Genomic DNA, 57,671 nt, shown 5'->3' with positions numbered 1-57,671 from the left:
ATAAAAATGGTATCCCTGGCCTAAAAGCACAGCTTAAAGTGGAAGACTTCCAAACACTGGATAAAACTGTCAGTGATGAAGACCGTCCATATGCGCGCTTGCCGCAATTCCTACTGAACTACAAGACTGGTAATCCGCTCGGCTTACAGTACGAATTTAACAATGATACGGCTTACTTCAAAAAGAACTTACGTAGTAATAATATTCCAAGCAATACTGGCGATTCGCCAATGTATGAGCCAAGCGGCGCACGTATTTATAACGACTTTAGTGTGCGTTATAACTATCGTAACCCATGGTCTTTTGTAATACCAGAAGTGTCTATTCGCAACGTCAACACGATTTACGATCAAGACACCGTTAATGCACAAAACATTAGCTCATCAAATGAAAGTAAATCGGTCGTTGTACCGCAATTCACTTTAGATGCGGGTCTTGTGATGGAGCGCGAAGGTCGTTATCTTCAAACCTTAACGCCACGCTTCTTCTATGCATATTCTCCATACAAAAACCAAGACACTAATCCGAACTTTGACTCAACTACAGCGTCAATTAATTATGACCAGTTATTTAGTCCGCGTCGGTTCTATGGTAATGACCGTTTAGAAGACAACAACTTCGCATCTCTAGGCTTGAGCTATAGTTTATTTGATGATGTTGGTCTTGAGCGTTTAAAAGCCAGCGTTGGTCAAAGTTTCTATTTTGAAGACCGTCGTGTCACACTGAACAACGTCTCTGATAAATTTGATACCGAACGCCATACCGGCCCTGTCGTGAGCATTTCTAGCCAACTATCTGACAGCATCAGTGTGAATGCCAATTCAGCATGGATGGCGAATGGTGATAATGCTCAGCGCGATATTCAAATGTATTACACAGGAAATAAAGGCAATTTATACAATGTCGGTTATTTCTATCGTAAAGACATTCCTAACCGCCAAGACAGTTATGACCAAGCAGTAGCATCGTTTATTCAACCTATACACAATAACTGGCGTATTATTGGTCATGCACAATATGACCTCGACAACAGTATTGCGCGTGAATATTTACTGGGTGTGAACTACGAGTCATGCTGCTGGGGTGTTTCAGTTTATGGTCGTTCGTACTATAACGATTTAGATGATGTAACATCTTCGGATGTTAAACCAAAACGTGCCATTATGGCGGAGTTCACCCTAAAAGGTTTAGGTGGCTTCAACAATAAATTAACCTCTTTGCTTGAAAACAGAGTGTTGGGTTTTAACAATATTAATCAATCTTGGACAGAACGTTAATGAAGACAAAACAGTTAAAACAAATTTTTAAAGCGTCAGCCTTGGCACTTTGCCTATCAACTTCTGTATCTGTATTTGCTGCTGCGCAACCTAAAGATGAAATTGTAGCTGTCGTTGACAATAGCGTGATTCTACGTAGTGATCTTGATCAAAGCATTGCCGAGATCACTCACCAATTTCAAGCAAAAAAACAAACCGTCCCACCGACTGAATACTTGCAGCAACAAGCTTTAGAACAGCTGATTTCGCGCCAAGCACAGCTTGAACAAGTTAAACGATATAATGTCAAAGCGGATGAAAAATCGCTCAATGAAGCTGTACTTAAAGTTGCAAAAGACGCAGGCTCCCCAAGCTTAGAAGCGTTTCAGCAAAAATTAGATGCTGTTGCGCCAAATACCTATGCAGGTTTACGTGCACGCATCGCTGAAGACATCGCTTTACAACGTCTACGCCAACAGTTGGTCACTTCTCGCATTCAAATCAGTGACCAAGATGTGAAAAACTTCTTAAGCTCACCACAAGGTCAAGCTGCGTTAGGTAATCAAGTTCATGTCTTACATGTACGTGTAGCTAGCAGTGATAATGCCGTTAAAATCGCGGAAGACATTCGTAAAGAACTTGCAGCAAGCAACGATGTAAAAGCGATTACTAGCAAATATAGTACCAAAGACATTAAAGTTGACGGTGCCGATATGGGCTTCCGCAACTTATCTGATATTCCAGATGAACTTGCTGCACGTGTAGCACCTTTGCAAGTTGGTCAAACCACTGAACTAATTTCAGTACGTGATGGCGTTCATGTTTTAAAATTGGTCGACCGTAAAAGTGGCGAACAAAAAGCCATTGTTCCTCAATACCAAACTCGCCATATCCTGATTCAACCATCTGAGGTCGTGAGTCCTGAAAATGCCAAGCAAATGATCGACAACTTGTATAATCGCCTGCAAAAAGGTGAAGATTTTGCGGTCTTGGCTTCAACGTTCTCGAATGATACTGGTTCTGCTGCCAACGGTGGTAGTTTAGGTTGGGTTAGCCCAGGTGTTATGGTTCCAGAATTTGAAGCAATGATGAAATCAACAGCGAAAGGTGAAATCAGCAAGCCTTTTCAGTCACAGTTTGGTTGGCACATCCTTCAAGTGACCGATACACGTCAACAAGATATGACACATGAAGTACAAGAACGTATGGCCCGTCAGATTTTAGGTGAGCGTCAATTTGACACTGAACTGGACAGCTGGCTACGTGAAATTCGTAACAATGCCTATGTTGAAATTAAAGATCCTACTCTAGATCGTAAAAAGAAATAAGTGAATAAACAAAAAACCAGCTTCGGCTGGTTTTTTTATGTCGATTCTTATCATCATTCAGCACTTTAGTAATTATTACATACCCTTTGTGAAAACAATCTACTCTTTTATAGGCAAAAAAAAACCTCCCATTTGGGAGGTTTTTTTAATTCAATTAACGATTGTTGTTTTCGTCGTCTTGAGCATCTTCAAATTTAGTTTCGCCATCAAAACCAGCATTTTGACCGCCGAAACCACTTTGACCACCGAAGCCACCTTGACCACCGAAGCCACCTTGAGAGCCAAAACCACCTTGACCACCGAAGCCACCTTGGCCACCGAAGCCACCTTGACCACCGAAGCCGCCTTGGCCACCGAAGCCACCTTGTTGACCGCCGAAGCCGCCTTGTTGACCACCGAAGCCGCCTTGTTGACCACCGAAGCCAGCAGCGCCTTGAGCACCAGCAGGAGCACCAGCAGGACGTGGGTTACGTGCTGGAACAACAGTTGAAATAGCGTGTTTGTAAACCATTTGGCTTACAGTATTTTTTAATAAAACAACGTATTGGTCGAAAGATTCAATATGACCTTGTAATTTAATACCGTTGACAAGGAAGATCGACACAGGAATACGTTCTTTACGGAGAGAATTTAAGAACGGATCTTGTAAAGTTTGACCTTTAGACATGTTATAACTCCAAAAAATAATAAAAATCAGCGCAAAAGCTACCTTTACTTTTCAATTAAAAATTATCAAAAAGGTAGTCTGTAAATTTTGCTTTATCCGTAGCACTTTCGCAAGTCTTCTTGAGCCTGCTGCGCAGTTAAATATGTAGTAAATTTATGCGTTTCTTGCAAAGATCTTAACCAAGTATATTGACGTTTTGCAAGTTGTCGTGTTGCAAAAAGTGCCTTATCCTCCATTTCACGCTGTTTATCGCTACTTTGATCACTATTTTTCAAAAAATCTAAAGCTTGACGATATCCAACTGAGCGCATAGAGGGTAAATTTTCATCTAAATCGTATTTTTCAATGAGAGCTTTCACTTCATTTAAAAATCCAATTTCCCACATTGTTTTTAGACGTTGAGCTATACGCTCATGTAATTCTAATCGGTCTGGCAATAATGCGTAATTATGAAAATTGTAACGGTATGGTACGTTTTTAGGTTGCTCAGCTTGTAACTGCGTAATGGGTTTACCTGTTAATTTAAAAACTTCGAGCGCACGGATAATTCGTTGCTTATCACTCGGTTTAAATTTTTCACCTGCCAATGGGTCTACATTGCACAGTTCTGCATATACAGCATCCCAACCTTGCGACTCAGCTTTGGCTTCAATTTCAGCACGTACAACATAGTCTGCACTTGGTAAGTTTGAAGACAACCCTTCCAATAAAGCCTTGTAATACAACATTGTACCACCGACTAAAATCGGTGTTTTACCTCGTACATGCATATCATCAATCAGTACACACGCATCTTCCACAAAGTTCGCTGCCGAATACACTTCTAGCGGACTGATAATATCAATCAAATGATGTGGATATTTCTCCAACTCAGCTTTACTCGGCTTGGCCGTACCAATATCCATATCCTGAAAAACCAAAGCAGAATCGACTGAAATTAATTCGAATCCACCTTGCTCGTATAACTCACATGCCAAGGCGGTTTTACCGCTTGCAGTTGGTCCCATTAAGTTGATGACCGGCAATTGATTTGACATGTAAAACTACTCTCCCCGAGCAAAAAGTTTATCTAGCTGTGCCAATGGAAACGCACGCCACGTCGGACGTCCATGGTTACATTGGCTGGCAAATTCAGTTTGTTCCATCTGACGCAGTAATGCATTCATTTCAGATAGACTTAAAATACGGTGTGCGCGTACAGCGCCATGACAGGCCATGCCTGCCAATATTTGATCACGCTTTTGTAGTAACCCTGCAACCTGATCACTTGGGTCTAAATCATTTAATAAATCTGGAATCAGCGCATCAAAGTCTGCTTTATGCAAAATGGCAGGAACACCTCGGACAATGACTTGCTCATCGCCATATTGGTCTATTTCTAAACCTAGGCGTGCCAATTGTTCTTTGAGCTCATCGACGCGCATCGCTTGCATCCGACTGATACTGACGACTTTAGGAATCAGCAACTGCTGTGATGTCCAAAACTCAGGTTTATCCCAAGCTGTTTTCATCTGTTGCAAAACAATGCGTTCATGTGCCGCATGCATATCAACAATGATTAAACCTTCGGTGTTTTGGGCCAAAATATAAATACCATGCAATTGCGCAATGGCAATCCCCAAAGGATGCTCATCGACTTTCTGCTGAATATGTTCAGCCAAAGAAGTATCAGGATCATTTGTAGATTCAGTTTGACGTAAAGGCGCTAAATAACTTTGCAATGCATTATTGAGCTGTCTGGAACCCGCTATATTTGACTGATATCCGGCGCTATTGATCGATACATTTGAATTTTGCTGTGTATACCCTTCTTGCCCTGTTGACGCATGATTTGACGCATATTGCACAGCAGTTGGCGAACTAAAATCAGTAAGCCCGCCTGCGATCTCTGGACTGACAAAATTTGTGCCTTGCTCTGCAACTGGCTGAGGTTGATGTAATGAAAATTGTTCCTGATGACGCGGCTGCGGAATAATATTTTCGTGTGCCTGCCCATCAAGTTTCATTGCAGATGACAATTCGGCGGTCGCGGTTTGAAATTGCGCTAATGTCGATTTGGCAAAATGACGAACAAACTCATGTACTTCACGTTGATTTAGAAACCGAATTTCATGCTTGGTCGGATGCACATTCACATCGATATTTTCAGGATCAACTTCCATAAATAACAAATAAGCGGCATGTTGATGTCCATGCAAAATACCATCATAAGCCATCCGAAGTGCATGTGAAACTGTCTTGTCTTTTACGATACGTCCATTCACATAAACGTATTGCATATCGGCCTGCGCACGTGCGTCTGAAGGATGGCCTAACCAACCACTGAGACGCATATTGACGCTATCAGCATCTATCCAGTACGCATTTTCAGTAAATTGACGGCCTAGTAACTGCTGCACCCGCTGAAAACGCAGCTTACCACTGTCTGCAATAGGCAAGTTCAGCTTAATACTATTGTTATGCTCAAGGACAAAACGTACATCAAAATGGGTCAGTGCCAAACGACGGACAATTTCTTCGATATGTCCAAATTCAGTCCCCGGTTTTTTGAGAAACTTACGCCGTGCAGGCACATTAAAAAATAAATCTTGCACACGGATGGTGGTGCCTTGCGTCGCTGCCACAGGCTGAATTTCTTGCGAATCAAATGCGGTGCCATTTACTTCGACCTGATAGCCTACACCGTCATCATTTTGGCTACTGGTCAATGTCAAACGAGACACCGCAGCGATCGAAGCCAAGGCTTCCCCACGAAAACCTAGACTTACAATGGCATGCAAATCTTCAGCAGTTTGGATTTTACTTGTGGCATGGCGCATGACCGCCAAAGGTAGATCTTCAGGGTGAATACCCCGACCATTGTCTATTATTTCAATCAGTGTACTGCCGCCTTGTTCAATACGAACAATCAGCTCAGTCGCCCCTGCATCAATGGCATTTTCCAGTAATTCTTTGACCACAGAAGCAGGACGTTCAATCACTTCCCCTGCGGCAATTTGGTTGGCTAAAGCAGGATCAAGCGTTCGAATGCGGCGGGCACTGATTTCATTCAGCATGGTTAAATTTTTGCTCCAAAGCGTTTTGCAAAGTTTCTGAAGAATAGCTTAAAGTCGCTGTACGAGTGGTTTCATCCGCAGACTTTTCAATATTAATAATTAAATCAGCCGCAGGGATTTCGTCGCCCCCTTTAGATGGCCATTCAAATAAAAATAGGGCGTTCGTCGTTTCTAAATAATCACGGATACCCATAAGTTCAAGCTCATAGGGGTCATTCAGACGATATAAATCAAAATGAAAAATATCTTGTCCTTGAATATTGTAAGGTTCAACCAATGTATAGGTTGGACTTTTTACCGCACCTTGATGACCCAAGTGTTGTAAAAAATAACGTGTTAACGTGGTCTTTCCTGCACCCAAGTCACCAATTAAATACGCTACACCCGTCGTAAAATGCGTCGCCAGTACGGTAGCTAAGTTTTGGGTATCGACTTCACTATTAAGTTCCAGACTGAATGAATACTGCATATTACTCACAACATGTACATAAGAATTAAATATGATAGCATCGCACTGGCTAAAATGGATATGTTCACACTATAGATTGAGCATTTTTCATGATGTGTTCTCTGCTTTATTTGCTCAGTTTTTAGATCTTTCTTCATGCACAGTTTTGAATTTACTCCCCCGATGATCAATGGTGTTAGTGCCAGTAAAGTCTTCCTTGACGGTCAACACACACAAGCCACAACGGTCTATGCATATTTGTGTGAGCAATTTCCTCATATCCAAGCAGTGGAGTGGCAACAACGATTTAAGGATGGTCTAGTCTATGCTGCAGATGGTGACGCTTTAACGATAGACAGTCCTTTTGAAGCAAATCGTCATGTTTATTATTATCGATTCTTAGCGCATGAAATTCATGTTCCCTTTGAGCATCAGATTTTATTTGAAAATGATCATTTCATCGTGGTCGATAAACCGCATTTTCTCACCATAAGTCCGACCGGTCAGTATGTACAAGAAACCTTGTTGGTTCGACTCAAAAAACAAACGCAGCTTGAACACCTGACACCGATTCATCGTTTAGATCGTGAAACTGCCGGTGTGGTTCTCTTCTCCAAATGTGTCGAAAGCCGTGGGCTATATCAACAGATGTTTGCCAAGCGGCAAGTTCAAAAAACCTATCATGCCATTGCAGCTTATCGAGATGACTTAAATTTCCCAATCACAACTCGCTATCGTATGGAAAAAGGTCAGCCATTTTATACAATGCAACTGGTAGATGGTGAGCCTAATAGTGAAACATACATTAAGCTCCTCCAGCAGCATGGAAACCATGCAAAGTATGAATTAAATCCCCATACCGGCAAGCAACACCAACTTCGTGTACATTTAAATGCTTTGGGCATTCCAATTCAAAATGACCCCTTTTATCCAGTAGTACAACATAAGGCAGATGACGATTTCAGCCAACCTTTACAACTACTTGCGAAACAGCTTAAGTTTATCGATCCTGTGACAGAGCAGGCTTTTCAATTCAGTTCTGCCTATGAATTGACACTGTAAATCTATTGTCATTACATTAAATTGATAAAATACTGCCAAACTTTCTTGAATTTATAACAGTTTTGATTAGAATAAATGCGAAAAGTTAAGTATTTAAAAGCTTTCTAAGAATATGAGAAAAACTGAAGTCTACCAAATCCGTCTCGATTCACAGGAAAAGAAACAGGCCTTTGCCGTTTTTAAACAATTAGGCATTACACCTGCACAGGCTGTACGTCTATTCTTTAAACAAGTTGTTTTAACCAAATCGATCCCCTTCTCTATTGAAAACCAAAATATCAATATTGAACAATTGATTAAGTTACGCAAATTAAAACAACAAGAAGCCCAAGCTATTTCAACCATTGAAATTAGCCCTGCTGAATTAGAAATTTTAAATAATGATCCATTATTAGATGATGATCATCTCGACTTGTTTGAAGAACTCAATGCAATTTTGGGTGAAGGTGACAAAACTTAACACTGTCGCATTTATAAACAATTTATAAATCAACCAATTTCGAAATTTCGATATGCTTCATGCAAGACTGATAAAAATAGCATGGAGTATAGAAAAAAATGATCGTTCGACGCGCAACAGAAGCAGACCTTCATCCACTTGCTGTTTTATTTGATGAATATCGCCAATTTTATGGCACCTCTTCTCATCTTGATATCTCATATAAATTTCTAAGACAACGTTTTGAAAATAATGAAAGCGTAATTTTTATTTGCTTAAAAGATGATGTGATTACTGGGTTTATCTTACTGTATTTGGGCTTTTCATCTGTGGCTTGTTCAACTTACTATATTTTAGATGATGTCTATGTCAGCCCTGTATATCGTCGTCAAGGTTCAGCTAAACAATTGATCGATACCGCTGTTCTCTTTGCACAACATGAAGGTGCGCTTCGAATCAGCCTCGAAACTCAAAAAAATAACTATCACTCACATCAACTCTATGAATCGATGGGCTTCATTAAAGATGATGAATTTCAAACCTATCATTACTTTATTCGCTAATGCTCTGCTAGGCATTAAAAACATCATCAACGCATATTAGAAACGCATCTTTAAATAATTAGCAGACATATTTATGGGCTTTAATACCGCACATTCATCCTTCAAATGATGACCTATCAAAGCCCAGTACCCATTACTATGCAGTGATATTTTCACGAAATTTCGATTGTTCAATTTGCGCTGCATTCAAATAGATCCATTCACCCTCAGCGAGATCATCAAGCTTTAATTGTCCTATTTGAGCACGATGTAAAGTTTCAACTTTATTGCCGACAGCCGCCAACATCCGCTTCACTTGATGATATACCCCTTGATGAACAGTCATTTGTAATTGCTGTGAAGCCAATAGCTGCACATCGGTTGCAGCGAAAATGCCTTTTTCGTTTCGCAGCTCCACGCCTTGTTCTAATTGTTGTATTTGCTCAGGTGTCACAGGATCTGCGGTATGCATCGAATATACTTTGGCAACATGCTTTTTAGGGTGTGTCAGCGCTTGTAGATATTGACCATCATCCGTGAGCAGCAACAGTCCAGTGGTGTCTTGATCCAGCCGCCCGACGCATTGCAAACCACGATTTAACAGCACATCATCAAATAATTCAAAAACACTAAAATGATGGGTTGCCTGATGCGAACATTCATAACCTTGGGGTTTATTTAACGCGATGTAAACATGCTCACGATAGGTATAGTCCTGTCCATGCACACTGTAAGTTAAATCATTTAAGTCCAGTTTTTGCTTTGGATTATCTACAATCTCACCGTGTATTTCGACCGCACCATTTTTAATCAACTGTTGGCAATATTTACGCGAACCAAAACCTTGTGATTGCAGCATTTTATCCAAAAACATAGAACAACCTAATAAACACCATATATTGCTATTTTATACTGAACAACGAGCCAACTTGCAGGAAAAATAGCGGAAATGATCTTGAACGCCAGTTTTTAATGTTTCTGCGCTACACTATTGATTATTTATTGAAGTTTCTCACGAATATCCTATGTCTCAGTTGGATTTAAATCTGATCGTGTTATTGGTGTTATTGGCTTGTGGCATCTTTAGCCACAATACAGCGATCACCATAGCTGCAGGTGTCTTGATTGTTTTCCGCATCACGCCTTTGAGTGAATTTTTCCCCTATCTGCAACAATATGGCTTAAACATTGGCATTATTATTTTAACCATTGGCGTACTCACGCCGATCGCAAGCGGGAAAATACCCGGCGATTCAATTTTAAAATCCTTTTTAAGTTGGAAATCCCTCGTCGCAATCGCCATTGGCATCTTTGTCGCATGGCTAGGCGGACGTGGTGTCAAACTGATGTCCAATCAGCCAGATGTAGTTGCCGGACTATTAATTGGGACAGTCGCAGGTGTTGCCATGCTGCGTGGTGTACCTGTCGGCCCACTCATTGCAGCAGGCATCTTGTCGCTACTGATTGGGATTAAACAATAAGGCCGTTGCTGACATAGCGGTTTAACAAAATTTTAATTTGAGCCATACTGCATTTGAAATAAACGTCGACTAAGCATGATTCCAACGAATGATAATGCTGACATCAATATACCCGCCCAAAACCACGTTCCAGTTTGTGAAACCACAGTGGCAATCACAGGAGGCAGAACAAATTGTGATATGGCAGAGCATTGTAAAATCATGCCGACCGTCGTACTAATTGCCGCAGGATAAGGTGCAAAATGCAGTGCTTGTGCAAAGACCGTTGCAGCAACCAAGCCCCCAAAAAGCGAAAAACTAAACACCGTTAAATATTGCAGTAAAAACGGTAACGCATCTTTAAAGAGATAAAATCCTAAGGAGCAAATGATTAAAACAGCAAAACCCAGTTGGACTAAAGTTTTAGCTTGAAAACCACGCTGTAATAACAGTCCGCAACCCCATGTGCCCACAGCATTCGCAACGGCAACACTGGCTGTTAAAGCACCCGCCAGCTCTGCTGAAATTTGGTTTTGAGCATAAATCATCGGTAAGAAGCCTACCAATGCAAACCACTGCCCTGCATATGTCCCAAAAATGAGCGCCAAAAGCCATGCTGCAGGATGTTTCAAAGTATCTCTAATGAGACCAATAATAGGTGTTGTATTCAGCGCCACATTAGGCTGAGGAATAAACATGGCGATACAGAGTAGTAATGCTGCAGTAATCATAGCGAAACTGAGCCAAACCACACTCCAACCATATTGAGCAATTAGAAATGGCGCAACCAATAATGCTATCCCCATACCTCCGCCCATATAAGCACTCCACAGTCCCATCTTTGCGCTGATGTGCTGTAGCGGTACAAGCTGACGGATAAATGCAGGCCCTGTGAGTGTCACCAATAAGAAGCCAAATCCTTCTATGACACGCAGTAGCAACAAGACATCAAAGCTTTGTGCAAAGCTCCCCCATGCACTTGCTATCGTCAATAGACTTAAGCCCAATAAGATACACAGTTTAAATCCAATTTTTTGGATATAACTACCAATCAACAATGCAAAGCACATTCCTGCACCCTGTACTAGTGAGAGCAATAAACCAGACTGAATAAAGCTAATGCCGAGTTGCTGTTGTAATACAGGTATTGCGGGCGGTAGTTTCCCGATATGCATTGCAGCAATAAAACCTGCCGCAATAATGAATAAATCTTTTGACATCCCTTTCATTGAATTGTCATGCTCTTTTCGCCATGCAATAGTGCACAGCTTAACAATTCAAAATATTATTTTGAGTCAAAAAACAAATGACCTTAGATGATTTTTCAATTACTAAATGATGTTACACCGTCACATTCGAAGCGTACTTTGATTCAAATTAAACAACGATACTTAGTCATGTCATCCGCATTTGTTTGAGACAGGACAAGTTTTCATCAAAACGTTTTGCGATACTTTAGATAATATGAAGGTAGTGAACGAATTTACCTGCATAACTATGAGTGAATTATTTAAGCAGTGAGATATTTAGGCAGTGAGTTATTCAGGATTGATTTGTTTCCGTTCACGCTTATTGGCGTACATTTTTAAATCAGCCATTTCGACCAATTGATCGATAGATTGAGCATCTTCTGGAAATAAAGCCATGCCTATACTGGCACCAATTTTCAAGCTCATTTGCTCAAATGCAAACGGCAGTCCGCAACTTTCTGCGATTCGATTCATCGCCGTTTGCGCACGTTCTAAGTTGGCAATATTGGTTAAGATCACAGCAAATTCATCACCACCCAAGCGTGCAACCAAGTCATCTTGACGTGTTTCACGCAAAATGCGCTGTGCAATTTCTTTCAGTGCAGCATCCCCAATGCGATGTCCAAACTGATCATTAATCGGCTTCAGACCATCCATATCAATCATCAAGATACCCAACACTTTTTTCTGCGCACGTGCTATTTCTATCCCTTGGCGTAAAAAGTCGACAAACAAAGCCCGATTAGCTAAGCCGGTTAAGCTATCTTGCGTCGCCAATTTATATAGCTCTGTCGCACCGAAACGTGTCGCATGGTACATCGCCGCAGCGATCAACTCAGACATCAAACTTAATATATGTAAATCGGCTTCCTGAAAGGCATCGACTTGGTCAGAGTAAATCTTTAAAACACCGACACCTTCATCACAATGAATCAATGGCACCACAACCATCGAACGCAATCCAACACGTTGACATGCCACGCGATCTACCCGTGCATCTGTTTCCGAATCTTGGCAATACAGTGTTTGTTTTTGCGCGATACATAGCCCCGATAAGCTATTTTCAATATGTAGTCTTAAACCCAGTAAATGGCTCGCCCCGCCAGACACTGCACGATAGACCATATCACCATCTTCAGCCAACTCTACAACTGCACCTTTAGCATGTGTAATCTGCTGCGCCTGTTCTGCGACCACGGTCATCACTGCATTTAGATCTAAACCCAGTTTGGCAATAGCTGTCTGCGTTTGAATCACAGACATGAGTTGAGTTGGTGATGGTTCTATAGAATTGGGCATGATTGAGTTCAAACAGGGTTCAATGTGAGATACAGCCCAATTCTAAAAATTATTCATCCACTTGTATAGCAATCTTAAAGTGATTTCTGTGCATTCAAGCACTTTAGATACAACTCTTTCAAATACTACTCTTCGAAAGAAAATGCACTCAAGGAAACAACAGAGCATGCAGAATCATCGATACACATATCGAAGGTTGGGGAAAGTCATGATGTTTGGATGACCCACGTATTTTCCGACTCTCCCCTGGATATTATTCCAACGCGTAAATTTCACTCTGCATCCATTCTCCGCCTTCCAGTTGCACATCGACAGCCACACGTTGATATTCAGCCCCTTAAAATTCATCTAAAGCCGCCCAATGTGCGGCTAAGTTTTCAGAGATAAAAACATAGCCTTCAATCGCATGACCTGCCTTCGATAAACGAATGCCCGGACTGCCCATCGCCGCCCCCAGCCTTTATCTTCTAATTCACCCCACACCACACCTTTCTTCCACACGCCACCAATGCGATCCATCACGTGAGCATTGGGCTGACCTAGACGTCATGTCCCGTATACAAAAAGACTCTGAGTCATAGATCCCCCTTAGTTGGAATAATATTGATTGCGCTTTTGTGAGAATTTCGCCAACTGTTTTAGGAAGCCTTCAAAATAGCTTTTTTCAGCCTCTTCGGTACGATAGCCTGCGTACAAGGTCCGTCTTAAACCTTCAGGTGAAACACAATCTAAACGTCGAGAGGTCACCCAACCTTTTTGTTCATATTCATTTACCACCCAATCTGGTAATGCCGCAATACCACGACCACTTGCAACCAACTGAATCAGCATCTGGGTCAAATCTGTAGTACGGACGTGTTTAGGCTGAATATTGGCCGGTAAAAATAATTTTGCCATGATATCTAAACGATGTTTATCGACCGGATAGGTAATCAGCGTTTCTTCTGCTAATTCTTGAACAGTCACATTTGTCGCACGAACCAATGGATGTGTATTGGACAATACCAAACGAGACTCATATTCAAAGATTGGGAAATATTCTACACCTTTTAAATTGATTGGGTCTGCCGTAATCAGAAGATCAAACTCGCCTGTTTGTAATAGTTCATGCGGATTGGCTTCAAAGCCAGAAGCAAAGTCCAAATCTACATCAGGGTATTGCTGACGGTAGACATTCAATAACGGCATCAGCCAGTCAAAGCAACTATGACATTCTGAAGAAAAAATAATTCGGCCGGTTTGACCATGCACAATCCGTGTAATGTCCGATTGCGCAATTTGAACTTGCGGCAAAATATCATCAGCAAGGCGTAGTAAACGTTGCCCAACATTCGAAAAAGTAACAGGACGTGTGCGTCGGTTTACCACCTCAACCCCATACCAATGATCTAGCTCTTTCAGCTGGTGTGAAAGAGCAGAAGGCGTTAAACACAGATCATTAGATGCAGCGACCAAAGAACCGTGTTCTCTGAGTGCCAATAAGGTTTTGAGATGGCGTAATTCCAACATGATTGTTCTCAACTAAACTTGGGAGCAACTTTGCAATCGAATATTTTTCGCAAAGCATTAATGAATTATACTCACCTTATCATTATTTTATTAAATTTTATTCATTTAAAGTTTTATTTGGAACTTTAATCACCAATTCATCGTTTTTAAGCAGATGCAAAGGATGAAAATAAACACGATGCCCTTATTAAAAAAGCCAGATTGATCAATCTGGCTTTAAATGTATGTAATCCAAAGAATGTGTTATTCCACAAATAATAAAGCCAAACGAACTTGATCATATCCCATGCGTGGACTGGTCAACTCCACAATTGGGCGCAGCTTAACCGTGCCGTCATCGTTATAATGTGCTGGGTCTTGTCGTTTCGCCAAACGTTTATAAATTTTACGCACCTGCTCAACCACGTCTTCTCCCGGATGTGCCACCGATATATCTAAACCTTGCTCTTTTTGCAGACGAGCCAAATGGTTAATAATGGTGGCTGGTGTTAAACCACGCTCCACTGCAATATCTTGAATTTCATAACCTTCCTCAAACAATTCACGAGTTTGATCTAAAGTCGCTGTGGCAAAGCTTTGTTTCGCACCAGTTTTGGCAATTTTCTTTTCATTGCGCTCGATTTCCACTTCATTCAGTGTTCCGCCACAATGACGAATAAAGGCTTTATGTTGTACTGTTAAATCAGCCTCTGCAAAATTGGTTTCCGCTTCATCAGAGAGTTCCTGAAAGCGTCGATCGGCTTTAATGGCCAAACTGTCGAGTTCTAAGGCTTGTTCATTAAAACCAAGTAAACGCAAACCATCTAATGTTTTTAAACGCGACAATGCCACATAACCCTGACCTTTCTCAAAAGTATGCGTCAAGTTAATTTCAGCCGCTGCAAGGGTCATCCCTTGAGATTTATGAATGGTAATCGCCCAGGCCAAACGCAGTGGAATTTGTTGGAAACTGGCAATGGTTTTACCATCATCATTATCGACAGACCATGTTTCAGGTTCTACCACCAAGGTCGTGCCATCAGTGAGTTTTACTTTAGGCAAGATGCCATATTCATCATCTTCTTCAAAACCTATCACTTCACCGAGGCTGCCATTGATATAGCCCACGTCAAAGTTGTTTTTTACAAACATCACTTTGGCATTTTTCTTTAAGGTCAAAGTTTCCGGCGCACGCACTGAAGATTTTAAGGTTTCGATCAGTTTATCATTACCATCACATTGGGCATCAAACTGGCGAGATTCCTGTTCAATTTCATTTAGATGTTTATAGTTAATACTATCTACATCCATATTATGGGTATACAAGCGCGTAAAGGTTTCACCTATATTTTGTGAACTTGTCTGCCTTAAAGCATGCAAATGATCGCCCGTAATTTGCTGAGCACGAATCGCATTTAGAATATCATTGAGATAGTCATTACCCTGACGATGTTGTTCGGTCAAATAACACACGCGAAACTTCGCTTCTACCCATGCCTCAGACATAAAGCAAAACTTGTCACGGTTTAATTCACCTTTGCGTCCCACAGGGGGTAACTGGAAGAAGTCACCTGCAACAATGACTTGAATCCCCCCAAAAGCATCTTCACTGTCTTTAAAAAATTTTAAAACTTTATTCACCAAGTTTAATTGCTTGGCATGCAACATCGAAATTTCATCGATGATTAAAACTTGGGCATTTTCCAAATGCTCTTTTAAATATTTACGTTCTTTTAAGCGCTTTAACTCATCTTCGGAAATCGCATCTTTAATCCCAATCCCTGCCCATGTATGAATTGTCATGCCATTCATATGGGTTGCAGCAATCCCTGTAGAAGCCGTAATTGCCACCGGCACTTTGCGCGCTTTTAGATAATTGATGTACTGATTTAAAGTATAAGTTTTACCTGCACCAGCCGAACCTGTTAAAAACACATTTTCGCCTGCTTTGAGCAGCTTTAGTGCAGTTTCTTGTTTCATAAGACCTATACCGTAAAAGAACGGCTATAGCCTAACGATTTTTGACTCAAAAGTTAAGCGCACAACACAGTTTACTAAATCCGTATTTCGCCAATCTTACTTTAAGCTATTGAACCTATTTAAAAATTCTTTGGCGATATTTACTTTTTCTATTTCTGCTTGGGTATTATTTGAATACTCGAGTTGATCAAAAACCAAAATGTGGTTTTGCACATGACAGCCCAAAGTCATCGATACATGCAAAATGGGATGGTACATATGAAAAGCTACATATACTCTTGCAATGATACTGGCGCTATAACTTGATGCCAAACAATGTTTAAAGTGAATAGATTCATCAATAATTCGATCGATGGTTTTTAATTCTTCAAAGACCCACTCTTGAAAATATATTTTGTCTTCTGTTGTAAATGGCTGCCAAACCGTTGTCGTAAATTGACGTTTTAATTGAGTTAACACTTCTTGCTTTTGTTGCTTAGCATGCCAATACACCGCCTGATGAAAGACCCCATTCCAGGTAATATTTTTAGGGACTGTATGACCTGTAGAATAAGTCGCACTGACATAATCACGCACATAGGCATCAAATACAGATACTCTTAAATTAGCATGCTTTAAATAAAATAAATTTCGAAAATCCTGCAGTTGAATTTTATGCTGTCGTAACATACTTAAAAACTGGCGATTTTCTTGGGTTTCTGGACGGATATAATCCATCAAAGCCTGTGGTAATTGCTGCGTACAACGTACTAAATGTTGCAGATAGGCCTGCATAATACGGCTCAAGGGTAGATAGACTTTTTTTATGGCCTGATCCTCCGCGCCTAACACCTGTCGCATTAAGATCAACCACTCATCTAAATACAAAATCGATGGGCTGATCACTACACGATGGTCATCATGCTGCTGATATTTTCGCTGTAAAACAAACTGCAGATTTTTTTCATGATTAAACCAATCATGTTCATGCGCAATCGTATGGCAATTTTGAATAAATAAGCGCGCTGCAACAAATTGAAAATGTTGTAAGGTCGCAAGAATCAATGTGGGATGCATTTGCTGTGTATCGACAAAACTTAATGCCGTCACAGTCACTCGTACATTACTGTGTTGAAAATTACGACTCAGCCAATCCAATACTTCGGCTGACTGCTTGAACATCCATCGCACTGCACGATTGTTATCGAGTAAAGGGAGTTTTCCACATTTTTTTTGCCAAATAGCTGTGGCTTGCACAAAATTGCTATGGCTTAATATGTCCTGCTCTGCCCAAACATCCCGATGCATCAAACGAATAAAACCCAGCAAATTGGGGCGCTCATATGCATGGTCGAGCAACAAAATAATATCTTCTATATGTTCATTTAATTCTTGTAAATTGAACCGATCTTCATAACTCAAACTCATGATCCGGTAAATCGTTGGATCTAAAAATTGTGCTGTAGCAAAACAAATCTCGTCCAAACTATCCATCAAGAGCTGTATCGGCAATATTTCAGCTTCTGTAAGTGAGTTGAGTGCGAACATCTGCTCAATCTTTTGCATCAACCAATGTGGTAGACAGATTTGGCATTCGATATACGTTCGCAATAGCGGTGTCTGATAAATCTGCTGCTCTTGCATCAACTGATCAAAAATTTGCGCTTCAACTGCTGTCATCTGTGCTAAAAACTGTTGAACACGCGCTGGCCCATTTAGATGTTGAAAAATCGACTGTAAGATCAATTGTCTAAATTGCTGTGCTTTTTCTCTGAGCAAGAGTGAATGTTGCGGCTTTAGGTCGCCAGTAAAAAAATACAATTCATGAAATAAGAAATCTTCTATTGCCTCAATACATGGCACTGTCGAATGCAATTCAGCAATTTTGATGGGTCTAAACGGACTTCTAGGAAACTGATATCCAATCGATTCACGACTTTGTAGTTGTAAGGTACACAGTCCATTACACAGTTGAATGCGGTGCTGCTCTTGTTCAATTTTAAAGATATTTTGTGAATTGAGTGCTGTAGCAAGTTCCATTTGCTCTTGATACAACTGCTTTAAACTTGGAGATATTCGAATAAGTTGCCGAGCAATATGCTCTAGCTGCGGGGTCAAGCTTTTCTTTTCCATCTTCCGCCCTAACGATCGTTGATTATTTTTCAACCTTCACTATAGTCAAAGTTTAATGCTCCGACTACTGCCATTAATCAGCCAAATAGCTGTACAAAAGGTCAATACAAAGGCGTTCAATAAAAAAAATCTAAAAGCTATTGTTGTGACAAAATTCACCATGATTTTGAGCTGTGACGAATAAAAATGGATGAAGTTGAAGAGTAGTCACTATTATTGATTTGTAGAATGTTGTTCTGCACGGATTCTTTTGAGCTGTTCTATCGCATTGTAAATATCTTGTTGTAGTGCCTCTCGATAGAGCTTTAAATCCTCCACACTCTGAATATGACTCAAACTTTGACGGGGTAAAAATTGAAAATAGAATGGAATGCGCTTGGGGATAATACGTTTGGGTAAAGACGGAATCACATCACCATGACGTAATAATTTATCGATTTTTTGTATTTTTAATAGTTGTTTAAACCAACGATGTTCAATAATCACACTGGCATCAAAACCCAGTTCAAAGACTTCATCTCCACCTAAAGCGGCAAAAGGCACGATATCATAATTAAATTCTTGCGCCAGTTTTAAAAAGCCATAACGTTGCTTCCAAATCAGTTGATAGGCTTCGCCTTTTCGCTTCAAAACCTCTCGACCACCACCGGGAAAAACTAAAATGGAATAACCTTGTTGCATCACTGTTCTGACATAGTCCTGAATGCCTTGGACTGCACCGAACTTTTTGACCATGCCACGCCAACCGGGCAAATAAAAATGGCTATGATCAGCAATACTGACCACAGCCACTTTATGTTCATTGTAGAGATAATCAATAATCAACGGTGAATCGAGCACACCGTAAATTGTATGATTCCCTACATACATTGCAGGTTTAGATGCATCGATGTATTCAGCGCCTAAAAATGTTGGCGTGAAATACATGCGGGATAAAGCGCTTAAACGCTTTATCCATTTTGCATCATGTTCAACCTGCAAATGTGCTGACCTTAGGCAGCATCATGTTTTTGAACAAGTACAGAACCTACTGAGTAGCCTGCACCAAATGAGCAAAGTACGCCATATTCGCCATGATTTACTTCATTCGCAGTACGGTGCAATGCAATAATGACACCTGCTGATGAAGTATTGGCAAATTCATCAAGAATGATTGGCACAAGGTCTGGCTGAGCATGTTCTTTACCCACAACCAGTTTCAGAATCAATTCATTCATGCTGGCATTTGCTTGGTGTAACCAGAAGCGTTTTACATCTGTTGCCGCAATTTTATTGTCATCCAATTGCTTAGTGATCATTTTCGCCACTAATGGACACACTTCTTTAAATACTTTACGACCGTCTTGACGGAAACGGTTGTTGTCGATGTCAGCATCGACTTCACTCATATTTAAGTAACCGAAGTTGTTACGAATGTTGTTTGAGAACTGAGTAAACAGGTCAATATCCAACACTTCAAAACCAGCTTTGGTTTCAGTTTCTTCAATGATCGAAGCCGTTGCAACGTCACCAAAGATGAAGTGACAGTCACGCATACGGAAATCTGTGTGACCAGATGTGATCTCAACGTTTACCAATAACACGCGACGAGCGCCTGATTTGATCGCGTCATAGGCTTGCTTGATACCAAAAGTTGCAGCTGAACATGCAACGTTCATGTCATAGGCATAACCCTGAATACCCAACGCAGTTTGAATTTCAATTGAAACGGCTGGATATGCACGTTGAATATTAGAGCATGACAAGATCACAACATCGATGTCTTCAGCAGTCACACCCGCATTTTCCATCGCTTGCTTTGCAGCAGCTACGCCCCATTCCGCTTGAATAGACAATTCATCATTTGAACGTTCATGCAATACTGGGCGTAAACGTTTTGGATCTAAAATACCGCTTTTTTCAGCAACATAACGTGCTTTTACGCCAGATGCTTTTTCGATAAATTCTGCACTTGAACCACGGCGCGCTTCTAGCTCACCGGCTTCAATTTTTTCAGCATTATCACTGTTGTACTGTTCCACATAAGCATTTAAAGCTTCCACTAACTCTTCGTTAGTAATTACGTCTTCTGGATGATAAAGACCTGTACCCGTAATGCGGATGCCCATGTAAAACTCCTTTTAGAAAATACCTATATCTTAACTGATTCCGAGCTTATCCCATACTTTTTGCAAGCGGGATGGAGAAATTGGCATCTTGGTCTTCATTGGTTGAGAGAAAATAGAGATGCGTAACTCCTCAACCATGAAATACAATTCTTTAAGGCGAGTGTCATTTTTAAACTTAAATAATTTTTCCATCCATGGGTCAACTTGATCAATGGCAGAATTGTCCCTTTGTAGGTTATTTGGCAAGCGGTCTAAACGCAAGACTAATGCCTTCAAATATCTTGGAAATTCGAGCCACACATCGGAAGTTTTGCCATAAACGAAATCTGAAAGTTGCATCAAATCGAGTTGATCTTCAATGTCATCAACGTTCTTTCCAAACACAGAATCATCTAAAACCAACAATTTCCGACGTATATCCTGCCATTGAATATAGGTTTCAGTTAAAACGGCTAATGCTTGTTGCCCATGGGTTAAGAAAGATTTCTTTACATTTAAAATCAGGTTTTGGTACTCCTGCACATTGACAGGTAGCTCATTTATTGCAAGCTGAAGTGTGGCATAAACTAACATTTGCTCTAGTTTGGCTTTGTCACCTAGCGGTGAATAAGCCAATGCCAAGGGTTTAGAAATCTGTTTTTTCAACTGACGAACTAAGTCACCCAACTGCATATGAACCAAACGAATGATCCCTTCGCGGTGTTGTTTGACTGCTTCAAATTGGTCATTGAAAGTCTGAATCACCACACCAGATTCGTCTTTGGCATCCAACTCTGCAAAGCCTTTGACTGGAACAAGCGCTTGGTATTGTTTCACCACCACACCCGTGACTTTTTGTGATGCTTCGAACACAAAATTATCAGGGAAGGTTTTAAACTCACCTTTTAACTGTTTGACTGGGCTATGAGTTTCTGTACGACAGCGTGCTTTGAGTTCATCTAGATCACGACCTTGCTCAATCACACGGCCTTTTTCATCAATGACTTTGATTAAAGGCAGTAGATATTGCTCAACACGTTCCCAAGAAAAGTCCTTATCTGTGATTTGCTCACCACGCAGTTGGAACGCCAAGAAACTAAAAATATGCTCGCGCAAATGCACGGCATCGACACGATCCATCAATTTACGCGCTGTATCAGGTATTGGCACCAAGTGACGGCGCTTATCTTTTGGCAATGCTTTAAGTAAAGCTTCAATCAGGTCTTGTCGCCAACCAGGTATACCCCATGACCAAATATTTTCATCCACTTGCGGCAAAGCTTGAACTGGAATTTTGACCGTTGCGCCATCTTCATCATGACTTGGGTCAAAACGATAACTTGCAGCCAAACGCAGTTCACCATTTCGTAGGTAGTCTGGAAATTGCTGGGTCGTTGGACGGTCATTCATCCAAAGCGAATCATCATCGATAAATAAATACCGTGGATTTTTAGGTTCTACAGTTGCACGCCAGTCTTCAAAACTACGACGACTTGCCACCTCTTCAGGCACTTTTGCAGCATAAAATTGGTAAATGGTTTCCTCATCCACTACCAAATCACGACGACGCAGTTTATCTTCAACACGCTCAACTTCTTCGAGTTTTAATAAATTGTGTTTTAAGAACGGCGGCGTAATACCCAAATGTCCCGTCGTCAACGCATCGCGTAGGAAAATTTCATGCGCCGCCGGATGATCCACTTTTTCATAATTAATCTGACGACGTGGCTCAATAATCAAACCAAATAAAGAAATTTGATCATAAGCATTCACCACACCAGCTTTTTTCGACCAATGCGGCTCAAAATAATGATGCTTCAATAAATCGCCAGCAGCCAATAAAATCCATTCAGGTTCAATTTTCGCCAATGTACGAAGATATACCTGAGAGGTTTCCACCATCTCAAAAGCCATGACCCAAGGTGTATTGGTTTTATGCAAAGTTGATGCAGGGAAAATACGTGCCTTTTGCTGACGCACCGCCATGAATACATTGCGTTCATCTGTTTTATTGGCAATAAATGAAAGCAACCCTGTTAAAAGCGCACGATGCAGATTTTCGTAATTGGCTTTCTTTTCATTAAAGGACAGTTTTAAGCCCTGAGCCAAATCCACCAATTGCTCATGTGTTTTTTTCCACTCACGGAGGCGTAACCAACTGAGGAAATGGTTGCGTGCAAAGGTTCGACGCTTATTTTCACTCATGTCACGATTTGCGACTAGAGCTTCCCATAATTTGATATAGAACAAGAAATCCGAGTCAGCTTCACGGAACAAGGCATGTTTCTGATCGGCCTGCATTTGTTTATCCGCAGGACGTTCACGTGGATCTTGTACCGCTAAAGCAGCGACAATAATTAAGACTTCATTTAATACACCAAAATGCGCTCCACCCAAAATCATCCTTGCAAGACGTGGGTCGATCGGCATTTTCGCCATTTGCTGACCAATTTTGGTTAAAGCACCATTTTTATTATTCGCATGTTTTGTGCCTTGTTTTGCTTGGTTTTCCGAAGCAACTTGCGGTACATACGCCGATTTTTCTTTTAAAGCACCTAATTCAATTAACAGCTTACGACCATCATTCACCAAACGATGATCTGGCGGCTCAATAAAATCGAAGTCTTCTAATTCACCAAAGCCCAAACTTTGCATTTGCAAAATAACCGAGGCCAAGTTGGTTCGTTTAATCTCCGGTTCGGTAAATTCAGGACGACTCATAAAGTCTTCTTCTGAATACAGTCGAATACACACACCCGGTGCAATACGACCACAACGACCTTTACGCTGATTTGCTGCCGCCTGTGATACAGCCTCAATTGGTAGACGCTGTACACGTGAGCGATAGTTATAACGGGATATCCGTGCAAAGCCACTATCAATTACATAGCGAATATTTGGCACAGTTAAGGCAGTTTCTGCCACGTTGGTGGCAATAATAATCCGTCGCCCACCGCCTGATGGATTGAAAATCTTTTGCTGTTCTGCCAAAGCCAATCGAGCATATAAAGGTAAAACTTCGGTATGTCGTGGCCCAAACTTTTGCAGTGTTTCCTGTAACTCACGAATTTCCTGTTCAGTGCTGGCAAAAATCAAAATGTCCGCATGTTCAGGATGACCTTTTTCCTGTGCATCTTGAAAACATTCTTCTACTGCCGAAACAACGGCACGCGGTAGATTTTCTTCAAAATCATCAAACTCATCGTCATCACTGCCAACAATACTCAGCTCTGAAATCGGACGATAACGCAATTCTACAGGGAAGCTTCGACCTTCGACTTCAAAAATAGGTGCCCCATCAAAGTAATTCGAGAAGCGATTTACGTCTAATGTCGCGGAAGTAATAATGACTTTGAGATCTTTACGACGTGGCAAGAGCTGTTTGAGATAGCCCATGATGAAGTCAATATTTAGCGAACGCTCATGCGCTTCATCGATAATAATCGTGTCGTATTTATTTAAGAATCGGTCATTGGCCAGTTCAGCCAATAAAATACCATCGGTCATTAATCGAACGATGGAATCTTGTGAACCTTGTTCATTGAAACGAACTTTAAAGGAGATCGACTCCCCCAGCTTTTCGCCCACTTCTTCTGCAATACGTTGCGAAACACTACGCGCTGCTAGTCGACGGGGTTGAGTATGGCCAATCAAACCTGTTAAACCACGACCTGCAAGCATGGCAATTTGAGGCAACTGTGTGGTTTTACCCGAACCCGTTTCACCTGCCACAATAATCACTTGATGCTTTTGAATCGCTTCAATTAGTTTGTCCGCATACTGCGTAACAGGTAAGTCTTGATTTAATTTAATATTGGGAATGCGGGCAATCCGTTCGCGCACTTTCGCATTCGACTTTTCAAACAAATCTTGAAATTTTTCAGGATTGGCTTCTTTGCCTTTTTTCAGCCGACTTAAGCGATGGCGATCACGAACCATGACCAATTGATCGACATTTAACTGACTTGGCACAGATGCATTATCCTAATAATTAAAATAGAACCGAATATTTTACGCTGTATGTAAAAATAGTGAAAGATGAATCTATTTTTTGCGTGCCTGAAACCAATAGGTAAAGCCGAACAGAATAAAATGATAAAAAACTAAAATTGCGGCCAATAGCCAATAATTGCCACATGCTTCAATACTGCCATGTAATGGCTGATAAAATGACACTGTATAGAATATACTCAATGGCACAATTAAAAACATCAATAAAGTGAAAGTGATGATCAAGAAATGATGAACAGATTTTGCTAAGCACAAAAAAATTGAAAATAAAATGCAAATCTACCCAATAAAAATAAATAAAAGAGGTTCATCCGATGAATAACCATTCATTTCAGCATAATAATTAATTTGATTCGGGCTAGCACCTTGAAATGAAAGCACATTCTTGATTCATCCAGTACAGAATAATAAAGCCACATGCTGACTAGAATAGGCAACTCAAGCCAATCCATTTGAAAGCTTTATACATTAGTTTCAGTGCCATAGAAAATGTAAACGAAACTAAAAACAATAAATATGCACTGCCCGATCACCCATGCGAACAACCAACCATTATGACAATAAACAATACTGTCATAGATAATTTTTGAAATTGAAGCAGTTTCTATCATTAAAATGATGATGAATTGAAAAATCGCATATAGCCATAATATAACCACATACCAAGCACGTCTAAATGATAGCAACAGTGGGAAAAAAAAGAAGATTCCAACGATTCCCATGCTACTCAATAGCGTAGGATCATCTGATGAAGTTCCTAATAGTTCATTAAAATAGGTCGCTTTTTGAGGTTGCAAGTATTCATAGATACATAAATTTGTACCTGTGTCTTCAACTTTAAGAATACATAGTGATGCAAGTGCAAGACTGAGAATGGCAATGATACGAAAAAATTGACTAAGCACCTGATCAAATCTGGAGTCATTTTATGTTCATGCCATCTTATATGAACAAATTCTATAATTTGAAATATTTTTTATAACTTTTTTAGAGATCACCCTTGAAATCTTATGCCACAAGCATCATGTTAGTTACAGACTTTGAAAAGATGATTTTGTCATTTTACTTTCAACTTTATATGGCATTGATATGGCTTATATCGAATGAAATAATGATAAATAATCGTTATTGCTGAAATAGTTCTGGAGTGTACTAATTCGGATTTTCCGATATTAGTTATGTAAAAATACTATTTCAGCAATAAGAAAAATTTCTGTACCCTATTGGAAATCAAAAACAAACCTCAATCATGGAGACAATGATGAGCTTAATTAATACTGAAGTTAAACCGTTTAAAGCACAAGCATTCCAAAATGGTCAATTCATCGAAGTAACTGAAGCTGATCTTAAAGGTAAATGGTCTGTTGTATTCTTCTACCCAGCTGACTTCACTTTCGTTTGCCCAACTGAACTTGGTGACCTTGCTGACAACTATGCAGAATTCCAAAAACTAGGTGTTGAAATCTACTCAGTTTCTACTGACACTCATTTCACTCACAAAGCTTGGCACGATTCTTCAGAAGAAATCAAAAAAATCCAATACGTAATGGTTGGTGATGCGAACTGGACTCTTGCTAAAAACTTTGACGTATTAATCGAAGCTGACGGTCTTGCTGATCGTGGTACTTTCGTTATCGATCCAGAAGGTAAAATCCAAATCGTTGAAATCAACGCTGGTGGTATCGGTCGTGATGCTCAAGAACTTCTTCGTAAAGTTAAAGCAGCTCAATACGTACACGCTCACCCAGGCGAAGTTTGCCCAGCTAAATGGAAAGAAGGCGACGCAACTCTTGCTCCTTCAATCGACCTAGTTGGTAAAATCTAATCTGTATTAGATTGAACTGATTCAAAAACCACGCTTTTAGCGTGGTTTTTTTATGCCTATTATTGGAGAGTATGTACCTCTATATACCCTACGCAGTTCACACTTTATTCCTACAACTTTAACGCTCAAGCACATTCCACATATCTGTAGATATTCATCAAGTTAGAGCTTACACAAATATAATAAAAATGCGCCGCAAACCCGAGTGTCTAGGCTTACATCTTTGCCAGTATTTCAGTATTTTTAACATGAGTTTTAGGTCAATTGCTTATTTCAGGAAGATGTAAGCCCATGAAAAAATATTTCGTCTCGATCATTTTAATTTTATGTTCGTTTACAACTTTTGCTGCCGTGAACTGCGAAGGTGAAATTAAAAACCAAAGTATTCGTGAAGATATTAAAGTCAAAAAAAATTGTCAGCTTGAAGGTTTAATTCTTCATGGCAATGTTATTTTAGAAAATGGCGCAAGTGTTGAACTGCATGACAACCATATCAAAGGCAATATTGAATCGAATAAAAATTTTACCAAGATCATTGCCAATCATAACAATATCAGTGGCAATGTCGATTTTACGACAGGGAAAAACATCCAACTCCTCAATAACCAAATTTCAGGCGACCTGAAATTAAAGAAAAATAACGGCAATATTGTTCTAAATAATAATGAAATCGCAGGTAATTTGATTTGTCTTGAAAATGCTTTTTCAATTAATGGCAGTAACAACCAAGTCAAAGGCAATAAATCAGAACAATGCCGTAGTTTTTAACTCCCCCGACACCAACAAGTGAGAATGACGCTTATGGCATTTCTCTGAACTGGCATTATTTTTATCAAATTAGTTGATAAAGAAATGAAAAAAATGTGAGATAAAACATTATTTTTTAACAATTCTGCAATACTCCATGCCCCGAATTTATCTTAATTTCAAATGAGATAAACCTTTAACTGCAGTATGACTATAACAACGCAATAAGGGGGTGGCTTATGACAACAACTGTTGTAACTTCTTGGAAATACAGTTCTTCTTCACGTTACTTAAAAATATTTTATGCGAATGGTTCTGGGGATCTCTTTTATCCAGTTTCACCTTTTATTTATGATAATTTACTTCGATGTAGTGATAAAACGGCATTTGTCCACAAATATTTAGAATATGATCTACATTTTTCACGCGTAAGCTTACAGGGTTAAACCGCTACGAGCTTGGTGCTATAGCAACAGTATTTTTATTAATTAAAAAATATTTTCAATCAAATCAGGGCTGAATGCCCTGATTTTTAGTTGCGCCAAGTCACCATAAAGAGTCCTGCGCCCACATTTAATGTCGTACTGATAAAACGATCATCCGCTTCAACACGTTGGATAAATTCAGCGACCTCATTGGCATGTGACAGCACATTATCCACGATTAACACGCCACTTTGAACTTGTATCAATTCAGCTAAATATGGCCAATACCCGATATACGCATCACGTTCTGCATCTAATAAAATGAAATCATAACGACGATTTGAATGCTGTAAAAAATGCAGTGCATCGCCATGATGAAATTCGATGTATTCGGATAAAGCTAAATTTTCCGCATGCTGTTTAGCTTTCTCAATGCGCGCTGCATCAATTTCAATGGTTTCGACCCGCCCTTGTGTAGACTGCGCAGCATCTGCTAACCACAGCGTGGAATAGCCTGTAGATGTTCCAATTTCCAAGATCTGTTTGGCTTGTTTTAAGCGAATTTGCATAGCTAAAAACAGTGCAGACTCAGGCTCAATATTTCGGTAACGCGCAAGTCGGTGATTTTGAGCAGCATCGTGAGCACTAAAGTCTGCATAGAGTTGTTGCATATAGTTTTTAAAATTTGCATCCATGCTCATGATTCTGTCCTTTTGTTATTTCTTTCATATTTAAAGATTAAAGTACTAAATATTTGCTCAGTGGGTTTCTTGGATCAGTTTAAAACGCGGAATTACTTCACCATCAATTTCAACAGTTTCCATAAACATTTCTAATGGTCTTACCCACATTGAATAGTCGTCATACAAGCACTGATAGACCACAACTTTTTCACGCGTTTCACTATGTGTTGCAACATGAAAGACTTGATACAACTGACCTTTATAATGCTGATAAATTCCCTGTTTAACCTGCATGCCATTTCCCTAAAAAAGTTCTCAATACAATAGCGTTGACTCTAGCATTGTCTTGCTTAAAGCGCGATGAATTCGTTTATTTTTCCACTATTTAACTTGTATTTCTCAATAGCGGCCCAATATTGACTGGATTCACATCGGTATATTCTTATGATTTAGAAAGAAATTTAATCACTTGATTTGTAAAACCGATTAATTTTATAAAAACAAACCGTTTCACCTATTTAATGGTTTGTTCTATCATTCTCTCATCAAATAAATTTACTCCTCTGGAGACGTTAGCAATGTTAGATCAAAATACTTCTGCTCAATTAAAAACCTTACTTGAACGCCTTGAAGGCCCGATTGAAATCGTCGCGACTTTAAACGGCACGGACAAATCAGACAAAATTAAAGAATTGGTAACTGAAGTTGCCGCTTTATCTGATTTAGTGACTGCACGTTTTGACGGTAACAACAGCCGTGCGCCAAGCTTTGGTATTGCAAAAGCAGGTGAAACACCACGTGTATTCTTCGCAGGTTTGCCGATGGGCCACGAATTCACATCTTTGATTCTAGCTTTGCTACAAACTTCAGGTTATGCACCGAAAGTTTCTGACGAAGTACTGAACACTATCAAAGGTCTAGGTCTTAAAACTGACTTTGATGTGTTTGTATCTTTAAGCTGCCATAACTGTCCTGACGTGGTTCAAGCACTTAACTTGATCGCAATTTACAACCCAGGTACAACTGCAACCATGATTGATGGTGCATTCTTCCAAGACGAAGTGGAAGAACGCAAAATCATGGCTGTACCAATGGTCTTCCAAGACGGCAACCACATCGGTCAAGGTCGTATGACTTTGGAAGAAATCATTGCTAAATTAGACACCAACTCTGCTGCAAAAGATGCTGAAAAGCTAAATGCCAAAGAAGCATTTGATGTCCTTGTGATTGGTGGTGGCCCTGCAGGTAATACGTCTGCAATCTATGCTGCACGTAAAGGTATCAAAACCGGTATCGTAGCTGAACGCATGGGCGGTCAGGTCATGGATACCATGGACATCGAAAACTTCACGTCGATTCAAAAGACTCAAGGTCCTAAGTTTGCTGCTGAAATGGAAGCACATGTACGTGAGTACGGTGTGGACATCATGAACTTGCAACGTGTATCTGACATCAAAGGTGCAGATGAAACAGCCAATGGCTTGGTTGAAGTGACTTTAGAGAATGGTGCAAAACTTGAATCTAAAACAGTGATTCTTTCAACAGGTGCACGCTGGAGAGAAATGAACGTTCCGGGTGAACAAGAATACCGTACTCGTGGTGTTGCATACTGTCCACACTGTGACGGTCCATTGTTTAAAGGTAAACGTGTTGCAGTGATTGGTGGTGGTAACTCAGGTGTAGAAGCGGCGATTGACCTTGCAGGTATTGTGGAACATGTAACGCTAGTTGAGTTTGATACTAAGCTTCGTGCTGACCAAGTCCTTCAAGATAAGTTAAACAGCTTACCGAACACCACTGTGATCATGAATGCATTGTCTACAGAAGTGGTTGGTGATGGTTCACAAGTGACTGCATTGAACTACAAAGACCGTGCAACTGATGAAATCAAAACGATTGGATTGGCTGGTATCTTTGTACAAATCGGTTTGTTACCAAACACTGATTTCTTAAAAGAAACAGCGGTTGAACTTTCAAACCGTGGTGAGATCGTAATTAACGAGCGTAACGAAACCAATGTAAAAGGTGTATTTGCTGCCGGTGACTGTACAACAGTACCTTACAAACAAATCATCATTGCAACAGGTGAAGGCGCGAAAGCATCATTATCTGCTTTTGATTACATCATCCGCTCTGGTCAATAATTCAATTTAGACAGAACAGCAAAAGCCAGTTTTCGAACTGGCTTTTTTTTATGACTGAAAATTCATGTCTTGTTTCATTTATAAATTATTAATAAAACAAATATTTAACTCTCTGACGCTTTTCACTTACACAATAATGAGCAAAACAAACCGTTTAAAACTTGTACAGCAGCTTATTTGCACATTAAGATAAAACAATCATCACGGATTGATGGTTGACAATAACAACAAGAATGTTGGTCAAATTGGACTAAATGGAGAATAGCAATGCACTATCAATATCACTGTGCTTGTTGCAATAAAGTGTTAGCTTCAAGCGATAAAGAATGTTCCGAATGTGGCTCGCATAATATCCGTAGCCCATATGGCTTTTGGATATTTTGCATACTCAGTTGTTTGGCTGTTGCCATTCTATTTAAGAGTGTTCAAGTGTATTTGCAACAGCACGATACTGAAGCGACAACCCAACTCAACATCTTTGAAGTACTCAAGCAAGATGGTAAAAATTAAGCTTTTTTTACAACAGCCAAATACAGCCCTATGAACAAGCTGGCAATGTGTAAAATTTTAGCTAAGCTGAATTTAAGCACTATTATCCAGTTGCTTTAAAGTCATTCAAAGCGAGAAATTAAAATGATGAAAGCCTGAATGATTTCAGGCTTTTTTTATGCGCTTGTATTGCTCTGCTTACTTATCTTCACAACAAAAACTCTTTAAACTATGACAATAGCAATGAGGTTCTAGACGATGGTGCAGTTAATAAAAAAAGGCGGTTTACGTGAACGTGCCAATCGTAGCCGATCATACAAAGGTTCTGAAAATACCGAAACCACCCTCAAGCCAAACCGCTATCGTGATCATGCTGAAACCACCGATGTTGCACAAGATCCATCAAATACAGCACCATCCAAAGACCAAGATCAAACCAATCCAGAGCAATAAAATTGGCACATAAAAAAGCCAAGTTCTAATACTTGGCTTTCGCTTTGCTGACAGCAATATATTCACTGCCCTTATAGATTGAACATTCTAATTGCGTCGAACCACAGCCAAATTGCAAAAATTAAAAATAACGCCCCTGAAACCACATCAATATAACTACCTGACCGTTGGTAGAGTGCTTTAATTTTAGGCAAAGACATAATCATCATAAACAAACTAAACACAATAAAGGTCTGAATCGGAATAATGACAGCAAGCTGTGCTTTTAGGTTACTACTGGCTGATGAACTCAACGCCAGTGAGAACACACTACTAAAATAGATCAGTGTTTTCGGATTGGCTAAATTTGTAAATAAACCTAATAAAAAATAATTTTCAGTTTTCTGCTGACTTAAGGCCTGCCCATCTTCTAAATTGGCTGTTTGATTTAAACTTTTTAGCCCGCCACTAAACATCGCCCACCCCATTTTCGCCAAGAAAAATCCACCAACAGCCATTAAAACTTGTTGTATCCATGGAAATTGCCCAACCAGAACCGTAAAGCCCAATAAGGTTAAAACGACCCATACCACAATCCCGACAGAGATCCCCGCAATAATTTTTAAGGTATTTGCACGCGTTGTTGATGCTGCACTTTTAGCAATTAATAATACATCTGGACCTGGACTCAACTGCGCAACAAAATGTAGCGCACAGATGGTGAATAACAGTGACATGCAAGCTGATTCATTTGAATTAAAACGTGAAGATTATATCGCCTGTTCAATTTTTTTGTTGGCAACACAAGGTTTATTTTTAGGCCGTATCAAAATTTACGCAAAAAAAAAGCCGAATACACATTCGGCCTTTCATACTGAGTTACTTATTTTTTATTGACATCTTTCAGTTCAATTTGTTTCGCATCTGGGTTTACTTCACGAGCTTCACCATCAATAACGGATGAATCACGACCTGATTGCTGATTTTGCATATCTTGCATTTGACGCATCATATCTGCAAATGGGTTCTGACCTTGAGCACCGCCCATGCCTCCCATATCGCCCATCATGCCACCCATCATTTTTTCCATCATGGCTTGCTGACGCTTCATCATTGTTTTCATCATGACTGCTTTCATGGCATTTTGTACAGGTGGAATCAAAATAAGTAATGCCATAATATCTGAGATTAGACCCGGTAACAGCAATAAGAAACCAGCCAAAATTTTTGGTAAATTTCCAGTTAAAGCTGGATCATTACTCATTTGACCTGCTTGCATTTGCTGCATTTGAGGCATCAGACCTGATGAATATTTACGGATAATATTCATCCCTATAAAGAAGGCCGCCACGAACCAGAAAAAGACATACCACATGCTGCCGACGAGGTCGCCCACACCGATCCAGACAAACACTTCCAGGATCAAGCCTGCTAAAATCAGAAGAAATAATTTCATGAAAATTAAACAAATCTCAGTAAATTAATTTAAGGTGTTGCGTTCAACTGCTCAATCACTATCAAGCTTTTTTGACACGCTTATGTAACAATATGGGCATATTTTTATTTTTAAAGGGCAAATAGGGCAAACATGTCATTAATTATCGGTATTGACCCTGGGTCGCGCTTAACTGGTTACGGCATCATCGAAAAGGATGGCTCTAAACTACGTTTTGTCGATGCTGGCACCATTCGTACCGAAACGACAGAAATGCCTGAACGCTTAAAACGTATTTTTGCTGGTATTGATCGCATCGTAAAGTTTCACGGGCCTACTGAAGCTGCGGTTGAACAAGTATTTATGGCTCAAAACCCTGACTCGGCCTTAAAATTAGGTCAAGCACGCGGTGCTGCCATTGCCGCTTTAACCAATTTAGATTTACAAGTCGCTGAATATACTGCACGTCAAATCAAACAATCTGTGGTCGGCTATGGGGCTGCTGATAAAGAACAAGTCCAAATGATGGTTATGCGCATTCTGAACCTAAGCATCAAACCCCAGCAGGATGCAGCCGATGCTTTGGCTGCCGCAATTTGTCATGCGCATGCGTCTGGTAGTATGAGTAAAATGGCTGTACTGAATGCCTTAGGTGGTATGGCTCGTGGCCGAAGCCGTGTAAGCACTCGACGTCGATAAATATTCGTCAAATCATATAGTTCAGTAATTCAGACTGTTTTCAAAACCCCACTCAATCTAGTGATCAAACTTAGCGAATCATTTTAAAACCGCTATAGTCTAATTCATGCATTGGAATTTCTTGCTGATCGATTTTAGTTACGTCTGCTCGTAAAGGACCCACCAGACTGTGTTTCAGTATTTTATGAATGGCGTCTTCAGTTCCAATAATCAGCGCTTCAACTTCGCCCGTCGCTAGATTTTTCACATAGCCATTTAAACCAAGTGCAACCGCTTGCTGTTCAAACCAACGACGATAACCAACACCCTGAACTTTACCTTGAATTCGCAATTTAACCGCATGCATTTTAGTCTTCAACTCCTGAATGATTGACCACATGATAAACCGCTTGGGCCATATCCTGCGCTTGCAAACCACGCATCCCCGGCTTCGCCAATACATCACCTGCTAAAGCATGCAGGCTTACGATTTCATGCAGATGTATTTGCTGATGGAATTGTGCTTTTAAACTGGCAATCATCCCTGCAAGCACATCTCCCATACCGCCTGTACCCATTCCTGCATTACCTGCGGTGCAAATCCAAAGTTGATCTTCGAGTATCAAGCTGCCTGCGCCTTTAAGCACCCATTGACCTTGAAATTTTTCTTTTAAATGTTGAATTGCTTGTACACGATCTGCTTCAACTTCAGCAGTAGTAATACCCAGTAATTTCGCAGCTTCACCCGGATGTGGCGTTGCATAGGTTCGTGCATTCAAATTTTTAGGTGCTTCAGCTAGAAACCATAAGGCATCTGCATCCAAAACAATTTCCAAGGTTGACTGCTGAATCAATGGAAACCATGACTGAAACTGCTGTTGTGCCCAATCGTCACGACCAAGCCCCATGCCAAAGCTAATCGCATCGACTTGATCGATCAGTTGCTGAATTGCTTCTGTAGTTAATGCATTGATATCGCGTAGCATAATATTTGGTGCGCGCGCCAAAATAGCGGTGTGATGTCGTGCATCACAAACAACCGTAACCTTACCTGCACCTGCATGGAATGCAGCCTCAGCAGCCATAATCACCGCCCCACCCATTTCAGCATGGCCACCAACAACCAAAACATGGCCATAACTGCCTTTATGACCAAAAGCTTGACGTGCAGGTAAAGTGATTTTCTGTGGCGACAAATACGCAAGTGGCGCTAGCTCTGCATCAGTCGGTATGCATGCTATCACCGAAACTTCACCTGCATATTCCTTCGCTTGACCTGTAAATAGCCCTGCTTTTAGACCCAATGCCGTAAAGGTATAATCGGCTTGAAATGCGATGGGTAAAGGCTGCCCTGTATTGGCATGTAAACCGCTTGGAATATCAATCGCAACTTTGAGTCCCGTGCATGCATTTAATCGTTGAATAATGGCTTGCCATTCGCTAGAAAGTTCACGATTGAGCCCTATACCAAATAATGCGTCGATATAGACGTCATAATCTCGCTGAAAATCAAAATGTGTATAGATCTTAAGCTTGTGATCTATCGCTTCCTGTACTGCAGAATGTAAGTCCTTCGATGCCCCTATTTCAGCGGCATAGATATCAACTTGAAAGCCTGCTTGCTGTAGGTATTGCGCTGTAAGATATCCATCACCTGCGTTGTTGCCCTGCCCACAACATACTGCAATATTATTTAAATTTTGCTGCTTTAACATTGGAATGAGTTGCTGAGCAATCGACCATGCGACCTGCTGCATCAGACCATAACTGCTATTGTGCTGAGCAAACCAACGCTGCTCCCAAGCTTGAATACTTTGGCTAAGATAAACAGGGCTATGGTAAACTTGCAGACGCATTGTTTTTCCTTGTTATGATTATGGCCGCTTCAACTCCTGCACAAAAAATTCCTGTCGATCAATATGATCCAGAAACCCTAAAAGCATGGATTAAAGCACAAGCCTTAAATTTAGGTTTTTCTGATTGTGTCATCGCAAAGCCAGATGCTCAAGAGGAACTCCCTCGTTTTAAAGAATATTTAGAACGTGGTTATCACGGCGATATGAAATTCCTAGAGGAAAACCTTGAAAAACGTGCCAATCCAGCACTTTTAGTCCCCGGCACCCGCAGTATCATTTGTGTCCGCATGGATTATTTGGTCGAAACCCCAAAACCACGTTATGTTCCTGATGAGCCAAATGCAGCCATCATTGCACGCTATGCACGAGGTCGTGACTACCACAAAGTCATGCGTGGTCGTTTAAAAACCTTGTCGAATATCATCCGTGAAAAAATCGGAGATTTTGAATCTAGACCCTTTGCCGACTCTGCACCAGTGTTTGAAAAATCCTTAGCTGAAAATGCAGGCATGGGATGGACAGGCAAACACACCTTACTGATCCATAAAAAATCAGGCTCATTTTTTGTATTAGGTGAGCTGTTTACATCACTCGATTTGCCTTTTGATTCTCCGGCAACCAAACATTGTGGTTCATGCACAGCCTGTATTGATATCTGTCCAACTCAGGCCATCGTTGAACCCTATATGTTAGATGCACGTAAATGCATTGCCTACTTAACCATCGAATACAAAGGCATCATTCCTGAAGAATTACGCCGTGGCATTGGCAACCGTGTGTTTGGTTGTGATGACTGTCAGCTCATCTGTCCATGGAATAGCTTTGCGCATAAAACTCAAATTGAGGACTTTTATCCACGTCATGGCCTCGACCAAGTGAGTTTATTAGACCTTTGGCAATGGGATGAAGCCACTTTTTTAAGCTGTACTGAAGGCAGTCCTATCCGACGAACAGGCTATCAAAGCTTTATGCGAAATATCGCCATTGGCTTAGGCAATGCACCATACAGTTCAAATATTGTTCAATCATTAAAAAATTCTCGCGAAAAACATGACGCGATTGTGCAAGTTCATATTGATTGGGCAATTGCAGAACAAAACTCAAAAATGCTTTAAGGACTTTTATTCTCTATTTTCCAGATCCTTACAAAGTTTTCATTTAAGCTAAAACTTAGTGACGTAATCCGAGAAAATTAATTTTTTAGCTCAAAATAAACATTGCAGCGATTGTGCTGTCATTTAGCATAACTTTGCAAGTATCTTAAATATCAAAAGTTCTTCGAAAAAGTCATTTCAATGCATTTTAGCTAAATTGCAATGTTACAAAATAGTCTTGGAAGTCTGCAAATTTTACGTATGATGATCTGCATTAGGCAGAAAATATGGATCATTTATGAGCTACCGAAATGACTGGACACATCCAGAAATACAAGAGTTGTATCAACAACCATTGATGGATTTATTATTCCAAGCACAGACCATTCACCGTGAATATTTCCAAGCCAATCATATTCAAGTCAGCACCTTACTTTCGATTAAAACCGGCAAGTGCCCTGAAGACTGTAAATATTGCTCTCAGTCTGCACATTATGACTCTGGATTAGAAGCTGAAAAACGTCTGGCTGTGGAAAAAGTCATCAATGAAGCGAAAGCTGCGCTTGCCTCAGGTTCTTCACGTTTTTGTATGGGCGCTGCATGGCGCAATCCACATGAACGGGACATGCCCTATGTGCTAGAAATGGTGCGTGAAGTCAAAGCGCTGGGACTTGAAACCTGTATGACCCTTGGCATGCTGAATCAGTCTCAAGCAGAGCGCCTACATGAGGCAGGCTTAGATTATTACAACCATAACCTCGATACCTCTCGTGAGTATTATCCCAATGTCATTAGCACGCGTAGCTATGATGACCGTTTAACGACGCTAGACTATGTTCGCCAATCTGGAATGAAAATCTGTAGCGGCGGAATTGTGGGCTTAGGTGAAAGCCGTGATGACCGTATCGCCTTTTTGATGGAGTTGGCAACGCTGCCGATTCATCCTGAATCCGTGCCGATTAATCTCCTTGTCCCTATTCAAGGTACCCCACTTGCAGAGGTTGAGAAACTAGATGTGATCGAATGGATTCGCACCATTGCAGTCGCACGGATCATTATGCCAAAAAGCTATATTCGACTCTCTGCAGGTCGTGAATCCCTGAGTGATTCAGAACAAGCTTTGGCATTTATGGCAGGTGCAAATTCACTCTTTTCTGGTGAAAAACTACTGACCACGCCAAATGCAGGGGAAGGCAAAGATCAGCTTTTATTTAGCAAACTCGGTTTAGTGGCTGAACAGCCCAAACCAAATGCTGCACAGCTTTCAACTGATGCCATGCAAATGGCTTAAAATCTAAGCCCCGAACATCGGGGCTTAGTTCAATTGAATGATCAGTGATAGGTTTCAATGTGCAATGCAAGATACGGTGCGAATCAATGAAATGGCTAAATCACCATGAGTAGGGAAAATATATCGTTTACTTAGCGAAGTTATGTGCTGTTATTAAAATACCATAGCCTGCATTTAAATAATCCCCTTCACGAATGATGTCTTGACCATTAGCATGTTGAACTACCAATTGCTGCTGAATCGCATCATAATGAAAAGATTCAAAGCAATCTTGATGTTGTAATAACCATGCAATGGTATCTGCCATATTGGCATCGACGGTATAACGCTCGGCTTGAAAATCTTTACTCATATCTGCATGAAAACTGTGAATGTATTTCTATTTTAATGATTTCAATATTGACCGGCATTAAAAAAGTGAGCTTTCGCTCACTTTTTTTTCGGCTGAGACTCTGCATTACTTTGTCACACCGCACTTACGACATTCCTTGTGCGAACCGATTTCTTCCATTTGCTCGTATTCGTAAATATGCAGGCAAAATAGTTTTCTGAATAATTGAAGCATGTTGTTAAAACTCCCGTTTATTTATTAATGTGCTTCTAAATATTTCGTCCTGAAATATTATGATCATGCCTAAACACGCCATAGCTAATTTATTAGCATATTTTTCCAATGAGTCAAATATCTTTACTTTAAAATGACACAATTTCGGATAATCGGTTATTTTTAAGCCTTCCTTATATTCACCTGAGTTATAAGGATTTTTATTAATATCAACATCACAGATATAGATTAATTTTCAGCAAATTTCGCACAAAAAAACTCCCCCTTAGGAGAGTTTTTTCAAATAGATGATCACATGAGTAACGTTATTCACAAGCCCAGATTTAAACGTTCTGACTGGCAAACTTCGCACGTGCAGCATGCAATTTTTTATAGCTATCAATCAGACGTAAATGACGATCTAAACCTTCAAGTTGCATATTGGTTTCAGTTAAACCGTAGAAGCGAAGACTGCCATCCATTGAACCAATCACTGCATCCATACGTTCGTCACCAAACATACGACGGAAATTATGTTCATAGTCATTGAGATCTAAGTCATCGTCCAATTCAACTTCTAAAACTACATTCATGCATTGATAGAACAAACCACGTTCGACCGTATTGGTGTTGTATTGAAGGAAGGTTTCGACCAACTCTTTTGCTTCTTCAAATTCTTGTAAGGCAATATAGATCAGTAGTTTGAGCTCAAGAACCGTTAATTGGCCCCATACAGTATTGTCATCAAACTCAATCCCGATGAGCGTCACAATATCCGTGTAGTCATCCACTTCAAGCTCTTCTAAGCGCTCAACCAGTGACACTAACTCATCTTCATCTAGACGATGAATGTTTAAAATATCCTCACGGAAGTCCAAAGCTTTGTTGGTGTTATCCCAAACCAAGTCTTCAACCAAATACACTTCAGAATAACCCGGAACCAAAATACGACATGCCGTAGCACCTAGATGCTGGTAGACCGCCATATACGCTTCTTTGCCCATGTCTTCTAGAATCGCAAACATCGCTGCAGCTTCTTCCGCATTGGCATTTTCACCTTCTGCAGTGAAATCCCACTCTACAAAATCATAGTCTGATTGTGCGCTAAAGAATTTCCAAGACACCAAACCACTTGAGTCAATAAAGTGTTCTACAAAGTTATTTGGTTCAGTGACTGCATTTGAGCTAAACGTTGGTTTTGGTAGATCGTTTAGACCTTCAAAGCTACGGCCTTGTAGAAGCTCGGTTAAGCTACGCTCTAAAGCCACTTCGAGTTTAGGGTGCGCACCAAAAGATGCAAAAACCCCACCTGTACGTGGGTTCATTAAGGTTACGCACATCACTGGGTACTGACCACCAAGTGAAGCATCTTTTACCAATACAGGAAAACCTTGTTCTTCTAAGCCTTGAATACCTGCAACAATACTTGGATATTTGGCTAAAACCTCTTCTGGTACATCTGGTAGAGCCAATTCACCTTCTAAAATCTCACGTTTTACTGCGCGTTCAAAGATTTCAGATAAGCATTGAACCTGCGCTTCTGCCAAGGTATTCCCTGCACTCATCCCGTTTGACAAGTATAAATTTTCAATCAAGTTTGATGGGAAATACACTGTTTTACCATCTGACTGACGGACAAATGGAAGAGAGCAAATACCGCGTGCTATATTTCCTGAATTGGTGTCATATAGATGTGTACCTAATAACTCATTTTCTGGGTTATAAATTTCACGTGTGTAGTCATCCAAAATTTCGACAGGTAACTCGCCTTCTGGGCCGGGTTGGAACCATTTTTCATCTGGGTAATGCACAAAGTCAGCATTGGCAATCTCTTCACCCCAGAACTGGTCGTTATAGAAGAAGTTGCAATTGAGACGTTCAATAAATTCACCCAAAGCCGAAGCTAATGCGCTTTCTTTGGTTGAACCTTTACCATTGGTAAAACACATTGGCGATTGTGCATCACGAATATGTAGAGACCAAACATTCGGCACGATGTTACGCCATGATGCAATTTCAATCTTCATGCCTAAACCAGCCAAAATACCTGACATATTGGCAATGGTTTCTTCTAAAGGCAGATCTTTACCCGGAATAAACGTGGTACTGTCTGACGCTAAATTCGGCATAAGTAAAGCTTGTGCATCTGCATCAATGCTTTCTACTTCTTCAATGACAAACTCAGGACCAGTTTGAATCACTTTTTTAACCGTGCAGCGGTCAATTGAACGCAAAATGCCTTGACGGTCTTTGTCAGAAATATCCGCAGGTAGTTCAACTTGAATTTTGAAAATTTGCTTATAGCGGTTTTCAGGATCAACAATATTGTTTTGAGATAAACGAATATTGTCTGTCGGAATGTCTCGCGCCGCACAATACACTTTTACAAAATACGCTGCACATAATGCTGATGACGCTAAAAAGTAGTCGAATGGTCCGGGAGCAGAGCCATCGCCTTTATAGCGAATAGGTTGGTCGGCAATTACCGTGAAGTCATCAAATTTGGCTTCTTGTCGAAGGTTATCGAGATAATTAACCTTAATTTCCATGTGGGCACCTAAATATTCTTATGTGTCAGTGCAACACATAAAAATGAAAACATAAGCCGAATAACTGTAGGACATTGACTTAAAAATGTGAGGCCAGTACCAATCTAAGCGCTTTTGGGCACGGTACTGACAAGAATGGGCATTATTATAAGGTTATTTTGACTGTTTGATAACTTTTGTCGTGATTTACATCACGATAGAATCCGGCACTTTGTGCATTTTGGTCGAATCTAAGCTCAACTGCTGCAACTACAGCCAATTTGTTGTGTTAGTGTGCAGCCGTGAAGAAAAAGACTTGTCTTTTAAAAAAATCTTCGCTAGTATGCTTTTCGTCTGAACTTGTTGATAAATAACACATTCAGAATATAGGGCCTATAGCTCAGTTGGTTAGAGCAGCGGACTCATAATCCGTTGGTCCACAGTTCAAGTCTGTGTGGGCCCACCAATTTTTTGTAATCATATGCACAGCTTTGCAATGATTTCATATATAAACCCATGAATTATAATGATTCATGGGTTTTTTATTTCTTTTTTGCAATATGCTGCACTGTAATATAGAAAGCTTTTCTTTATAGGATTTGTGATCTATATAATTTAACTTCACTTTACTTTTAAATGGCTAAAAATTAAGTATAAAAATCAAGATTTAATAACACGACAATAAGTATCTAACCGATAAGTCGTAAATGCATCAACGATGTACAGGTCATCTTCCGCGACCTGACATTCATACTCCACACTCTGAAGCCATTTAGGTTGTTTATCAAAAGGGCTTTGTATTTCAAATCTTTGTGCAACAAAGCCGTATTTAAATACTAAATTAAAATGTTCCTTCTTTAATTTTTTTAATTGATTCTACTCTACCCCATTCATATTTAAATTGTATAGTACCTAAATTTAAAGTATGTATTTCAAAATAATCATTTAATATTTTATTGTCTTTAACAATATTATTTAATGATATATTCTTAATCAATAAATCATCAACTCCAATAAAACTAATATCAACAAATATGGATTCAATCCCACCTTCAAATTTAAACTTAATTTCTAAAGTAGGATCATTGTTTTTAATCATTATCTTGTAAATTTCTACATTATTACAGTCTAAAGAATATTTATTAAGTGCCATCGGGTTTAATAAATTTATTTGCTCAATCATTTCCGATTCCTACAGTCAAAATAATAATGATCATCCATTCCTTCAACATTACCAGTTCTTGTATTGTCTGGTGGTCTAACATTGTGGTGAGAAGGCTGATTACCAGTCCCATCTGCTTCGCCAAAATCATGACCTGCTGAATGATCTTGAATTATAACAATTTTTCCGTTTGCGCTATAAGTCATTTCTCGCGTCATAATTGGCATATTTTTATCATTAAGAATTCTTTTACCATTTTTATCAGTTAAAGGTACCATTTTTTGACTAATAGGTTGTTGACTCATTGGAATTCCCAATTTGCGTCTTATCTCACGAAGACTTTCCCTACGATATTTCTGGCATGTTAACCCATTTGGATCAACCCAACTCGTTGGATTTGGTACATATGCATAATTATTACTCCCACCAGACAATCCAATCGGGTCTTTACTTACAAACCGCCCCACAAAAGGCGAGTAATAGCGGTAACGGTTATAGTGTAAACCTGTCTCTTGATCGAAATACTGACCTTGGAAACGAATGTTGTTTGAGATAATTTCACTGTTTTCGAAGAAACTCGATTTAGCCTTTTCAGCCTTACACTCACCCCAAGCCTTATACTCAGCTTTCCAAATGATTGCACCTGTATGGTCAGTCATTTCTTGTGGTGTACCTAAATGGTCACAGTGATAGAACCATACATCATCAAAGCCGTTACTTTGTTTGGTAGTTTTCCATAATGGATCACGATGTACGCTATAAGGTTTATCTGACCAGTCAGGCGTTTGGTGTAATTCTATCGGGCTTTGATAGACGGCTTCTTTAATTTAAACAGACAGGTACTATAAAAAAATGGGTAACTGTCAGATCAGATTTGAGCTAGTACACTTTAATTTATAAGAAATATTGCCAATTCTTCTTCATGATAACTTTCAATAATCCATTTTTTATTTTTATCCACAATCCAAAAATCCCAATCCTCATCAAAAATACTGTCTAAATTTTCGAGAATAAATGCAATTTCGCAAATAATTGAATATTTATTTAAGTTAGACCAGAATATTTCCACTTTTTCATAAAGTGGTTTATCAATAAGAAATTCACGTATTTTATTAAGTAAGAAATCTCTTTCATTCTGAACAAGAAGATTAAGCTTATAAGTTTCTTTATCAATCACCCCATGACTTTTTATATTTAATCCTAAATTAAGAATTTCCTTTTCTAAATCTGTGGTTGTTAGCTCAACCGAGCCTAATAGTTCTTTTGAAATAAATGATGGTGTCAACATTAGGTATTCCTTTTTAAAAGAGTTATGAATGTTTTTTCGTTTCCTGGGAATTTTATAGCATAGCGTTTTCCACAGACACCTTTGCCTACGTCTACATTGATATGAGGACCTTTAATAGGATCATAATCCAATCTATATCGAACATATTCTTTTTTTGTAGCACTTATACCAAAAAAGCCTACCTTCTTCCCTTTGCCTTCGCCTAAGTTTCCAATTTGGTCTTGTCTTGTACCGGGAACTAAGGGTCCTATTAATTGTAAAGCTTCTTTTCGAGCAGCTTCAAATGAACCCGCTTGTTTAATAATTTCTGGTTCTCTTTTAGGTGTACTACACTCCTTTTTAGGAGCTAAACCTAATGGATCTACCCATCTAATTGAATTATGGGCATATTGATAAATATTATAACCACCTAACAATTTGATAGGATCACGACTTACAAATCGCCCCACATAAGGCGAATAATACCGATAACGGTTGTAATGTAATCCTGTTTCCTGATCGAAATACTGACCTTGGAAACGAATGTTGTTTGAGATAATTTCACTGTTTTCGAAGAAACTCGATTTAGCCTTTTCAGCCTTACACTCACCCCAAGCCTTATACTCAGCTTTCCAAATGATCGAACCTGTATGGTCAGTCATTTCTTGTGGTGTACCTAAATGGTCACAATGGTAAAACCATACATCATCAAAGCCTTTACTTTGCTTCGTAGTTCTCCACAATGGATCACGATGCACGTTATACGGCTTGTCTGACCAATCAGGCGTTTGGTGTAACTCTATTGGGCTTTGATAGACCGCTTGTAGCATAGGTACAAAGCTGTCTTTTTCGTAGATGTAATGCTTTGTGGCTTCTTCCGTTGATTCATAAGCCAATGTGTCGCCATCCCATCCATAGATGATGTTATGTTCATCACCTGTATGGTGATGTTTACTACGTTTTTGGATACGACGACCTAAAGCGTCATAACGATATTCTGCGGTGTATTGGCTGTTACGGCTTTTGATCATTCGTCCATACACATCCCACTCAAGGTTTAAATCACCTTGCGTAGATTTTTGTCGAATGAGTTGCCCGTATGCATCATATTGGTATTGTTGGTCGAGATATTCTTTCACCACGTTATTGACTAGACGGTTGTAGCCAAAGCCTTTTTCTTCTGTTTGTTGTTGGTGGCTTTGGTCATGATTTTGCGCTTTATCATCATTGTAACGATCTATGATGTTACTAGCAGGGTCAAAGTTAAAGGTCTCTTTACCGAGTTTACTGCTTGCTTCAAGTAAACGTCCGACTGGATCGTATTTGTAGGCAATGTTACCACGTCGTGTATCCTTGATCGCAGTCAATTCACCTGTTTTATCGTATTGATACAGTCGTTGAATCAATTGACTGGTCTGTTGCAGCGCATTGTTCTGTTGGTTATTTTTTTCTTTGTACTGGCTTTGGTAGCCATTGTCATGTTCATTGAGCATGATTTGGCTGTGTAAGCGTCCTGCAAGGTCAAACTGTTGTTCTTGACTGATGCCATTGGCGTAGTGTCTTGTGATTTCTCGATGTAAATCATCTCGTTCAAAGCTGACTAAATCCTGTCCATTGACAATCAGGCTTTGTACATGACCTGTACCGTAGGTGAGCCAATCAATGTTTTGTCCATCTGGTCGAATAGTTTTGATTCGATCATTGATTTCATCGTAGCTGTGTTTCCATACCGCTGTTGTGTTGCTCTTATAATCCTGTTGGTGTTCTTTAATCACATTACCCGCTGCATCGTAGAACCATTTTAGGTTACTTTCTGCATTCTTGGCATGCAGAATACGTCCCATGTAATCGTAAGCAAATTCTTCAGTCTGTTTCTCTTCTAGTTCTAAGCCATAGTGCCCATAGCCTGCGGTACGTTGTTCCAAACGTCCCATACTGTCAAAGATGAATTGTTGAATTCGGTCTTTCGGTGCTGCACGGTCTTTTAAATCTTGTCCATAAGCTGACGCAACCTCGATACTTGTGGTGAGTCGACCATTTAACTCATCATAATGATAAATTGTTTCTTTGCCATCGAAATCGATTTCCTTAATTAAACGACCGCCAGCATCGTAAACAAATTCGTAACTTGCACCATTTTCATTGGTCAATCGTTTTAGGCGTCCTAAACGATCCCATTGATATTTTAACGTATGGTTTAATGCATCGATGCGTTTGGTTATTAAACCTGCTGCATCGTATTCATAGCGTGTCTGCTGTTGCTTAGCATCAACGTGAGCAAGTAACCGTCCTTCAGCATCATGGACAAAATGTTCTTCAGTCCCATCAGCATGTTTGATCTTTTCCAGTTGACCAAAGGCATTGAGGGGTAAACCTTTGATGATGGGTTCTCGTTGTTCTGTGGTCAGATCACTATAGAAGTATTCAACTTTTTGTTTTAGAGCATTTTCTACGGATTTAACACGCCCACGTTCATCATATTGCCATTTTGTTTCTTTGCCTGAACAGTCAGTATAGCTGAGTAAATTGCCCTGATCATCGTATTTCAGGGCTCTAGAGCCACCTTTGGCATCGGTGATTGATGTCACTAAACCCATCCCATTATAGGCATAAGCAGTTTCATGTTTCAGCGGATCAATTTCTTTTATTAAATTTCCTGAACCGTCGTACTCTCTAAACCAACGACCTTGTTCAGCATCGACCATACCAATGAGGTTGTCTTTGTCATCGTATTCAAAATAACTGGTAGCGCCATCAGCTTGGGTTGTCGTTAAAACATTACCGCGTTCATCATACGAGTATGTTGTTTCACTTCCATCTGTGGCTACATGAGAGGTAATGTTTTTAGCATCATCCCTAAAGAACCATTCTTGTAAATTATCAGGATAAATAATACGGTAGGTATAACCAGTGATACCGTAATAATGTTCAGTAACATTTCCCTCAACATCCGTTACTGATGTGACACGTACATTTTCGTCCCACTCCAGTTTTCGAGCTGAACTATAATCATCTGCCCATTCTTCAATCGCTTTTGAGCTTGGTAATTTCCCATCCCATTTCAGATTCATACCACGTTGGGTTAAATCGGTATAACGAGTTAGAAGATGATGCTGATAAGTATATTGGTATGATGCGCCAAATTCATTGGTTGCTTGAATCAAATCGCGTTGATCATTATAAACATAGGCGGAGAGTTGTCGTTTAAGTTGTCCATCTTCGACTAACCATACCGCTTCTACCAAGCCATATTGATTTAATTGTAATGCGAGATGTGCTAAAACTTTTTGGTCTTGTTTAAAAATGATGTCTGACAAATAACTTTGATCGTCAAATACATGGTCATAGCGTAATCCGACACTAAATCCATTTTGTCGCTCTATTGATGTAAGTCGATATTCATTGTTATATTTTTGATAATAACGTGATTCATTTGAACCAAAAGTAATTGCCCGAATTTCATTAGAGACGACCGTGTAAGTAAATGTCTCTACCTCATCATAAAAACTTTGCCCAACCTTTAATTCTTTCAACTTGATTGGACGTCCATCTACACCAATGTATTCCCATCCCTTTAAAACCGTATTCTCTTTAGGGTTCTTTTCATTATATTGGGTACAAGGCACAATTTTACTGCTAAATGGTGTAGTCCAACGTGCACCAAAAATTGAATCATCGTATTGATATAAGTTAGAAACGTAAGAACGCATCAACATTTCAGGAATTAAAGAATGAATCTGAGCATCGGCATGCGTTAAAAATTCTGTACCCATTGCGAAGGTGATAGATTTTGCAGTACTGCCATTACAGTTCTTACATTGATTGGCATTATTTGTTGCCTGATGTTCATTCCTTGATTTTTCTAATTTAGCGTTATTTTTATCATTCTTTGCTTGTGTGGTCTGTGTTGCTTTGACTTGGGCTGACTTATTATTCTTTCTGAAACGTCCTGCACCTACTCTTAGGACTTCAAATAACCAGCCTATCGTTTGCGGTTCTGCTTTATTACCAAGCTTTCTGATTTTTTGATTGGCGGTTACGCCAACTTTACCAATTGTTGCACCTACATTTAAAACAGGTTGTTTTAAATTTTGGGGAACCAACATTGAAACTACTTTTGCATTATTATTTACATTGGATTTAAATAATGCTTTACCCCAATTTTCTGTCATATATACAAGGTTTTTTCCTGCACGAGTCAGGTCTCCGCTTTGCAAACCTTTTGCAATACCTACCGCCTGTTGCTGTGCTCGCGTTAGATTAGAACCTGCGTTGGTAAATACTTTACCTTGTGTTACAACGCGAGTAATACCACCATTAATTTCAGTGGTAGCTCCTTGTATGGTATCCCCACATTTCCCTAAAATTGTATTAAGTTGTGTCAATCCTGTTTTACAAAACTTCTCAATATTTCCTGCAACTTGATCATTAAGATGTTTACCAATGACTGTGATAACAGCTTCAGTTAGTGCAGATTTGCCAACTCTTTTAACTTCTTGGCGGACTAAGAATAAAGCTGGTCGAGCTGAAGTACGAATAGCTGTTGTACCAGGAACAGGAGCAACACCAATTAAATCAATACCCACGGTTGTCCAATCAAAGACATCCGCCTTTTGATAGCCCTTATCATAAATATGAAGAATGTCAGTCACCACATCAATTGCAGCCATGACATTGCCAATAATTGGAACTGTACCCAATACATTACTAACAAGGTCTAATCCCACAAGTTGATGGGTATGATCTTTTAACCACTTATCAATTTTTTGCTTAGAATTATTAATATCTGCAATTGCCACTTCATTAAGTGGTTTTACGACTTCTGTTTTAGCTTGAGCCATTCTATTTATTCTCTATCAATTTTTATCAAAAGGGCTTTTTAAATACTGAGGTAAGTTATTTTGAGCAATACCACTTATACTCGTCAGGTTTGACCCACTAGTTTGTGAGGCGATAAAGCCTCCCTCCATATTTGCCATCAAACCACCTTTTGATTGTGTAATCGGCAATAAACTTGAAATTGTTTCTGAAACTAGCCCTTGAGCTTGGCTATTGATCATCGGAAGCAGCGTTTTTGCACCATCTGATTTAATTTTTTTAGCTAATTCAATATTTTTCATCAAACTTTTAGGATCTTTGAGTTGCTTAGCAAAATCACCTAAAGCAGATTGTGCTTTTCTACTTACACTTTCTAAAATTGAAGCTGTTTCTGCTAAATCAGGATCATTTTTATTTGGCCACTCAACTTCACGTTTAAAATCACTCGCTACATCCCAAGGATCACGTTTATCATCTTCAAAGTTAATTTTAACTGCACCAGCAGCCAATCCAGATACACGGGCAAAACCTTTGTCATCAAGTTTACCCTTGACCACTTTACCTAAAGTATCTGTAACTGTGTATTCACCAGCTTTGACGAACTCGCCATGTGTATAGTCATGAATTAATTCTAAGATACCCTGAGCACGTTTCGGCGGTGGAGGTAAACTAGATTTAGCACTAACACTCGCCCCACCCTGGAATACATGCTGCCCAGCCTTAACTTCAAACTTCCCACCTGTTTTCTGAAATATCCCTGAACCATTTAAAGTGATTTGAGAAGATCCACCTGTGATCTGAACTTCTTTCGGACTGCTAATCACCACTTTATCATCTGTCGAAGAAATGGTAATTCCCATTTTAGCCAATACATTCAAAGCATCCGACTGCGCTTGTATTTCAACTTTACTTTGTGCAGCTACAGCTTTGATCCCACCTTGCGCAGCAAATAAGCTGAGCTTATTTTGTGCTTGTGCTATCCAGTTCTTTTGCGTACTGAAGTTGATACTATCGCCTGCAATTTGGTTGATCTGTGCATCCGCAGAGAGATGAATATCTTCAGGTGTGCTCAATGCAATACCATCAGGTGAACTGAGTAAAAGTATCGCTTTTTTAAATTTCGCGATCTTTTGTTCAAGCTGTTCAGCAAATTCTTTCAGTTGTTCAACTGATTCGATTTCATCGGTTTTTTGGTTTTTGGCAATGTCACTTAAAGCCTTGCTGTTGGTCTGACTGCCTTCCAGTTGTTTCTTGGCAATTTCAGCATCAAGATGTTCACCTTTGGCTTGGTCTTGTTTATAGGTACTTACAAGTAAACCTTGCCCTGCACGGACTGCACCCCATTGATCCGTACGCAGTTCAAAACCTTCACCACGATCTTCGCTTTCAGCTTTGTCTTTAGGATGACTCAACTTACCTAAGTTAAGTTGTGTTGCACCGTGACTGCTTTGCAGTTGGGTGCTGATTTGTCCTGTAGTGTCATCAAAGCGTAGTTGCCCAAAGCCTTCACCTTTGACTTCTTTAGAACGAATACCTGCCAGTTTTTTGGTATCAGGTAGTTTGCCTTTGCTATCGAATTTGGTTGGACTACGTTGTGCTTCGTGAATACGTCCGATGACAAAAGGGCGGTCAATATTGCCATCAAAGAAGTCGATGACAACAATCTCATTCACACGAGGTAGGAATCTTGCTCCATAGCCTTCACCTGCCCATGGCGTCAGTACATCGACCCAAGCGGAATCGGTGTCATTGTCGTTTGAGCCTGCACCACCATCATGAGTATTATCTTCATTTCGGGTGAATAGGAATCGAACTTTGATGCGTCCCCATTCATCGACATGAATTTCTTCTCCACTTAAACCCACCACTTTGGCACGCATGGGATGTACTGTTGGTCTTTGGGTGAGAGGATTATACTCAGGAACGGTGGCAATATTACGTCGTTGCAATACGAGGTTGTTAGCTTGACGTTCATCTTGGTTATTGGTTTGAATATCAACTTGTTGCCAATTACTTTGTTTAAGCAAGGCTGTGACTTGATCGGTTAAGTCTTTGGGAAGATTATTCTGATTATAAAAGGACTTAGCAGTAATTAGGAATTCTTTATCCGCGCCATCATGTTCATCAATTTCTGGGTGTTCATTGAATTCAAACCAGTAACCTACCTGTGCATCACGCACGGTTGAGGTTGCAGTAAATTGTTTGGCTTGTGAGTCGTAGTAGTTGCTCAGGTTTTCATTAAACTTTTCAATCTGACTATTGCCTGATTTGGTTGCACCATCTTCACCTTTGAGGTCTTGTATCCATGCAGGGGAAAAGTGCCATGCCTGTTCTAAGCCAAGGCTTGCATTGTCTTGGTTTTCACTATGGCTGTGTTTGCTTTGTATTGAGCCTGCGCCTTCTTCGGTTTCAAGTGCATCAGCTTGCCAGCGTTGGATGTGAACCGCAGTCGGTTGAATACTACGCCGTCCAATAAAATTGGTGATCGAATCAGTTTGTTCTACTGCCGAGCTTCTATGGAAGCGAATATTACGTCGATCCAAAGCTTTGTACTGGGCATTATCATCAATCAAACGGAGTTTTTGGGGTTGAATTTGTTCACTTGAACTGGAGACTTTCAGTTGTGCTTCATCAATTAACCAGTTAATACCTTCAGATGCGAGAAGCCGTTGAACAAAGTCTATATCCCGTTCATTCATCTGCATGATGAATGGACGAATATCGTAGTCTTTAGTGAGTCCACTTTTATCCAATGTCAGACTTGAAGCAAATAATGGACTTTTTTGTTGCCACTCAGAGAAGATGGTTTGCACTACGTCAACCACAGACTTATTCATGAACACGCGTGAGTTTCGACGGTGTTTCCAGAGTGCTGTTGGGTCCTCTACGGTTAAGCGATAAATCGTGAGCGATCCATCACTTGCACCAATATCGGCTTTGGTCACAATACCAGAAATACGATTGAGTTCGGATTTGTCGTTGACAATATCAATTGCTGTTTGTGCACCAATGAACTGCTTTAAAGGTATATTCGCTGAGGTCGAAAGGCAGATGAGTTGTAAATGAATACCCTTATTTAATTCATGCGTGCCTTCAATACGCTGAAGGAAGACTTGGTCGTTGAGGGTGCCGTTACTAAACTGTACGTGTATTGCACGTTTTTGTGCGGTAAGTCCAAGTTGCTCTAATTCAGCATGAATATTATTGGGCATTCTATTTAGTTTTTGTAGGTTTAATCTGTGGCCAATTTTACTAAATTCGGTCTTGTTTAGTCTATATTGATTTATATTTAAGCGACACTTTGTGTCTCTTTTTGTTGCAGGCCTTAGTCTAAATTATCTTTAACACTTTTATTTCATTAAGGGGGGATTACCGACTTATCTCACTTCTATTGAATAACTCCCCTAAGAACAACATAATAGATTTATTCTCCTTCAAAAAACCTTAATTAAAATGCCTATAGAACATTCTTGCAATACAAATTGGCTTATTAATCAAAATTCAGAAAAAAACCAACTTCCTTCATATCCCAATAAGCTCTATATTGGTATTGATTTTGGCACATCTACAACAGTTGTAAGTCAGGTAGTCATTACTGAGAACTCCGTTGAAAAAGTAAAAACACTTACTCTTAATCAACCCGATGAATATGGTGCGACCATACGGCATCACCTAGTGAATACAGTACTTGCGTGGCGAAATAAAACTCTTATTTGGGGCCAAGATGCATATCGATTAAAATCGCTATTAACTGAAAGTCGCAATGTCTTTTCATCATTTAAAATGCGCTTAGGGTTAGCAATAGGTCCCACTTATCCATTGACCGCTCTATCTGAGAGCAAGGCTCAGCCTTATATCATTGAGACAGCAGAAGATGCTACTCAAGTTTTTTTTAGTAAGCTTTTAGAAAGTATTAAGAATGAAACTGGAAATTCAAATTTAGAAAATTACAAATTTGCCTTCTCAGTTCCTGCTTCATTTGAGGCTAATCAAAGACGTAGTCTATTCAATAGCTTAGAAGAGTGTGGGATTGATGAGAGTCAATGTTGTTTAATTGATGAACCTAATGCCGCATTTTTAAGCTTTGTATATGATTGTACTAGAAATAATACAACACATCCTTTTTTAGAAAAACTCAAGTCTAGACCAACAAACATTCTTGTATACGATTTTGGTGCAGGAACATGTGATGTGACAGTTCTTCAAGTTGATGCTTTCAACAACAAATTTTCATCAAAAAATCTAGCAATTTCAAAATTTACAGCTTTAGGTGGCGATGATATCGATCGAGCTATAGCCAAAAATATACTATTACCTCAACTTTTAAAAGAAAACACACATTTTCAACCCGATTCTAGAGATATTTCAGAAATTGTCATTCCTGTTTTGCAAGCGACAGCAGAACAATTAAAAATAGCTGTTTGCAAATGGCTTGATCAAAAAAATATAAATCAATTTAGAAGTTTAGATCAATATTCTAGTGAAATTTTTACATTACATTCTCTAGAAGAAATTAAAGTTAGAGACTGTAAATTAAATTTAACAAAGCCATCTCTATGTCTTGGTGAATTTAAAATTATCATGGATGATTTTGTGGGGATGTATGATGGTATACACACACCGATGCATTTAGCCTCTCCGATTGAAGATGCATTATCTAAAGCGAATATTGAACGTGAAGACATAGATGGTGTTCTTTTCATCGGAGGAAGTTGTCTTAACCCATTAGTACAATCATGCGTAATGAATTACATGAATGAGTTCTCTAATGAAGTAGAGGCAATCTTACCCAAGGATGTAAGAGCTCATGTTTCTCTCGGAGCAGCAATTCATTCATTTAGCTATCATGGTCTAGGAATTGACTTTATTAAGCCTATTGTTTCAGAAGCTATATATATCATCACCTCTCATGAGCATTTGGAAACAATCATACCAGCATCAACTGAGGTTCCTACCCCACAGCCTTTCCATACTCAACTAATAGTCACCCGTGATGATCAAAACATTATAGATTTACCTATTTGCGTAGGTAGCAAAAGTAAACTTTTGGGTATTTTGACTGTAGAGATAGAAGAAGATTATTTTAAGCAAGGAGCTATCGTTGATGTCTACGCCAATATTAATCATGAAAAGCTTCTTAATGTTGAAGCGGTAATCGATGGGATAAAAGTAAACACTTCTATTCTAAATCCTCTAGCCAATAATACTTTAACAAAAGTTGAAGAACACATGCTTCGAGCGAAGCAAAAGTTTAATCAAGCACTTTTAGATTATAATGGCCGCCCTCCTATAGATATTGCCGTTGAGTATGCCTCAGCCTGTTCAGAAGCTGGAGCATATGAATTAGCTGCAGATCTTTACATTGCTATCGAACGCTTAGATCGTAATGCGAATCATGCTACTAACATTTGTTACAATTATGCTCGGGCTGGTAAATCACAAAAATCGAATGATTGGGCCGAAATTGCTTACAAACGCTCACCAAATGCTGTCAATGCATTTAATATTGCTTGCAAGTCATATGGAGAGAAAGAGGAGCTCTATCTTCGTAAAGCATTAGAACATGATCCAAACTACACTTCTGCATTATTGTCACTTGGAAAAATACTCCAACTCCGTGGTGATATTGAAGGTAGCCTGCTACTAGAAAAATCACTCATATTACTCCAAGATGAACTATACAATAATGATGTAACAATTCGAAATTGTGATGATCTGATTGAAGTATGTGAGATACTTGACGGTTATGAACAGCTTAAATCTACAGCATCTGATACGAAGAAAAGAATCATTCATGAGAATAAAGAGTTATATTCCTCTGAAAATTTAGTATCTAGTCTAAAACCAAATTTAGGCGTGAAAGAGGGTTAATTATGGCTTGGTGGATTAAAAAGCAAAATTTGAGTGAAGAGCAACGCCAATACATTCTATCAATTAAAAACAATTTAAGTCATGTTCATTGGGTTCGAGGAGCTGCTGGTACTGGAAAAACAACAGTTTTAGCAGCTTTGACACAAGAACTTAAGCTTGAATACCCTAATGCTTCTTTTTGTTATTTGACATACACACATGCTCTTAAGGATTTAGCAATTAGTGCCTTTAAAGAAGAAAATGTAGAAGGGGTACACTTCCTTACACATACCAAATTTTTAAAAAATAATTGGCCATGCGATTTCGTGTTTCTAGATGAAGTTCAAGATATTTCTGCTGAAGATTTAAATACAATCAAGAAACTATCAACGCATTTAATTATTGCTGGCGATTGTGCCCAATCTATTTATGAACAGTCAGCTACAGAATCAGAAATTATTAAAACGGTTAATCCTTTCCAACATGTATTAATGATTATTCATAGACTTACAGAGTTCTTAGCTAAAATTGCTTTCAGTATTTTACCGAATAATCATTTACTTAGTGGAAAACCAGGAAATACTTTGGCAAATACAACCGCTAGACTGATCCAATTTGAAAATCAAAATCAAGAATTCATTTGGACAGCCCAAGAAGCATTAAGTAGAGCTAGACCAGACAAGCCTAGTTGTATATTGCTATCTCATCACAAAGATATTAGTTCGCTTATTCAAGTGATCATCCAACATTTTTTTTCTAAAAATGCTGATGAATTATTTTCATATCAAGCAGGTAAAAGTGACCGATATGATTATAGACAAGTAAATGCTTATTTAAGAGACAATAATATTAACATCAGATACTTGGGAAATGACTTTGGCGACTTTAACGAGATGCCATCAAAGCCAATGGTATACCTAATGACATATCATAGCTCAAAAGGTCTAGATTTTGAGCAAGTCTTTATTCCACAGTTAAATAGTAATAAAGATATTGTCAAATCATTTGTGTTGGAAAAAAATCCAGATTTAGATAAGCGGTTACTCTTTGTAGCAACAACAAGAAGCCGTTGTAATCTATTTATGAGTTACCACACGTCTATCCCCCATAAACTAATTCAAAATCTTCCAAATATTACTCAAATTAAATATCAGCCTAATCAAGATGATGAGGATGAGGAGTTCTTTTAATGATCAATGGCCAATATATTGTTCTTAGCTTTAAAGAATGGAATAACTGGATCTCTCAAGGCTTATTAAAAATACATAGTTTTAGAATTCAACCATGTCAGAACTCTAAACATAGTTTTTTTAATTTAATGAATACTGCGGCCGATATTACGCATTTAGATGATAATGAGTATATCCTTGCTAAACTATCTAAATCATATTCATCTTCTACTTATCAGTCTGAACACACTTTGGCTAGCTATATTAATTTAGAAGCCGTGCAACAATTTTATGCATTAACGGAACGGGGTAAATTCGCATTAAAGCATAGTGCCAATAATCTACAGGTTAGTTTAGCAACAGATTTAGAGATAGAAAAATTTTGGGAAGCATATCGCTTAGATCAAAAAAAGATTTTAGAGCATGAAAAGGCACTAAAATTTACTAGACTTATATTTGAAAAGAAAATTTCTAAAGAGTCTTTATTTGATTTAATAAACAATAAAACTTTAAATGAATATTTCAACCCCAGTAAATATGAAATTTCTCATCTACAAGCACAAGATGAAAAAGCTAAAAAGCAGCTTTTCTCTTTAGAAAGTTTTGATAACACTAAAGCCTATGCTGGCATGTTTACCCGTTTATTATTTAATCTTGAGGTCAATGATCCTGTCCTCATTGAAAAATATAAAGAAATCTCTAACTTATGTAGCTCAAGAGAATATTATAGCTCTTTAAAAGAGCAACAGACTAAAGATGAACTCACATCAAAATTCTTGTCTAAGCAAATTTTGAGAGAAAAAATTTTAACGGAATACATGCTTCTAGAATCTCAAATTAAGCATTTACCACTGCTTGCATTATCTCTCTACTTTCACTATGAAATGTTAATTAAAAATAACTATCCACTGAATTTAAGCGCATTAAAGGAAGACATTTTAAGTCTTAATTTCTTTTATATAGAATCAGAATGTAAAGAATATAACGATTTACCGTATTTGGTAGCTTTTAGCATTGGAAAGTTATTGCCATCTGAATTTATTAATACACTTTATTACTATAAAACAGAAACCTATCCATGTTTTAAGACGACTCATCAATCCGATTTAGAACAGGCTTTGCCAAGCATTGCTGATGAAGAATTTCTAGAAACAACATTAAATGAACTTAATGAAGAAATTTCTAAAACTTGGACTGAAGTTCAGCGTAGCATTCAGATATCACAGATCTCCGACGTCACACCTACAGTAAAAAAAGAAGATATCAACGCTTCGAATATTACTCAACTCACAGGATCAACAACCATCACTCATCCATCAGAAAAGGATCCGCACACTCAGCCACAAATAACACAGGTACCAGAAATAAATGATTTAAATCCCCATTTTGAGGCACAGAGCAATCAATCAATAACATCACCTATTGTAACAGCGACTCAATCGCCACCAGTCGATCAGCAACCTGAACATCCAAAGCCACAAGCTTCATCAAGGCCAAACCTACAAGAGCAAATCAGTTTAATTGTAGAACATCAGATAAATGAGGAATCGCTACCGGTATCAGCAGCTGATGAGACAATGGCTATGCCACAAAATTCGCTTATTGAGCATTTAATACGATTGTTTAATGACCCAGAAATTCAAGATCTTAAATCTTTGATAGAAATGTTGAAAAAAGATTCCAAATTTAATGACATCACCACTCAAGGCAAATTAAGAGAACGATTAGTTACCGAAGGTATTCTAAATCCACAGGATGCACCTAAAAATGGAGACAAACTTTTTAATTACATGAAAAGAGAAATAGATAAAAAAATTTAGTTCTAATATCTATCGTTTTCCAGTTTATATTTCAATTTTCAGTAGCCACTAACTTTATAAATGGCTGCTGAAAACCTCTTTGAGAGTTAAACAATAAATTTGTGTAGCATTTAATAAATCTTTATTTAATATTAAATGTATAGAAAGTTACATTGCTAATATTGAGGTGGTGGTGGCAATTTAACTCATCCAAAATCTCTAATGAAATCTAGTGATTAAAAAAATGCAGATCTAAATTTTTACCCCAAGTTACACTAATTTCCTTTAAACCTGACTCAATAACAGACCTGCCATCAAGACCCGATCAAAGCTATACACATACGCAAAAGGACTTTCTACACAATGTCCAACTAACGGCAAATTATGATCAGATTGGTCAGTTCTAAGCACAGCATCTGCTGAACAAATCGCATAAATCCCTCTAAACTGAGTTAGACGTGTTAAGTGATTACGCTCTCTGTCACGATACATCTCAATATCAGCGCACAAAAGTATTGTCAGTGGTTACGCAATCAAATGGGGCAAAAAATGGATTTACCGACAGAAGCACAATGGGAATATGCTGCCCGAAACCGTGGACAATACCTTCTCTATGCAACCAATGATGGCACCATGAAAAATGGGGTAAATATTGCAAGCTATGAACAACTCAAAACCAATTCTGTTAAATATGGGTATAATAATTATGGACATCTTCCTATATTAGGAAAAGTATCACCAAATCCTTTGGGAATTTACGATATGGTGACAAACAATAAAGAATGGGTCAGAGACTGGTATAGTGAAAACTACTATGCAGAGTTGTTAGCGGCAGTGTAAAAATGACCCCCTAATGGCATTTAAAAACTGACCCCCTTGGTTAATATAGCGGTCATTTTGGACTGCTCAACATGTTAACTTTGGAGCAAGCAGTGACAATCCAAATACTT

Annotated in this window: 46 protein-coding genes, 1 tRNA gene and 2 pseudogenes (1 of these 49 running past the window's edge); 20 read left to right on the top strand and 29 right to left on the bottom strand. The window is 39.2% G+C overall.

From position 1 onward, the window contains the following. Both FTU62_RS13005 and FTU62_RS13000 read left to right on the top strand, forming a co-directional pair. Positions 1-1,277, top strand: the 3' portion of a protein-coding gene (locus tag FTU62_RS13005) for an LPS-assembly protein LptD (protein ID WP_180102896.1). 1,195 nt of this gene lie to the left of the window's left edge; the window shows 1,277 of its 2,472 coding nt (coding positions 1,196-2,472); the start codon falls outside the window, past its left edge; its stop codon occupies positions 1,275-1,277. After that, positions 1,277-2,584 carry a peptidylprolyl isomerase gene (locus FTU62_RS13000; protein WP_078193677.1) on the top strand — a complete coding sequence of 436 codons (1,308 nt, stop codon included), beginning with the start codon at positions 1,277-1,279 and terminating at the stop codon, positions 2,582-2,584. Before FTU62_RS13005 ends, FTU62_RS13000 begins: the two co-directional genes overlap by 1 nt. A 154-nt stretch (positions 2,585-2,738) precedes the next feature. Here FTU62_RS13000 and hfq read toward each other — a convergent pair whose 3' ends face one another. From hfq to tsaE, 4 genes are all read right to left on the bottom strand, one after another. Next, on the bottom strand, positions 2,739-3,251 hold the full coding sequence (gene hfq / locus FTU62_RS12995; RefSeq protein WP_180102895.1) for an RNA chaperone Hfq: 513 nt from the start codon (positions 3,249-3,251) through the stop codon (positions 2,739-2,741). Between the two features lie 92 nt (positions 3,252-3,343). Continuing rightward, entirely contained in the window at positions 3,344-4,288 is a 945-nt protein-coding gene (gene miaA, locus FTU62_RS12990; RefSeq protein ID WP_180102894.1) for a tRNA (adenosine(37)-N6)-dimethylallyltransferase MiaA, read from the bottom strand. A 6-nt stretch (positions 4,289-4,294) separates the two neighbouring features. Then, the gene (mutL, locus tag FTU62_RS12985) at positions 4,295-6,307 is read right to left on the bottom strand and encodes a DNA mismatch repair endonuclease MutL (protein ID WP_180102893.1); all 2,013 of its coding nucleotides are present in this window, start codon (positions 6,305-6,307) and stop codon (positions 4,295-4,297) included. Beyond that, positions 6,297-6,776 carry a tRNA (adenosine(37)-N6)-threonylcarbamoyltransferase complex ATPase subunit type 1 TsaE gene (gene tsaE, locus FTU62_RS12980; protein ID WP_180102892.1) on the bottom strand — a complete coding sequence of 160 codons (480 nt, stop codon included), beginning with the start codon at positions 6,774-6,776 and terminating at the stop codon, positions 6,297-6,299. The genes mutL and tsaE overlap by 11 nt, the downstream gene beginning before the upstream one ends. Positions 6,777-6,911: 135 nt before the next feature. Here tsaE and FTU62_RS12975 point away from each other — a divergent pair, with 135 nt between their 5' ends. The 3 genes from FTU62_RS12975 to FTU62_RS12965 all read left to right on the top strand — a co-directional run bounded on the left by FTU62_RS12975 (position 6,912) and on the right by FTU62_RS12965 (position 8,819). Next, positions 6,912-7,817, top strand: a complete 906-nt coding sequence (locus FTU62_RS12975) for a pseudouridine synthase (RefSeq protein ID WP_180102891.1) — start codon at positions 6,912-6,914, stop codon at positions 7,815-7,817. A gap of 112 nt (positions 7,818-7,929) precedes the next feature. Beyond that, positions 7,930-8,277 carry a type II toxin-antitoxin system RelB/DinJ family antitoxin gene (locus FTU62_RS12970; protein ID WP_078193683.1) on the top strand — a complete coding sequence of 116 codons (348 nt, stop codon included), beginning with the start codon at positions 7,930-7,932 and terminating at the stop codon, positions 8,275-8,277. A gap of 98 nt (positions 8,278-8,375) precedes the next feature. Continuing rightward, positions 8,376-8,819, top strand: coding sequence for a GNAT family N-acetyltransferase (locus FTU62_RS12965; RefSeq protein WP_180102890.1), 444 nt, complete (start codon positions 8,376-8,378; stop codon positions 8,817-8,819). Between the two features lie 136 nt (positions 8,820-8,955). Here FTU62_RS12965 and FTU62_RS12960 read toward each other — a convergent pair whose 3' ends face one another. After that, positions 8,956-9,672 carry a pseudouridine synthase gene (locus FTU62_RS12960; protein WP_180102889.1) on the bottom strand — a complete coding sequence of 239 codons (717 nt, stop codon included), beginning with the start codon at positions 9,670-9,672 and terminating at the stop codon, positions 8,956-8,958. Positions 9,673-9,823: 151 nt separating this feature from the next. Between FTU62_RS12960 and FTU62_RS12955 the strand changes: the two genes are divergently transcribed. After that, positions 9,824-10,279, top strand: a complete 456-nt coding sequence (locus tag FTU62_RS12955) for a DUF441 domain-containing protein (protein ID WP_111885075.1) — start codon at positions 9,824-9,826, stop codon at positions 10,277-10,279. Positions 10,280-10,311: 32 nt separating this feature from the next. Here FTU62_RS12955 and FTU62_RS12950 read toward each other — a convergent pair whose 3' ends face one another. The 9 genes from FTU62_RS12950 to FTU62_RS12905 all read right to left on the bottom strand — a co-directional run bounded on the left by FTU62_RS12950 (position 10,312) and on the right by FTU62_RS12905 (position 25,390). After that, a complete protein-coding gene (locus FTU62_RS12950) occupies positions 10,312-11,478 on the bottom strand; it encodes a CynX/NimT family MFS transporter (protein ID WP_249706701.1) in 1,167 nt (388 codons plus the stop codon). 318 nt (positions 11,479-11,796) lie between these two features. Further along, positions 11,797-12,807 (bottom strand): sensor domain-containing diguanylate cyclase, encoded by a 1,011-nt coding sequence (locus FTU62_RS12945; protein ID WP_180102887.1) that lies wholly within the window; start codon positions 12,805-12,807, stop codon positions 11,797-11,799. Between the two features lie 588 nt (positions 12,808-13,395). Beyond that, positions 13,396-14,316 (bottom strand): LysR family transcriptional regulator, encoded by a 921-nt coding sequence (locus FTU62_RS12935; RefSeq protein ID WP_078189020.1) that lies wholly within the window; start codon positions 14,314-14,316, stop codon positions 13,396-13,398. Between the two features lie 243 nt (positions 14,317-14,559). Next, on the bottom strand, positions 14,560-16,275 hold the full coding sequence (locus FTU62_RS12930) for an AAA family ATPase (protein ID WP_180003112.1): 1,716 nt from the start codon (positions 16,273-16,275) through the stop codon (positions 14,560-14,562). Between the two features lie 96 nt (positions 16,276-16,371). After that, positions 16,372-18,387, bottom strand: a complete 2,016-nt coding sequence (locus tag FTU62_RS12925; RefSeq protein WP_180102886.1) for a hypothetical protein — start codon at positions 18,385-18,387, stop codon at positions 16,372-16,374. A gap of 213 nt (positions 18,388-18,600) precedes the next feature. Then, positions 18,601-19,368: a 1-acyl-sn-glycerol-3-phosphate acyltransferase gene (locus FTU62_RS12920; RefSeq protein ID WP_180102885.1), complete on the bottom strand. Its 768-nt coding sequence runs from the start codon at positions 19,366-19,368 to the stop codon at positions 18,601-18,603. A gap of 11 nt (positions 19,369-19,379) precedes the next feature. Then, complete coding sequence (locus FTU62_RS12915; protein WP_111885081.1) at positions 19,380-20,495, bottom strand: beta-ketoacyl-ACP synthase III; 1,116 nt, start codon at positions 20,493-20,495, stop codon at positions 19,380-19,382. Between the two features lie 30 nt (positions 20,496-20,525). After that, positions 20,526-24,413 carry an ATP-dependent RNA helicase HrpA gene (hrpA, locus tag FTU62_RS12910; RefSeq protein ID WP_218948624.1) on the bottom strand — a complete coding sequence of 1,296 codons (3,888 nt, stop codon included), beginning with the start codon at positions 24,411-24,413 and terminating at the stop codon, positions 20,526-20,528. 533 nt (positions 24,414-24,946) lie between these two features. Further along, positions 24,947-25,390: a hypothetical protein gene (locus FTU62_RS12905; protein ID WP_180102883.1), complete on the bottom strand. Its 444-nt coding sequence runs from the start codon at positions 25,388-25,390 to the stop codon at positions 24,947-24,949. A 356-nt stretch (positions 25,391-25,746) separates the two neighbouring features. Between FTU62_RS12905 and ahpC the strand changes: the two genes are divergently transcribed. The 3 genes from ahpC (at position 25,747) to FTU62_RS12890 (ending at position 27,503) form a co-directional block, all read left to right on the top strand. Continuing rightward, positions 25,747-26,310: an alkyl hydroperoxide reductase subunit C gene (ahpC, locus tag FTU62_RS12900; RefSeq protein ID WP_078193727.1), complete on the top strand. Its 564-nt coding sequence runs from the start codon at positions 25,747-25,749 to the stop codon at positions 26,308-26,310. Positions 26,311-26,601: 291 nt separating this feature from the next. Further along, positions 26,602-27,078, top strand: a complete 477-nt coding sequence (locus FTU62_RS12895; protein ID WP_180102882.1) for a hypothetical protein — start codon at positions 26,602-26,604, stop codon at positions 27,076-27,078. A 218-nt stretch (positions 27,079-27,296) separates the two neighbouring features. Further along, entirely contained in the window at positions 27,297-27,503 is a 207-nt protein-coding gene (locus FTU62_RS12890) for a KTSC domain-containing protein (RefSeq protein WP_078189026.1), read from the top strand. Positions 27,504-27,589: 86 nt separating this feature from the next. Here the strand turns inward: FTU62_RS12890 and FTU62_RS12885 are convergent, their stop codons facing one another. Together FTU62_RS12885 and FTU62_RS12880 are read right to left on the bottom strand one after the other, a co-directional pair. Beyond that, positions 27,590-28,183 carry an O-methyltransferase gene (locus FTU62_RS12885; RefSeq protein ID WP_180102881.1) on the bottom strand — a complete coding sequence of 198 codons (594 nt, stop codon included), beginning with the start codon at positions 28,181-28,183 and terminating at the stop codon, positions 27,590-27,592. A 57-nt stretch (positions 28,184-28,240) separates the two neighbouring features. After that, positions 28,241-28,459: a DUF1653 domain-containing protein gene (locus FTU62_RS12880; RefSeq protein ID WP_078189028.1), complete on the bottom strand. Its 219-nt coding sequence runs from the start codon at positions 28,457-28,459 to the stop codon at positions 28,241-28,243. A gap of 284 nt (positions 28,460-28,743) precedes the next feature. Here FTU62_RS12880 and ahpF point away from each other — a divergent pair, with 284 nt between their 5' ends. From ahpF to FTU62_RS12865, 3 genes are all read left to right on the top strand, one after another. Continuing rightward, the gene (gene ahpF, locus FTU62_RS12875) at positions 28,744-30,309 is read left to right on the top strand and encodes an alkyl hydroperoxide reductase subunit F (RefSeq protein ID WP_180102880.1); all 1,566 of its coding nucleotides are present in this window, start codon (positions 28,744-28,746) and stop codon (positions 30,307-30,309) included. 267 nt (positions 30,310-30,576) lie between these two features. Beyond that, a complete protein-coding gene (locus FTU62_RS12870) occupies positions 30,577-30,819 on the top strand; it encodes a hypothetical protein (protein ID WP_078192893.1) in 243 nt (80 codons plus the stop codon). Between the two features lie 237 nt (positions 30,820-31,056). After that, positions 31,057-31,251 carry a hypothetical protein gene (locus tag FTU62_RS12865; protein WP_111885752.1) on the top strand — a complete coding sequence of 65 codons (195 nt, stop codon included), beginning with the start codon at positions 31,057-31,059 and terminating at the stop codon, positions 31,249-31,251. 71 nt (positions 31,252-31,322) lie between these two features. Here the strand turns inward: FTU62_RS12865 and FTU62_RS12860 are convergent, their stop codons facing one another. Together FTU62_RS12860 and FTU62_RS12855 are read right to left on the bottom strand one after the other, a co-directional pair. Further along, complete coding sequence (locus tag FTU62_RS12860; RefSeq protein ID WP_180102879.1) at positions 31,323-31,967, bottom strand: LysE family transporter; 645 nt, start codon at positions 31,965-31,967, stop codon at positions 31,323-31,325. A gap of 146 nt (positions 31,968-32,113) precedes the next feature. After that, positions 32,114-32,686, bottom strand: coding sequence for an FxsA family protein (locus FTU62_RS12855; protein WP_180102878.1), 573 nt, complete (start codon positions 32,684-32,686; stop codon positions 32,114-32,116). 132 nt (positions 32,687-32,818) lie between these two features. Between FTU62_RS12855 and ruvC the strand changes: the two genes are divergently transcribed. Next, positions 32,819-33,364 (top strand): crossover junction endodeoxyribonuclease RuvC, encoded by a 546-nt coding sequence (ruvC, locus tag FTU62_RS12850; protein WP_078189034.1) that lies wholly within the window; start codon positions 32,819-32,821, stop codon positions 33,362-33,364. A 70-nt stretch (positions 33,365-33,434) separates the two neighbouring features. Here ruvC and FTU62_RS12845 read toward each other — a convergent pair whose 3' ends face one another. Together FTU62_RS12845 and FTU62_RS12840 are read right to left on the bottom strand one after the other, a co-directional pair. After that, positions 33,435-33,710 carry an acylphosphatase gene (locus tag FTU62_RS12845; RefSeq protein ID WP_180007390.1) on the bottom strand — a complete coding sequence of 92 codons (276 nt, stop codon included), beginning with the start codon at positions 33,708-33,710 and terminating at the stop codon, positions 33,435-33,437. Position 33,711: 1 nt separating this feature from the next. Continuing rightward, a complete protein-coding gene (locus FTU62_RS12840) occupies positions 33,712-35,199 on the bottom strand; it encodes an NAD(P)H-hydrate dehydratase (protein WP_180102877.1) in 1,488 nt (495 codons plus the stop codon). 20 nt (positions 35,200-35,219) lie between these two features. Between FTU62_RS12840 and queG the strand changes: the two genes are divergently transcribed. Beyond that, complete coding sequence (queG, locus tag FTU62_RS12835; RefSeq protein ID WP_111885754.1) at positions 35,220-36,314, top strand: tRNA epoxyqueuosine(34) reductase QueG; 1,095 nt, start codon at positions 35,220-35,222, stop codon at positions 36,312-36,314. 277 nt (positions 36,315-36,591) lie between these two features. Beyond that, complete coding sequence (bioB, locus tag FTU62_RS12830; protein WP_168379635.1) at positions 36,592-37,584, top strand: biotin synthase BioB; 993 nt, start codon at positions 36,592-36,594, stop codon at positions 37,582-37,584. A gap of 127 nt (positions 37,585-37,711) precedes the next feature. On the opposite strand, the gene FTU62_RS12825 is transcribed toward bioB, so the two are convergent. Beyond that, positions 37,712-37,936 (bottom strand): hypothetical protein, encoded by a 225-nt coding sequence (locus FTU62_RS12825; protein ID WP_078192886.1) that lies wholly within the window; start codon positions 37,934-37,936, stop codon positions 37,712-37,714. 536 nt (positions 37,937-38,472) lie between these two features. After that, on the bottom strand, positions 38,473-40,677 hold the full coding sequence (locus tag FTU62_RS12820) for an OsmC domain/YcaO domain-containing protein (protein WP_180102876.1): 2,205 nt from the start codon (positions 40,675-40,677) through the stop codon (positions 38,473-38,475). Between the two features lie 368 nt (positions 40,678-41,045). Here FTU62_RS12820 and FTU62_RS12815 point away from each other — a divergent pair. Then, a tRNA-Ile gene (locus FTU62_RS12815) sits at positions 41,046-41,122 on the top strand. 375 nt (positions 41,123-41,497) lie between these two features. Here FTU62_RS12815 and FTU62_RS12810 read toward each other — a convergent pair. The 6 genes and pseudogenes from FTU62_RS12810 to FTU62_RS12790 all read right to left on the bottom strand — a co-directional run bounded on the left by FTU62_RS12810 (position 41,498) and on the right by FTU62_RS12790 (position 51,115). Then, positions 41,498-41,839 (bottom strand): hypothetical protein, encoded by a 342-nt coding sequence (locus tag FTU62_RS12810; RefSeq protein WP_180102875.1) that lies wholly within the window; start codon positions 41,837-41,839, stop codon positions 41,498-41,500. After that, positions 41,836-42,051: pseudogene (locus FTU62_RS17470) on the bottom strand (HNH/endonuclease VII fold putative polymorphic toxin); the annotation flags it as partial. The pseudogene FTU62_RS17470 and the gene FTU62_RS12810, both read right to left, overlap by 4 nt. Before the next feature lie 132 nt (positions 42,052-42,183). Next, positions 42,184-42,639 (bottom strand): annotated as a pseudogene (locus tag FTU62_RS12805) (RHS repeat domain-containing protein); the annotation flags it as partial. A 68-nt stretch (positions 42,640-42,707) separates the two neighbouring features. After that, on the bottom strand, positions 42,708-43,106 hold the full coding sequence (locus FTU62_RS12800; protein ID WP_078193991.1) for a hypothetical protein: 399 nt from the start codon (positions 43,104-43,106) through the stop codon (positions 42,708-42,710). Further along, positions 43,106-47,926 (bottom strand): RHS repeat-associated core domain-containing protein, encoded by a 4,821-nt coding sequence (locus tag FTU62_RS12795; RefSeq protein WP_180102874.1) that lies wholly within the window; start codon positions 47,924-47,926, stop codon positions 43,106-43,108. The genes FTU62_RS12800 and FTU62_RS12795 overlap by 1 nt, the downstream gene beginning before the upstream one ends. 15 nt (positions 47,927-47,941) lie before the next feature. Next, positions 47,942-51,115 (bottom strand): type VI secretion system Vgr family protein, encoded by a 3,174-nt coding sequence (locus FTU62_RS12790; protein WP_180102873.1) that lies wholly within the window; start codon positions 51,113-51,115, stop codon positions 47,942-47,944. 241 nt (positions 51,116-51,356) lie between these two features. Between FTU62_RS12790 and FTU62_RS12785 the strand changes: the two genes are divergently transcribed. From FTU62_RS12785 to FTU62_RS12775, 3 genes are read left to right on the top strand one after another with little or no spacing between them, the layout of a single operon-like run. Next, a complete protein-coding gene (locus FTU62_RS12785; RefSeq protein ID WP_180102872.1) occupies positions 51,357-53,774 on the top strand; it encodes an Hsp70 family protein in 2,418 nt (805 codons plus the stop codon). 2 nt (positions 53,775-53,776) lie between these two features. Beyond that, complete coding sequence (locus FTU62_RS12780; RefSeq protein WP_078193995.1) at positions 53,777-54,943, top strand: 3'-5' exonuclease; 1,167 nt, start codon at positions 53,777-53,779, stop codon at positions 54,941-54,943. Further along, positions 54,943-56,742, top strand: coding sequence for a hypothetical protein (locus tag FTU62_RS12775; protein ID WP_180102871.1), 1,800 nt, complete (start codon positions 54,943-54,945; stop codon positions 56,740-56,742). The genes FTU62_RS12780 and FTU62_RS12775 overlap by 1 nt, the downstream gene beginning before the upstream one ends. A 264-nt stretch (positions 56,743-57,006) precedes the next feature. Here the strand turns inward: FTU62_RS12775 and FTU62_RS12770 are convergent, their stop codons facing one another. Beyond that, positions 57,007-57,213, bottom strand: coding sequence for a hypothetical protein (locus FTU62_RS12770; protein WP_228144786.1), 207 nt, complete (start codon positions 57,211-57,213; stop codon positions 57,007-57,009). A gap of 57 nt (positions 57,214-57,270) precedes the next feature. Here FTU62_RS12770 and FTU62_RS12765 point away from each other — a divergent pair, with 57 nt between their 5' ends. Continuing rightward, positions 57,271-57,561 (top strand): formylglycine-generating enzyme family protein, encoded by a 291-nt coding sequence (locus FTU62_RS12765; RefSeq protein ID WP_373886368.1) that lies wholly within the window; start codon positions 57,271-57,273, stop codon positions 57,559-57,561. Positions 57,562-57,671 lie beyond the last annotated feature (110 nt).

This window comes from Acinetobacter sp. YH12126 (assembly GCF_013418745.1).
In the GTDB taxonomy this organism is placed as follows: Bacteria; Pseudomonadota; Gammaproteobacteria; order Pseudomonadales; family Moraxellaceae; genus Acinetobacter; species Acinetobacter amyesii.
This window is presented reverse-complemented; position numbering and strand designations above follow the sequence as displayed.

Bases quoted from the DNA above. Each gene is read 5' to 3' on its own strand.
- FTU62_RS13000 (WP_078193677.1), top strand. From the start codon at position 1,277: ATGAAGACAAAACAGTTAAAACAAATTTTTAAAGCGTCAGCCTTGGCA.
- hfq (WP_180102895.1), bottom strand. From the start codon at position 3,251: ATGTCTAAAGGTCAAACTTTACAAGATCCGTTCTTAAATTCTCTCCGT.
- miaA (WP_180102894.1), bottom strand. From the start codon at position 4,288: ATGTCAAATCAATTGCCGGTCATCAACTTAATGGGACCAACTGCAAGC.
- mutL (WP_180102893.1), bottom strand. From the start codon at position 6,307: ATGCTGAATGAAATCAGTGCCCGCCGCATTCGAACGCTTGATCCTGCT.
- tsaE (WP_180102892.1), bottom strand. From the start codon at position 6,776: ATGCAGTATTCATTCAGTCTGGAACTTAATAGTGAAGTCGATACCCAA.
- FTU62_RS12975 (WP_180102891.1), top strand. From the start codon at position 6,912: ATGCACAGTTTTGAATTTACTCCCCCGATGATCAATGGTGTTAGTGCC.
- FTU62_RS12970 (WP_078193683.1), top strand. From the start codon at position 7,930: ATGAGAAAAACTGAAGTCTACCAAATCCGTCTCGATTCACAGGAAAAG.
- FTU62_RS12965 (WP_180102890.1), top strand. From the start codon at position 8,376: ATGATCGTTCGACGCGCAACAGAAGCAGACCTTCATCCACTTGCTGTT.
- FTU62_RS12960 (WP_180102889.1), bottom strand. From the start codon at position 9,672: ATGTTTTTGGATAAAATGCTGCAATCACAAGGTTTTGGTTCGCGTAAA.
- FTU62_RS12955 (WP_111885075.1), top strand. From the start codon at position 9,824: ATGTCTCAGTTGGATTTAAATCTGATCGTGTTATTGGTGTTATTGGCT.
- FTU62_RS12950 (WP_249706701.1), bottom strand. From the start codon at position 11,478: ATGTCAAAAGATTTATTCATTATTGCGGCAGGTTTTATTGCTGCAATG.
- FTU62_RS12945 (WP_180102887.1), bottom strand. From the start codon at position 12,807: ATGCCCAATTCTATAGAACCATCACCAACTCAACTCATGTCTGTGATT.
- FTU62_RS12935 (WP_078189020.1), bottom strand. From the start codon at position 14,316: ATGTTGGAATTACGCCATCTCAAAACCTTATTGGCACTCAGAGAACAC.
- FTU62_RS12930 (WP_180003112.1), bottom strand. From the start codon at position 16,275: ATGAAACAAGAAACTGCACTAAAGCTGCTCAAAGCAGGCGAAAATGTG.
- FTU62_RS12925 (WP_180102886.1), bottom strand. From the start codon at position 18,387: ATGGAAAAGAAAAGCTTGACCCCGCAGCTAGAGCATATTGCTCGGCAA.
- FTU62_RS12915 (WP_111885081.1), bottom strand. From the start codon at position 20,495: ATGGGCATCCGCATTACGGGTACAGGTCTTTATCATCCAGAAGACGTA.
- hrpA (WP_218948624.1), bottom strand. From the start codon at position 24,413: ATGGTTCGTGATCGCCATCGCTTAAGTCGGCTGAAAAAAGGCAAAGAA.
- ahpC (WP_078193727.1), top strand. From the start codon at position 25,747: ATGAGCTTAATTAATACTGAAGTTAAACCGTTTAAAGCACAAGCATTC.
- FTU62_RS12895 (WP_180102882.1), top strand. From the start codon at position 26,602: ATGAAAAAATATTTCGTCTCGATCATTTTAATTTTATGTTCGTTTACA.
- FTU62_RS12890 (WP_078189026.1), top strand. From the start codon at position 27,297: ATGACAACAACTGTTGTAACTTCTTGGAAATACAGTTCTTCTTCACGT.
- FTU62_RS12885 (WP_180102881.1), bottom strand. From the start codon at position 28,183: ATGAGCATGGATGCAAATTTTAAAAACTATATGCAACAACTCTATGCA.
- FTU62_RS12880 (WP_078189028.1), bottom strand. From the start codon at position 28,459: ATGCAGGTTAAACAGGGAATTTATCAGCATTATAAAGGTCAGTTGTAT.
- ahpF (WP_180102880.1), top strand. From the start codon at position 28,744: ATGTTAGATCAAAATACTTCTGCTCAATTAAAAACCTTACTTGAACGC.
- FTU62_RS12870 (WP_078192893.1), top strand. From the start codon at position 30,577: ATGCACTATCAATATCACTGTGCTTGTTGCAATAAAGTGTTAGCTTCA.
- FTU62_RS12865 (WP_111885752.1), top strand. From the start codon at position 31,057: ATGGTGCAGTTAATAAAAAAAGGCGGTTTACGTGAACGTGCCAATCGT.
- FTU62_RS12860 (WP_180102879.1), bottom strand. From the start codon at position 31,967: ATGTCACTGTTATTCACCATCTGTGCGCTACATTTTGTTGCGCAGTTG.
- FTU62_RS12855 (WP_180102878.1), bottom strand. From the start codon at position 32,686: ATGAAATTATTTCTTCTGATTTTAGCAGGCTTGATCCTGGAAGTGTTT.
- ruvC (WP_078189034.1), top strand. From the start codon at position 32,819: ATGTCATTAATTATCGGTATTGACCCTGGGTCGCGCTTAACTGGTTAC.
- FTU62_RS12845 (WP_180007390.1), bottom strand. From the start codon at position 33,710: ATGCATGCGGTTAAATTGCGAATTCAAGGTAAAGTTCAGGGTGTTGGT.
- FTU62_RS12840 (WP_180102877.1), bottom strand. From the start codon at position 35,199: ATGCGTCTGCAAGTTTACCATAGCCCTGTTTATCTTAGCCAAAGTATT.
- queG (WP_111885754.1), top strand. From the start codon at position 35,220: ATGGCCGCTTCAACTCCTGCACAAAAAATTCCTGTCGATCAATATGAT.
- bioB (WP_168379635.1), top strand. From the start codon at position 36,592: ATGAGCTACCGAAATGACTGGACACATCCAGAAATACAAGAGTTGTAT.
- FTU62_RS12825 (WP_078192886.1), bottom strand. From the start codon at position 37,936: ATGAGTAAAGATTTTCAAGCCGAGCGTTATACCGTCGATGCCAATATG.
- FTU62_RS12820 (WP_180102876.1), bottom strand. From the start codon at position 40,677: ATGGAAATTAAGGTTAATTATCTCGATAACCTTCGACAAGAAGCCAAA.
- FTU62_RS12810 (WP_180102875.1), bottom strand. From the start codon at position 41,839: ATGATTGAGCAAATAAATTTATTAAACCCGATGGCACTTAATAAATAT.
- FTU62_RS12800 (WP_078193991.1), bottom strand. From the start codon at position 43,106: ATGTTGACACCATCATTTATTTCAAAAGAACTATTAGGCTCGGTTGAG.
- FTU62_RS12795 (WP_180102874.1), bottom strand. From the start codon at position 47,926: ATGGCTCAAGCTAAAACAGAAGTCGTAAAACCACTTAATGAAGTGGCA.
- FTU62_RS12790 (WP_180102873.1), bottom strand. From the start codon at position 51,115: ATGCCCAATAATATTCATGCTGAATTAGAGCAACTTGGACTTACCGCA.
- FTU62_RS12785 (WP_180102872.1), top strand. From the start codon at position 51,357: ATGCCTATAGAACATTCTTGCAATACAAATTGGCTTATTAATCAAAAT.
- FTU62_RS12780 (WP_078193995.1), top strand. From the start codon at position 53,777: ATGGCTTGGTGGATTAAAAAGCAAAATTTGAGTGAAGAGCAACGCCAA.
- FTU62_RS12775 (WP_180102871.1), top strand. From the start codon at position 54,943: ATGATCAATGGCCAATATATTGTTCTTAGCTTTAAAGAATGGAATAAC.
- FTU62_RS12770 (WP_228144786.1), bottom strand. From the start codon at position 57,213: ATGTATCGTGACAGAGAGCGTAATCACTTAACACGTCTAACTCAGTTT.
- FTU62_RS12765 (WP_373886368.1), top strand. From the start codon at position 57,271: ATGGATTTACCGACAGAAGCACAATGGGAATATGCTGCCCGAAACCGT.